The sequence below is a fragment of the Micrococcus sp. 140720015-1 genome, from assembly GCF_053627595.1.
In genome coordinates this window covers 280,340-323,810 of sequence record NZ_JBSEYC010000005.1, presented here as the reverse complement: position 1 = coordinate 323,810, position 43,471 = coordinate 280,340, and the positions used below count along the sequence as shown (strand labels likewise).

Below are 43,471 nucleotides of genomic sequence, written 5' to 3'. Positions count from 1 at the left end.
AAGAACCGGGCACCGTGATGGGCACGGAGGTGATGCCGGCCCTGGCCTGATTCTCATGCCTCGAAGACGGTTACACCACTTCCAGGGACTTGACCAAGTCACAATCTCCGCTAATGCCTCACACCCCTCCGTGGTCGCCACCTATACGACGGAGGTCTCCGGAATCATTAGCGCTCGCCTGCCGCAGCAGGCCTGAATCTACTTGCAGCGCTCGGCTACTGATAACCGCCCACCCTCACCCCGACCTGCCGACCGAGTACCCCGGTAGCCCAGTCATCACACGTCTGGCACCAAGGTGCACTGCCGTCACGCTTCGCGTGACACACCCGCCTCCAGATGGGAGGCGAACATCCTGCATGAACGCTTCACGTTCCTGCACACACTGCGCGCGGCCGCTTCCAGATGGGCCGCCGTCCTCGCGCCGGTACTGCTCGGCCGCGTGCCGCACAGCGGCCTACCGGGCGCGCGCGGCCGGCACCCCGCCCCACCCGGCCGTGGCCCGGGTGGCCGAGCTGGAGGCCCAGCTCGTGGCCGCTGAGACGCGCATCGGTCAGCTGACCGCCACGGTCCGGCGCAAGACCGACCAGGTGAAGTACCTGGCCGGGCTGCTGGCCGCCGAGCGGCGCAGCGCGGACACGGCTATCGCGGCCCAGGCCGTGCGGACGCAGGCTGTCCGGTCGGCCAACGCCCGGCTGGCCGGCCAGGTGGCCGATCTGCGCCGGTCGTGGTCCGTGGCCACCGCGGACACTGACCTGACCCCTGACCAGGTGGCCGCCCTGCGTGGCCAGCTGGCCGCTGTCCGTGGCCAGCTCGAGCAGCTGTCCGGACGGCACCGCCGCCTGTCCGCAGCAGCCGAGGTGGCCGCGACCGAACGTGGCCAGCTCCAGGGCATCGTCCGGCAGTGGGACACGCTCTGCCGCCGCCTGGCCAAGGCCGTGGCCGGTCAGCCGGTCAGCCCGGTGGACAAGCGCATCCTGGCCACGCACGCCCGGTTCCGGTCAGCGGTGGCCGGACCTGACCGGACACGCGGGGGCGGACAGCACCGGACACCCCCGGCCACTGACCGGGGAGGTGTCCGGCCATGACCGTGTCCATCTCGAAGATGTCCATCGACTACTACCTGGACTCCGTGGCCACCGGTGACCGGTCTCTGTCCGCCGACGCCGTGGCCACTTCCCGGCGTGATCTGACCGCCTACTACACGGAAGCCGAGGCCCCGCCCGGGCTCTGGCTTGGCCGTGGCCTGGCCGGCACCTCGCTGACCGCTGGCCAGCAGGTGGCCAAACTCGATGCCGTGTCCGTCTACGAACTGGCCAAGGACCCGGACACCGGCCAGCGGCTTGGCCGTCCGCCGATCAAGGAGGTGGACGCGCCCCAGGGGGCCACCACCCCGTCTGGCCGGAAAGCGAAGGCCACCCGCAAGCCCGTGGCCGGGTTCGATCTGACTTTCTCCGTCCCGAAGTCCGTGTCCACGCTCTGGGCCATGTCCGGTCCGGCCCTTCAGGGCCAGATCCAGGACGCCCACCGACAGGCCATGCACGAGGCCCTGGCCTGGGTGGAGGACAACGTCCTTCAGTCACGTGCCGGCCACGGCGGCGTCGCCCACGTGCCCGTGACCGGACTGGTGGCCAGCGCCTTCGACCACTGGGACTCTCGCGCCGGCGACCCTCAGCTGCACACGCACGTGGTCGTGTCCAACCGGGTCCAGCGGATCATGGATGGCCAGTGGGCCACCCTGGACTCCTACACGCTGCACCGCCATGTGGTGGCGATCTCGGAGAAGTACAACGCGCTGCTGTTCGACCGACTCCACGGCCAGATCGGCGCGCTGGCCGAGTCCCGCGACCCGGCCCTGTCCGACGCCCTGGACCGCGTGCTGTCCGGCCAGGAGCTGGAGACGGAAACGGTCAAGGACTCCCCCGGCCACAGGATCGAGCTGGCCGGCGTCCCGGACAGCCTCATCGAGGAGTTCTCCACTCGATCCCGACTCATCGAGGCCCGCAAGGACGAGCTGATCCGCCAGTGGACGGACAACCACGGGCGTACCCCGCCGGCGGCCGTCGTGCTCCAGCTGCGCCAGCAGGCCACCTTGGAGACCCGGACACCGAAGCGGACATCGAACGAGACCCTGGCCGAGAAGATGGTCAGCTGGCGTGACCGCGCCCTGGCCGGTGGCCACGACCCCGCGGCCATCGTGGCCGCCGCTGTCGGCCATGACCGGCGCACCGTGACCGCTGACCAACTCACCCCGGACGCCCGCGAGGCGATGGCCGTTTGGGTCCTCACGGATGCCTCTGTCCGGCGGACCACCTTCACCCGGGCCAACGTGCTGGCCTCCGCCGAGCGCGTGCTGGCCCTGGTCCGGTTCGACACCGCCGAGGCTCGGCACGCGGCTGCGGACGAGCTGGTGGACAAGGCCCTGGACAAGGCCGTGTCCCTGACCCCGGACCGGATGAGCGCCCCGCCCGAGTTTGACCCCGTGCTGTCCGCCCCCGGTGGCCGGTCAGGACTCGACCACAAGCGCGTGTCCGGTCTCTGGACGACCGGACAGATCATGTCCGACGAGGCATTCCTGATGGGCCGTGTCCGGTCAGCCGACGCCCCGGTCATCGCCCCGGACACGTTGGCCGCACAGGTGGCCGAGGTGGCCACTAAGGACGGACACGCCCTCTCGGCTGACCAGGCCCGTGCCACCGAGCATGTGCTCTCATCCCCCGCAGGGATCGACGCGATCATCGGTCCGGCCGGCACCGGCAAGACCACCACGATGGCCGCCGTCGCCCGTCTGTGGGAGCGCCAGCACGGGGAGAACTCCGTGGTCGGTCTGGCCCCGTCCGCCGTGGCCGCTGGAGTCCTGGCCGATGAGCTCGGCGTGGAGACCGAGAACACGGCCAAGTGGCTGTACGAGTCCGTAGGCGACGGCGCGGCCCGCCGCGCCGAGCGCGTGGCCGGGCTCGAAGCCCGCTTGGCCCAGCTCTGGGACGCCGCCCCCACCGACTCCCGCACCCGGCAGATCGAGGCGATCACCGCCCGCCTGGCCGAGCAGCACGCCGCCCAGGCCCGCTTCACCCTCCACCCTGGCCAGCTGCTCATCGTGGACGAGGCATCGATGGTGGCCACCGCGCAGATGGCCGAACTGGCCCGCCAGGCCGAACAGGCCGGAGCCAAGGTCCTGCTCGTGGGCGACCCCGCCCAGCTCGAAGCCGTCGAGGCCGGCGGCTTCCTGGGTTGGATGGACCGCGCCGAGGACGTGAACGTGGCCCGCCTGGACCAGGTCTGGCGATTCCGCAATCAGTGGGAGCGCAAAGCCTCCCTGCTGCTACGCGAGGGCAACCACAGCGCCCTGGACATCTACGAGCGCAACGGCAGACTCCACGGCCACCCCAACGTGGACGCCGCAGACACCGCCTACACCGCCTGGCTCAATGACAAGCACCAGGGCTTGTCCACGATCCTGATTGCCTCGGACAACGCGACCGTGGCCGACCTCAACGCCCGCGCCCAGGCCGACCTCGTGGCCGAAGGACTCGTGGACATCGAGACCACCGTGCGACTGCGCGCCGAAATCGCCGCCGGTGTGGGCGACGAGGTCCTGGCCCGCCGCAACGACCGGTCCCTGCGCGACTCGACCGGAGCGTTCATCGCCAACGGCACCCGGCTCACCCTGACCGCCATCAACCCGGACGGGTCCGCCCACGCCGTCGTGGACGGCACCGGTGGAACGGTCACCCTGGACCCGGACTACCTGGCTTCCTCAACCGAGCTGGGCTACGCCACGACCGCGCACCGTGCACAGGGCGTCACCGTGGACACCGGCCACACCGTGGTCGAGATCGGCCAGTCCCGCGAGCTGTTCTACGTGGCCATGACCCGGGGCAAGCAGGCCAACAACGCCTACGTCGACCTCGCCCCTGATGACCACGCATCCCCCGATGAGTGGGGCCTGTTCAAGCGCACCCCCGGAGCCGACACCCCCGTGGGCGCGCTGAAGGCGGTGCTGGACCACACCACCGCGGAACGCTCGGCCCACGAGGTCCAAGGCGCAGAACGCGCGTGGGCGAACGACCTGGGCCGCATGGTCCACGAGCACGAGTTCCTCGATTGGGCCGCCCGCGCAGAACGCACCAGCACCTGGATCGACCAGCACATCCACGACCCGGCCACCAACGCCGCCTTCCGCGACCTTGAGACCTGGAATCGTCTCGTCAAGGCCGACCCCGCCCGCACCCTGCCCGAGGACATCGACACCCCCGACTCCGTCACGGCAGTCCTCACGCAGTGCGAGGTCCGGACACCGCCCTCGATCCTGGACGCCCCCTCGCCGGCCAACGAGCAGCGTGCCGAAGCCGCCGCGCAGGTGCGCGAACGGGCTCTCGCGGAGCTGGAGCACCGATGCTCCGTCATCCGTGAAGAACAGCCCCCCTGGTTCCAGCTCATGCAGGACGAGGGAGCCAGTGACGACGCGCTGCGGCACGTCGTCATCTGGCGTGCCGTGTCCAACCAGGACGACGAGCTGGACACACCTCTCGGCCGTGAGCCGGATCCCGAGGACGCTCTCGCACACCACTATCAGCGAGCAGTGCACGCCCTCACCGCGTCCACCGATGAACAGACCATCGCCCAGCTCACGGACCACCAGATCGACCTGTCCTGGGTCGCGGAGATGGCGGATGACCCGGGGTATGACCTACACACCATGCCCGAATGGGACCTGGACGAGTCCGTGTCCGGACCCACTCGCTGAAACAGGCGCAGGGCCTGGAGCGTCACCCGCTCCAGGCCCTGCGCCATGATCCCGTCCCGCTCTCTACGTGTGGCTCACCGCCCGGGTCCGTCGAAGTCGGGCCTGCTCGGTGCGACTGGAATCAGGTCGATGGTGTGCTCTCCAGGTGTCTTGACGGTCTCCCGGTGCACCGTCGCCACCTGATTCTTCCGCTCCTGATCCGAATCCACGTTCGGGACCTGCTTCACCGGCGACGCAGCCTCCCCGGTCACCCCCACAGTGGTCGGCACAGCGCCCGTGTCCGCGACAGCCCCTTCCAGAGAACGGCCTCCAAACGTGGCCATCGCATCCAACGGCCCGTCGATCTCCCACACGTGGCCTACATCCCGGGTGCTGAGCTGGAACGTGGTCCCGTCGTCGCCGCGCAGGGTCAGCACCCCGACGTCGACGCGCTGGCCGTAGTCGGTGACCACGGTCTGTTCCTGACCGATGACCTGTCCGATCTTCACGCCGTCGCGTGACCGGTCACGCATCCGGTAGTCGGCCACCGTGTCCACCACGAGTGTCCGCCCCTGCCAGTCCGCGGACATCGCGATGTCCTTGGCCGGACACGCCTTGACCGGCTGTCCGGCCGGCGTGGCCAGCCTGGCCAACTCCTGCACCGTCAACGCGGCCCGTGTCCGGCCATGAACGTTCACCACGGTCGTGTCCTTCCGCGTGCACTCACGCTTTTCGCCGTCCTGACCGGCGTAGGTGATGTTCTTGGTGCCGCCGTACCCGACGCTCAGGACGGTGACCGCTTCCTTGACCGTCGAGTTCCGGTCAATGTCTGCCGCCATGACCGTGTCTCCTGGCCGCAACTGTCCGACCTGGACAGAGGTCGTGGCCGCGCCCCACAGCCGTGTCCGCTCCTGCTCGGACAGCTGCACCGGTGCGGCCGTCTTCCACAGGCCACGGTCCGGGGCCTCCTTCCACGCGGCACGATCTCGGGCCTGGCCAGTGTCCGGGCTGACCGCCACCGATTGCCCGGACCCGTGCGTGGCCGGCAGCAGCCGCACGATGTCGCCCTCGTACCCGAACCCAGGCACGTCCTCGAGCAGCACCTCACCCGGCAGGAACTCACGCGGCCACCGCTTCAGGGCATCCTCAGCCTCCGCCGCACGTCGAGCAGCCTCCTTCTCCGGAGAGGTCGCGTCCAGCAGGATCATCGGGGTTCCGTGCGGCACGAAATCCTCGTTCGGAATGAACTCCCCCGTCCCGGAGACGATCATGTTCCCGTTTCCGTCCAGACGTCCCTGCCGGGCCTCCTTCACCTTCGGCGTCGTCCCCGGACCCCGATGTTCTGGGTCGGCCTCGACCCAGACTTCGCGGAGCACTTCGCCGTCGTAGCCGAACGCGTCCTGCGGCCGCCTCACGATCTTGTGGCGGTCCAGGTCGGCGGTCATGCACTCCCGCTCCAGCGGACTGAGTCCGGCCTCGCGGCGCACCACGAGCTTGCCCTGGCTACTGAGTCGGTAGGCGGGGATCGCCTCGGTGGGCTCTTCATCCACCGGCCAGGCCCACAGCTCTCGCTGGTTCACCCCGACGGAATCCGTGGTGTACCCGACCGAGTAGAACCCCTTGTTGTACTCCCAGACGTCTCCTTCGTGCGGAGCGCTTGTGTGACCGATGAGGCCGCGTTCTTCGAGCTGCTCGGGGGTGTACTCGACCTCCTTCGGCATCGACAAGGACTGGTCCTCGTCTTCCATCTCGGCCTTCAATGCCGCCAGCTCACGCTGTTTGTCGGCCAGCTCAGCTGCCTGCGGGAACGCACCCTCCAGACCGGCGCGCATGTCCGGGATCGCGGCCGCCAGGCGGTCCGCCTCGGCCTTGTCGGAGACGAGCTGCTCGGGCAGGCCAGCCACGAAGTTCTCCACGGAGCGGATCGCGCCCGCCGCAGAGACCTCCCCACCGAGCACATGGGCCGCCTGCCAGTCCCGACGCACGCTCGGGGCGCCCATCGGCACCACGAACACGCGTGTCCCCTGACGGATCGTTCCCAGCTCCACCCCGCCGAGCGTGCCCACCGGCTCCGGCTCGGTGGCCTCCATGAAGTCGGGCCGGTCCGAGCGCGCCGCCTCCTGGCGCAGCGCGTCCACGATGACCTGCCCAGCCTCTTCACGCGAGGTCGTCGTCCGTCCGTCCGTCGTCGTGAACGCGAACGCGTCCCCGTCCGTGGGCCGAACTCCTGCGGCGATCCCGATCAGCGCGTCCTGCCGGCCGGCCAGGAACTGCTGACGTTGGGTCATCGTGTTCAACTCGACCCGCTGCGTGGCCCGCTGCTGTGCCCACCCGGACTGTGCGCGGGTCAGCTGCTCGACGTCCATCTGCAGCTGGGCCATCTCAAGCACGCGCGGGTCGTTGGCCAGCACCGCCGCCGCCGTCGCCCCGGAGATGTCCAGGCCGGCCACGACGTCCTCCATTGCACGCCCGTTGACCTGCCCGTTCTTCACCTGCGCGATGAACCCGGCCTTCCGGGCGATCATGTCCCACGAGTACACGTCGAACGTGGATTGCGTGGCCCACGAGTAAATCCGCACTTCCTCGTTCTGGTTGCCCTGCCGGATGATCCGGCCTTCACGCTGCTCCAGGTCCGCCGGACGCCACGGCACGTCCATGTGATGCAGGGCCGTGGCCCGGGCCTGGATGTTCGTGCCGGTGCCCATCTTCTGCGTCGAGCCGATGATCACGTTGATCCGCCCGTCGCGGCACTTCTCGAACAGCTCCTTGCGGGCCTCGTCGGTCTTCGCATCGTGGATGAACGCGACCTTCTCCGAGTCCATGCCCCGAGCGGCCAACTCCTCCCGGAGGCCCTCGTACACGTTCCACTCGCCATCGCCCTTCGGCGTGGACTGGTCGCAGAACACAATCTGAAGACCGCCGGTCACCGGCGACGGTTCCCCGTCTGCCCCGCGGTACACCGTGTCCTTGGTCTGCTCGTGCACCGTCATGATCTGATCGGCCACCGCCGCGACACGGCCCCCGTCCGGGTCAGCCGGCAGACCCACCAGGCGCGGGTCCAGGGCGACCTTCCGCCCATCGCCAACGACCACGAGCATGTTGTCCCCGCCCTTGACCGGAGGGCTGTTCTTCACCTGCTCGATGCGCGTCTCCAACGACTCCACGTACGCGGCCACCTGCTCGGAGGGCTCCCGGGCCATGAGGATGCGGTCCCCGGTGGCGACCTTCGGCAGCGTCGTCTCCAGCTGGTCCCGGAGCACGACGTCCGTGAACGTGGAGTTGATCGACAGCAGCTCAGGCACGTTCACGTACTCGGATACCTTGACCACCTGCTGGAACCCGTCGCCGGTGACCGTGGGCCGCAGTTGTGGCTTCACCTTCGTGAACGCCTGGCCCCAGGCGGTGACCGTGTCCGCGTGGGCTGCCTCCAGCAAGTCCGGGCGCAGGTAGTGCTGCATCACCCACATCTCGGCCATGTTGTTGGCCACCGGCGTGCCCGTGGCGAACGTGGCCACCGCCGGCAGATACCCCGGCCCAGCGATCCCGGCCCGCTCGGCCGCCTCGGTCTTCACCTCTCGCAGGGCACGGAGCTTGAAGTCCAGATCCATCGCTCGGCCGGACCCGGCGCAGGCCAGCTCGGCCAGGTCCGAGGACCGGGCCAGGTTCTTGTAGTGGTGGGCCTCGTCCACCAGCAGGTAGTCGATGCCGGACTCTTCGAACGTCACCCCAGGATCGGTGTTCGCCGCGATCCGGGCGTGTTGGCGCTCCAGCGTCTTCTTCGCCTTCTCCGAGCGCTTCACCCAGCCGGCGTCCTGATCTTCCCCGGCCGTGGCCGACTCCAGCTCGTTCTGGGCATCCTTCAGCCACTGGGCTTGCTTGGCCGGGTCGATCTGCACCCGCTCGAACGTGGTCTGCGGCATGACCACCAGGTCCCACTCGCCGGCGGCGACCTGGCCGATCCACTCCTGCCGCTCATCCTTGGACAGGCCCGTGGGCACCGCGATCACGTTCGCCCCCGGGTACCACTGCACGGCCTCCGTGGCGATCTGGTCCACCAGATGGTTCGGGACCACCATGCACGGCTTGGACACGATCCCCGTGCGCTTGAGTTCCATCGCGGACATGATCATCGACCCGGTTTTGCCCGCGCCCACGACGTGGTCCAGCAGCACCGTCGGCTCGGACACCGCCCGCGCCACCGCCGCCCGCTGGTACGTGTACGGCGTCATCGCCTCCGACAGCCCCGGCAAGGACAGCCGCTCACCTGCGGCCGAGTAGTCCGGGGCCACCGTCGAGTTGAACACGTCGTTGTACCGGGCCTGCAACTGCATGACCCGGTCCGGGTCGGCCATCATCCACCGCGCGAACTCGGCCCGGATTTCCTCGACCTTCGCACGCGCGGCCGCCGTCGCGGTCTCATCCTTGACCCGCTCTCCGTCGCCCACATCCTTGGTGACGGTCACGGTCTTCATGTTCATCGCGGAGACCATCAGCTGAGCCGGAGTGCGCTCCTTGATCCCCCAGGCGTACCGGACGGACGGGTCCAGCCCCCCGCGGGGCACCTCGACCTCCCAGGCATCCGTGCCCGGGTTCAGCCGCACCTGGCACTGGGCCTTCAGCGTCTCGGACACGAACTGCCGGTACGTCTCCTCCGGCACCCAGCGGACACCGACGTTCACCGCGACGTCCTGCAACGCGATCTCGTCCGGGACCACGGCCTCCAACGCGCCGACGTTCTCGGCGAACCGGCCGTCCTCGGCCATCGCCTCTCGCGCGGCCGCGAGCTTGGCCCGCACGTTGCCCGATAGGTACGTCGTCTTCGGGACCAGTACGCCCGTGCCCGGTTCCTCGAACACCTCCCCGGCCAGCCGGCCGCGCGCGGTCTCCGCGTCGACGTCCAGCAGCTCGGCCACCCGGTCCACGTCCACGGTCCGGGTCTCGTCCATGCTGATGGCGATCGCGTCCTCCACGGACTCGGCCCGCTCGGGCCGGGTGCGGTGCGTGACCACGTCGCGGGTCAGCAACGCCCCCGCCGTCGCGGTCTGGCTGGCCTCGTCGAAGACCTCCATCGAGCGCAACAAGCCCAGCTTCGGGTCTCCGGCCAGCCAGGCGATGTGCGGCTGTTCCCGCTTCTTGAACTCCGGACGGCGAGCACGCTCGTCCCATTCCGCCGCCAGTTCCTCGGGCACGGGGACATCTGCTGGGGCGACGTCGCCGTCTTGGGGCAGGCTGTCCCGCCACTCCGCCTCCAACTCGCCCAGCTTCTTCTCACGGTCGGCCTTCGACGGCGGTCCGTACTTGTCCTCGCCACGCCCCAGCGCCCCGTATTCCGCCGTGTAGGACTCCCACATGCTCCGCAGCTCACCACGCGCCCGCTCCCGCTCAGCCTCCGGCGCGCCCTGCCGCTGTGTCGTCATGACCTCCGTGGCCTTGTCGCGCAACGCGAGGATGGCCCGTGCCTCTCGGCTCAGCTTCTTCGCCACACGAACTTCTGCCCAGACCATCCCGGCGCGGTACTGCTCGAACCGGCCCTCGTCGGCGTTGAACCGGATGTGCCCGATCTGCGCCTCCGGCTCCGGCGCGAACCGCAGGCCCACCTCCGTGTCCACCGCGACCGCCGGCGCCGGGTCGTAACCCAGCCCCGAGACCATCCGCGCGTCCAGCACCTGCTCGGACAACCGCGCCCGCACCTGCTCGGCCACATCCACGCCCTCGCCCGCGGCGACCTGGTAGTTCGCCCCGAACGCGGACGACGCGTACGCAGGCTCACCGATCACCGACTCCGGGTGCGCGCTGAACCATGCCGAGTACGGCACCTCATGCTCACCCCCGTCACGGTCCGTCACCGTGATCTTGGCCGGCTCGACCCACACGTTGACCCGCTCCTGGTCGATCTTCTCCCCGGGCTTGCGACGCCGGAACACGAGCACATCGGTCTTCACGTCCGTGCCCGCGCTGGCCTGTAGCGCCCCGTTCGGTAGGCGCACCGCGCCTACCAGGTCCCCGTACCGGGCCATCTCTCGCCGCGCGGTCGCCCGCTGTGAGTCCATCGTGTACGTCGAGGTCATCACGGCCACATACCCGCCCGGGGCCGTCAGCCGCAGCGACTTGATGATGAAGTGATTGTGGATCGAGTGCCGCATCGCGTTGTGCGTCGGGTCAGTCACGGAGAACTCCCCGAAGGGAACGTTGCCCACCACAGCGTGGAACGAGTCCTCCGGCAGCACGGTCTTCTCGAACCCGGCCGCGTGGATCTGCTGGTCTGGGTGCAGGTGCGCGGCGATCCGTGCCGTCGTCTGGTCCACCTCCACACCGACCATGCGCGCACCCTCCGGGGCCAGCCCCAGGAACTCGCCCGAGCCGCACCCCGGCTCGAGCACCGCGCCGTCCTCGAACCCGGCCGTGTTCAACACGCCCCACATCGCCGCGGCCACCGCCGGGTCCGTGTAGTGCGCGTTCAGCGTCGTCGCCCGCGCCTGTGACCACCCCTCCGGCCCCAGCAGCTCCCGTACCCGCGCCCGGTCCGTCTCGCTGATCCTCGTGTCCGCCTCATCGAACACGAATGGCAGAGCACCCCAGGCCGACCACCCGGCCAGCACCTCCTGCTCTGCCTCGGTGGCCGGACGCCGCTCCTGATCGAGCGTGGTCAGCACCTCAAGTGCGGCCAGGTTGGCCGCGAACCGCTCCTGAGCCCTGGCCGGACGCCGCGTGCCACCTGTCCACGGCTGGCCGGCCACCACGGCCACCTCCGGCCCGCTGTCCGCGTCGGTGGCCGCCTCCGGCTCAGCTGTCTGGTCAGCGGCCACCGTGGCCGTGTTCGCTTCGTTCTGGCCGGTCAGCCTGTCCGGCTCGTACGGCAGCTGTCCGGCCAGCACCCGCTGCGTCATCTCGCTGAATCCAGACACGCCCTCGGACGTGTCCGGACCGCCCGTCCGGCCAGTGTCCGAATCCGAGGTCAGGTTGCCCGCCCTCGCGGACACGGCCCCCTCCGGTGTCCGGCCCGTGGCCGCGCTCGTGTCCGCGTCTGCGGACAGGCCGGTCAGACCTCCTTGGCCGACATCAGCTCCCGCAGCTTCTCGTTCACCAGACGCGGCGGGGCCTGCCGCCCCGGCCACGGGTCCATTCCCTGCGACCGCATCCAGCTGAAGACCTCGTCCACCATCGCCTCCAGCCGTTCCGCCCCGGCCAGCTGCGTCCGCGCCGGAAGCGCCTCGAACTCCGCCCGGTCCACCAGCTCCACCCGGTCCGGAGCCATCTGCGCGTGCCGGCTCAGCACCATCGCCCGCAGGTGCCGGCCGAACAGCTCGCTCGCCCCCTGGAACGCCTCCAGCGACATCAGAGCGTCCGCCACCGTCGGGAACTCCTCCAGAATCGCCGGGTCCTCGTACTGCCCCATCCGGTCCACCGAGTCGTCCCCGTACGGCGTCGGCTCGTCCAGTCGCTGCCACACCGTCGGGTCCGCCTCCCACTCCCGCTGTGCTTGCGCGTTCACGGTCGCCGTCAGCAGCTGGTCCTCGGTGACCTCCGCTTCGAACTGCTCCATCGTTCCGTGTCCCTTCTTCCTCGAATGCAATCGCCTCGTCCAGCGCATCGAACAGCGACAGCTGCCCCGAAACCGGACCCTTGGACTTTCTCGCCATGACCTGCTCCTGACGTACTTGACATAACTCCACAGCACCGGTGGGAAGTCAAGCGACTTCCCACCGGTGCCGTGAGCGACCGTTATTGGGTGTGACAGCGGCTCAGAGGGACGGCCCGTTCACAGACGCCCCGCCCATCCCGAAACCGCCGATCTCTCCGCGCTCCATCGCCTTCGCGGCCTGGTCCACCTCGGAGCGCCTGCCCGGTGAGCCAGGCGGCCGCCGCCGCGCCGTGTATCCCGGCTCTGGCGCTGCGACCTTGTTCTGCGACGCCTCCAGCGCGCGCAGCTTCTCCTTGGCCGCCCGACCGGATTCGCCCGGCAAGAACTCCGCCCCCAGCTCCAGAGACAACCGCTGCACGCCACGCTCCAGCCGCTCCTGGCGGCTCTCGGCCCCGCTGTGCACCTGATCAGAGGGAGTAGCCATCGTCGCTCACCCTCACCGCGACGGGCCGGACATCGCCGGCCCGCTCTGCTCGACCCCGAAGTGCTGCTCCACCGGACGCTGGGAAGCCTGCCACGCCGGATCAGCGACCACGTTCTCCGGCCCCTGGGCCTCCAGCCCCCGACCACGCCCAGCACCGGCCCCCGGCCCGACCTCGACCGTGTTGTGCTGCATCGACGCGGACACGTCCTCGGCCCAGATCCGGTTGTTCAGCCCGGCCTCGCCGTCCCGGTTCACGTACGGCTCCACGCTGTACCGGCCCGTCACGCTCAGCCGCTGGCCCTGCTCGACGGAGGCCAACACGTTCTTGCCCAGCTGCTCCCGACCCACGGCGACGTCGTAGTAGATCGGGTCCACGTCCTTGTACTGCCGGCTCTCCCGGTCGAACACCTGCTGGGGCTCGGCCAGCCGGAACGCCACCAGCTGCCCTCGCTGGGTGTCCACGGTCTTCGGGTCCGTCGCCACGTAACCGGTCACGGTCTTCTCACGGTCGATGTTCTGACGCATCAGGATTCCTCCTAGAGTCCCGCCCGAACCCCCGTGGCCCGGACACCACTGATACGTCCCGCCCCCACCGCCCGCGTGTGACACACATCCCGTCTCAGTCGTAGTCACCCGCCCGCACCCGCGTGATCGTCCGCCTGCTCACCCCGTGCAGTGCGGCCACCTCGGCCACCGACAGCCCTGCCTCCAGCGCGGCCTTGACGGCATCCACCGCCACCGGGGACAGCGCACGCGGCCGGCCACCGACCCTGCCCTGCCGGCGGGCGTGCGCCAGCCCCTCACGAGTGCGTTCCACGATGACCTCCCGCTCCCACTCCGCCAGCGACGCGATGGTCCGCACCACCAGCCGTCCCGCCGGCGTCCCGGTGTCCAGGTCCAGGTCCAACGCCTTCAGCCGGACACCGGCTGCTTCCAGCTGCGCCACCGTCCGCAGCGTGTCCACCGTCGACCGGCCGAGCCGATCCAGCCGAGTTACTACGAGCATGTCCCCCTCACGCAGCCACCCCAGGGCTTCACGCAGACCCGGCCGCCCGGATTTCGCCCCGCTGATCACGTCCGTGAAAACCCGCTGGGCACCCACCCCAGCCAACGCGAGCTTCTGTGCTTCCAGTGACTCCGCCTGATCCCGCGTCGAGACGCGCGCATACCCGGCCACACCATTCATCCCCGGACTCCTTCAGGACGCCACTACCTAGACATGAGTGGATTCGTCCGCCGAGGCGAACATGTATGTCTCTTACGCGGGCAAGTCGTATGGTGCCCGCCAGCTCGACTCGTCCCGACTGATTCGCGTGACCCATTGCGCCGGCACCCACGCATTCCGCGGGGCAGCGCCTGGGGCCGGGATCCAGTGCAAGAGCACGTGCGTGCGAGACCACCGGGCCGCCTTCGCATCCACCACCTCATCAGGCAGCCTCGCCCGGACGTACGGCTCACGCCGGTACGGGGCACTGCCGATCTCGTCCACGGACTGCCACGCCGGCCCATCGAACACCTCAACTCCGCCTGCAAGCACCAGCCGAGGAAACATCACCGAGTGGACGGGATAGCCCGCAGCCACCATCGCGGGCGCTCAAGCCGCCCCGCACCCCGGCTGCCCGGACGCCCGGGCGGGCCGCGCCCGCCGACCGCTCGCTGCGCTCCCGGCCGGCGGGCCTAAGAACCGACACGCTCGCCCCCGACAGAGCGCCAAGAATCGGAGACAGCCCGCCTTCTGGCCCACGGGGTTCTGTCCAGAATTTTGCCCACCCTCGGAACCCTTCCCGTGGCCCTTCCCGAGCGCGCCAAAAACCTTCGTATCTGCCGCCACCACATACGACGGCGCCCGCCACTAACCAAATGGGCAGCGGCTATGACAGGAGGCTAGTAGTCGCAGCCCCACTGGCAGATGCCCACACCCCGGCGACGGCCGCGCCCGATCAAAGCCGTAGAGCAACCATGGTTGACAAGCGGGGGGATAGCAACCAAGGTTGACGTATGGACGGACAAGACCTCGCTACCTCGGCGGCCGACACCAACGATCCCCGCCGTGGCCTGCGCGCCGTTTCGGCCCTGCGACGGCTCGCCGACGAGCTGGAACTGCGGCAGGTGGAGGCCGCCCTGGCTCAGGGCATGGGCTGGCCGGAGATCGCCGACGCCCTGGGCGTCACCCGGCAGGCCGTCCACAAGAAGTTCGCCAAGCGGGTCGACCCGACCCTGCTCCACCCCACCCGTCAGGAGAAGCGATGAATCGCATCCAGAGGCTCTTCATGGGCACCGGCCGCAACATGGGCATCATCGTGACCGCCTGGCGCGAGGCACTGCTGGCCGGCGTCCAGGAGGTCACCCCTGACCACCTGCTCACCGCCCTGGCAGTCTCGGGGGGCCCTGCCGCCGAGCTGTTGGCCCGCCATGGCGTGACCGTCGCGAGGTTGCGTGAGGCCACCCACACCCGCGACGTCAACGACTTGGCCAGCCTGGGAATCGATGCGAGCACCCTCGGACAGCCGCGGCGGCGCTCGATCGCCCAACTGTGGAGTACCACTCCCAAGCTTGAGATGAGCCCGCTCACCGAGCAGCTGGTCAAGTCCTTGCAGGGGGCAGGCGGGGAGCTGGAGGCGCTGCGCACCCTCATCGACCACCCCACCACGGGTGCTGCCGAGGCACTGCGCGGCTGCGGGGTCGACATCGAGGCCCTACGGGCAGACCTGGACGCCGATACGTCTGCCATTGTCCACGGCATCCGGCACGTGGCCCCGATCCCCGGGCTGCTCGACGGACTGGTTGAGTCCACGGTCGCGGTGACGCGCTTCGTGCCGGTGGACATCGAGCGCCTTGCAACGGTGACGCGCAGCCCAGAACTGGTGGTCCAGTGGTTCTACGGCGGTCCGGATGTGCACCTCGACGAGCAGCACCGCATCCTGCGCGAGCAGAAGGCGGCCACGATCGAACTGCGCAAGGTCGTCGACGAGCGCACCGGCGACCGGCTGGCGATCGCCTGGCAGGAGCACTGGAGCGGCAACAAGCACCACGACCCACGCGGCTACTATCTGCACCTGCTCATGCAGCCGGCCGGGATGGGCACGCGCATCACGTTCACCCGGGGGTTTCGTGGCTTCGGTCGGGGCGGGCGCGTGATCGCCCGACTCAGCGCCGAGCTGTCCCGGTTGAGCGTGAACCCGACCATCCAGAACTTGGTCCAGGTGGCCGAGGATGAATGAGGTCCATACCCAGGCGGTTGGCGGCACTACGACAACCATCACCGACCCCACACAGCCTGCGGAAACCAGCTGCCCTTCTCACGGTTGACCAACGTCCCCGGTCAGTACACCCAGGGATGCGATCCGTCGAAGCTGGCAGAATCACCGGCTTTCTCATCTTCAGGTGAGGGCCGGTCTTGTTGAGATGTCCACCCCCCGCCATAGCGTGTGAGTAATACAGCGATGCCACGAGGAGACCACGGATGAGTGCCAACCAGTACCGGAGCGAGCTCGAGCGCAAGCGCAAACAACGGATCGATGCTGAGAAGAAGGCCGCTAGCTACCGCGTGAAGGAGTCTTCCAAGAGAGCACAAGCGGCGCAGGCGCGACAGTCAGCGGGACGGCTCAAATCTGAGGCAACTGTCCGGAGCAAGATACGCGAGGCCGAACGCAGGGAGGGAGAAGCTGTGACAGCTGGCAAAGAAGCGGCACGCTGGCAAGGAAAAGCTGCCGACTATGCGAAAGCTGAGGCCGGGTTGCAGGAGAAGCTTGCACGGGCTGAACGATCCGAAGCGACTGTGGCCGAGAAGCGGCGTCAGCGGGACCTCCAGCAGGCCGAGCGTCGAGCGGCCGCCGAGAAGGCGGCTTTCGACTTACGAGTTAGTCACGCCGAGACTGCTGTGAGCGATGTCTTGCGTCAGCTTCCCGCACCCAAACCTGAGAAACTTCGAGTTCTCATGCTTGGAGCATCTTCAGAAGGAGACCTCCGGGTAGGGCGCGAACAGAAGCGCATTCGGGCCGCGGTCGAATCCGCCCTGCATCGCGACCAGATCGAACTCGATGCCCGAGTAGCTGCCACCACGCATGATCTGCTAGACGGTCTGAGCAGGTTTCGCCCCCATGTCGTGCACTTCTCTGGGCACAGCAACGAGGACCTCATCCTCTTCGAGGATGAAAGAGATGAACCTCATGAAGGAGTGGTCGTCAACGCTCGTGTCTTTGCGAAGGCGATTCAAGCCACCGATGACCCTCCATTGCTGGTCTTGCTGAACTCTTGCAAGTCCGCCTCGCAGATCGATGCGCTGGTGGAGCAGGTTGTGCCCTTCGCCATCGGGATGGCCGATGAGATCGGCGACGCCGACGCGATCAACTATGCAGCCCAGTTCTATGCGTCAGTGGCCAATGGCCAATCCATCCAGTCGGCTCACCTCGCTGGTAAGGTCCGCCTCGAGCTCGATGGCCTCGAGGGACCAGAACTCCCGACGCTGGCTTGGGCGGACGATGTCGATCCAGCCACCACAATGCTCGTGAAACCTGACGATCCGTCGTTGCGACGCTGATTTAGCGAGGAGGTTGTGGACCGCGACCCCGGCAACGTGGGACACCCACCCATCTCAGTACACCCAGCGACCGGCCGACGGTATGGCGAGAGCGGGGTCGGTGACGGCAACGCCGGGAGACGGGGTGGCCACCAGCTGCGCCTTCAAGCTGCCCTCGCTTCAGGTAGACGTGGTCCTCAGCTCTAACGACTCGGTGGCTTGACGGACGATCCTGCCGGCGGCCACGTCACTCCAGCCTCGGTCAAGGCACCGCGGGACAGCAACGGTGCGTTCACGACCTCACCCAGTAGCTGGGCCTGATCTGCCTCCAGAGACACCAACCTCGCCAACACACAGAGCAGTTCAGTGAACTCCACCGACCACTCGGGCTGCCATGTATCGGCCACGACGTTATCCAAGGGGGAAGTCTTGTTGCCCCCTGGGGAGGCCGAACGCTTGTCCACCCACGCATCGATCACGTTGACCCCGCCCACCGTGTACTGCCGCATGGCCGGGGTGACATGGCTCCACACTCCTGCACCCAGACGGAGTTCCTGGCTCGACTCGTCATAGACCGCAGGACCAGTCGGGAGAGACGACCCCATACGCCGCTCGTAGCGCGGGAGCTCCACACCATCGAGGGGAGAGACGACCGATTCCTGTCCGGGCCACTCGCCGGCCAGCCCGTAGGTGTGGCACCACAAGACCTTGCGCCCGAGCTCGACAGCACGTTTCCAGAGCATCCGGTCGGCCGTGATCGGCACCCGGATGCCCGGAGTACGCAGCTCCTCGTCGAAGGTCTCCACAAAACCGGGGTGGCCCGTGATGCCGGCAACGTAGGAAGTAACGTCAGGCGCAGCAATCTCCCCGTCCAGCTGGGCACTGAGGGCCTCAAAGAGACCCGAGGCGAGGTTGGGACTCCCATCAGGATTGAGCATCGGAAGGACCCGCCCGCCACGACCGTTGAAGTGATGCATGTCGGGCAAGAGACCCGAGAACGCCAGGCCCGGCCCGCGCTTGGGATGGAACGAGTGCTGCTCCGCCAGGTAGACCTGACCGGGAAGACGCGCTTCCCACAGAGGGCGACGGCAGTCGTGGATGAGACGAGAGTCTGCAATGACCCATTGGCGGTCGAAGGACCGGTAGCCCACCCGCACCAACGAGGCGTTGGGGATGAAGCTCTCCTCCTCGAAGGGCACTTGGGTGTTCTGATAGGTGTCTGCTTCTCCGTGGGGGGAACGAAGGCCAGGCAGTGGCGCCTTCGTCTTCTTCAGGTTGGCGTCTCGAGACTCCTTGAAGAGCACGGACTTGGCCTCGGGGTCCCTCTCCGCGACCACGGTGTTCAGGCGCAGCTGCAGGACATCCGGGGACGGGGAATAGACCCAGGTGCGATTGGCGGACAGCCCGGTGGAGTACCAGGGATACAGGTCTCGCACGGAGGGAAAGGACGACCACGTGTCGCCCGACTTCGGCGTGAACGGAGCCCGCCACTCGGTAGGGGCTTCCAGCCATCCCTCACCGTTGAGATGGATCTCGGGGAACTGCGCGAACTTCTGTGCCCGCGTGCCGGCCACCTCTCGGTAGTAGATCGGCGCTGGCACCTCGGGGCTCGCCTGGGAGTTGCGCACGAAAATGCCCACGGCCACCGGCGTCTGAATGGCAAAGACCCCATGACCGGGGGGAGGGTTCAACCCCTCAGGAGTGACGTTGATGATCCATCCGGTCGAACAGGTGCGGCGCAGATACTCTCGCATCCCCGCGAAGCCAGGACCGGTGAGATACCCGGTCGCGGTCACGAAGCAGACCACACCCTGGTCCGCTCCGTCGAGCTTGCGCTGCGCGGTGGATTCGAACGCCTTCCACAGCGCCCAACGCCAGAAGTAGACGTAGAGGTTGTTCAGGTGGCGCTCGTTGCGCCCGTTGCCTCGACTCCTGAATGCGTCTAGGGGAGCCCGTCCCGTCGCCGGATCGACACCGTTCTCGATCCATCCCCCACGCCCACCGGCCTTGTCCTTGTATGGCGGGTTGCCGATGACGACCTGGATGTTCTCATCCCTCTTGACCCGGTTGGCCTCGATCCGTTGCTGAGCGATCAGACCAGCGTTCCAGGACAGACCCTCATCGGCTGCTGTGGCGGCTGAGTCCTCCAGGGTGTCGGCTACGAACAAGCGCAGACCGTTCGCAGGAACCTGGGCCCCAGCCTCCTTCACGGCCTGGGAGATACGCAGTTCAGCCACCGAGAAAGGCCCGGACTGCAGCTCGATGCCGTAGAGGCGGCCCACCATGGAAGCGACAGCCTCTCCTGCTGCCGCTGTCCCGTACTCCGTTGCCGCATCGGCCCCAACGCGCCGCAACACCGACAGAGGGTAGGTCCCGGTTCCCATAGCGGGATCGATGACAGACGTCGCGCTGTCCCGCAGACCGCGCGGACGGCCCAGGTGCTCCCGGACGGCCTCGTCTGCCCAACCCACCATGGCGTCCACGAGCTCGACGGGGGTGTAGTAGGAACCCGAAGCCTGCTTCAGCGCAGGGTCGTAGCTGCTCAGGAAGTGCTCGTACAGGTGCAGGTAGACATCCGAACGACCACTGCCTAGGTCGTCCCAGTTCACTGCGGAGAGCGTGCGCGTGATGGTCTCCACGGCGGTCTGGACCGGCGTTGAACGGATGGGCTGAGCCACCAACGACAGGGAGCGTCCCATCACGCCATAACGCCCGGTCAGGGAATCGGCCACCTCGGAGAGCGGGAGCCCGCCCACGTCGACCCCTTCCGAGACCGCCAGGACAAGAGCGAAGACCACCGTCTGAGCCAGACCGTCAGCGAACTGGTCCTCATCAGCACCGGGAGACAGGACCCGACGCCACTCCTTGTGCAACGAACTCAGAGGCTGGGCAAGCGCCGAGGCGCCGGCCCGGACAGCTCTGCGCTCATCGCGCATCACGTCGAGGACCTCCTCCCGCAGAAGACGGGTCAGCGGAGCAAGAACATCCACCAGTTTGGAGACCGAAGTGATCGGTGCCGGCTCCCACAGCACGAAGTCAGTGAGCATCCGTTCCAGCTCGGCCTGGAACGTCACGGAAGAGCCGCGCATGGTGCGCAGATCGGCCACATGCAAGCTGCGCGGGTCGCCCACCAGTTTGCCGTACCTCCACAGCCGCCACTCGGTGCCGTTGGTGTGGAGGAGGTTGGGCAGCTCCTTCAGTCGCTGCCACTGCCGGCCGTTGTGGGTACGTGGCTTGTAGGTCGCCGGGTCAAGAGATACCCCCGGTGCCTTCAGCTCAATATGCCCGGTCAGCACACCGTCGACGCGCACCCCGAAGTCCGGACGGACGGCCTCGCCCTCGTCCCCGACCACGGTGACCTCACTGTGGGCTACAACTCGGCGCCCTACCAGCTCCCCCACGCCGCGCATCAGAGCAGCCACGGGTGCTGAGAGCGCCGCCTCTGCCTGCCCTGGACCACGCAGGTTCTCCCGCGCTGACACCGCGTAGGCGTTGACCAACTCGGGAAAACTCATCAAGCGTCCTTTCGAGAGCGGGAGCAGGGGCGTCGCCTTGCTCATAGATCGGAGGGTACTTCTTTTCTCGCACCCCGGGACAGCGAGGTGTACAGCGTTTGCCGGCTCACCCCGAACGCGCGCGCCACCTCCGCCTTCGGGATCCCCATCTCGATCATCACGCGCGCCTGCTCCACGTCGGTGTCCGAGAGCTTCGGGGCCTGGACGTACTTGCCGCGGGCCTTGGCTAGGGCGATGCCCTCGGCCTGGCGCTCCTTGATCCGCCGGCGCTCGAACTCAGCGAACGCCGCCAGGATGCCCAACATCAGCCCGTCCACCGGGGAGGTGCCGGACTTGTCCACGGTGATCCGCTCAGACACGAACTGCACCGCGCACCCCTTGTCGGTGAGCTCGTCCACGATCGCGTACAGGTCCCGGGTGTCCCGGCCGAGCCGATCCATCGAGGCGACCTTCACCAGATCCCCCTCACGCACATACCTCATCAGCTCAGCCAGCCCCGTGCGCTTGGCGCGGGAGCTGCCGGAGATCTTGTCCTCGAAGATGCGGTCGCACTCCCCCACCGCCTCGAGCTGACGGTCCAGGTTCTGCTCGGCCGAACTGACCCGCACATAGGCCACTGTCTGTCCAACCACGTCTTAGACCCTCCGACACTTCTGTCTAACGACCCGGTTTGGGACCGTCTCTGACGTGATGCTCTCGTGGGCGGACGGGGTGTGTAAAGGGGTATACCCGGCTCGACGGCCAATAGGACGAGCGCGGGCAGCGGAGCCACCCTGCGCGAGACATCGGGATCGGTGGCCAAGCGCGCTGACCAGGAGGGGAGTCGTCCTGGCGCGCTGGGGAGCACGGTGGCGCCATGCGGCGGGCACTGGTGGATATGTGGTTAGGCAGTGAGCGGCGGCAGCCCGAGCAGGACGTAGATCGTGCTGAGGACCGGGATGATGCGCTGTGCAGACTCGTCCGCGAGGGTCTCAACGGCCTTGTTTCGGAGGCGCTGGATCAGGCTGGCCGGGATCCTGCCGTCGCCGTCCTCCACCTGCTCCTCAAGCATGTTCACGCGCGTCAGCAGGTCACGTACAGCGTCAGAATCGCTGACGCCTGTGACCGAGTGTTCAGTTCGCGCTGTATAGTTCAGTCCATGTTGACTATTGCTTCGCGTCTCGACGTGATGAACCGCCTGGGTCGTGCACTGGCCGACCCCACTCGATCCCGGATCATCTTGACCCTGCTCGACCATCCCGCTTACCCGGCGGAACTGGCCCGAGATCTGGACCTGACACGCCCGAACGTGTCCAACCACCTGGCATGCCTGCGCGATTGCGGGATCGTCGTCTCCGAGCCCGAGGGTCGTCGGACACGATATGAGATCGCCGATTCGCACCTGGCGCAGGCGCTGACGGCACTGGTCGATGCCACCCTGGCAGTGGACGAAGACGCCCCGTGCATCGATCCCGCCTGCTCGCTTCCCGGATGCGACGCAGCTGGGGAGGGCGCATGATCCTCACCTCGGTCTTGCAGGCGATGGGCCTGTTCGCAGCGACCAACATCGACGACATCATCGTGCTCTCCCTCTTCTTCGCGCGAGGGGCAGGCCAGCGCGGCACTACCGCCCGCATTCTGGCCGGCCAGTACCTCGGATTCGCCGGCATCCTCGGTGCCGCGGTCCTGGTGACCATCGGCGCCGGAGCATTCCTGCCCTCGGCAGCCATCCCGTACTTCGGTCTCATCCCTCTGGGCCTCGGCCTCTGGGCCGCATGGCAGGCCTGGCGCGGAGACGATGACGACGATGACGACGAGGCCAAGGTTGCCGGCAAGAAGGTCGGCGTGTGGACAGTCGCAGGCGTCACCCTTGCCAACGGCGGCGACAACATCGGCGTCTACACCCCTGTCTTCCTCAGCGTGGAACCTCTCGCAGTAGTCGCCTACTGCATCGTCTTCCTCGCGCTCGTCGCGGTCCTGGTGGCCCTGGCAAAGTTCGTCGCCACCCGCCCCCCGATCGCCGAAGTGCTCGAACGCTGGGAGCACGTCCTCTTCCCCATCGTTCTCATCGGCCTCGGCATCGTGATCCTCGTCAGCGGCGGAGCCTTCGGACTCTGACGTAGCGGCAGCGATCCAAACGGCCCCGACCGGGCGCACCCCTCTCGGTTCAGACCGCGACACCTACCTGCAGCCAGTCCTGCGTGATCGGGACTGCCGCACCGATAGGTGACAGGTGGGGTCTTATGCCGGGAGGGTCACGGCGGGCTTCATCATGGTCTCGTACTCGATGGGGGTCAACCGCCCGAGACGGGCTTGTCGACGGCGCCGGTGATAGGTGCGCTCGGTCCAGGTGACGATCGCGATCCGTAGCTCATCCCGGGTCGTCCAGGACCGCCTGTCGAGGACGTTCTTCTGCAGCAGGGCGAAGAAGCTCTCCATGGCGGCGTTGTCCCCGGCCGCACCCACTTTGCCCATCGAGCCGACCAAGCCGTGCCGGTTGAGGGCATGGACGAATTTCCGGGATCGAAATTGCGACCCGCGGTCCGAATGAACGATGCAACCGGCCACATCCCCGCGCCGAGCAACGGCGTTCTGCAGTGCCTGGACGGCCAGCCGGGCTTTCATTCGCGAGTCGATGGAGTAGCCGACGATCCGCCCGGAGAAGACGTCTTTGATCGCGCACATGTAGAGCTTGCCCTCGGCGGTCCTGTGCTCGGTGACGTCGGTCAACCACAGCTGGTTTGAACCGCCAGCAGTGAAGTCCCGCTCCACCAGGTCATCGTGCACCGGCGGACCCGGCTTCTTCCCGTTCTTGCCGCGCTTCTTCCCGAACACCGACCACCAGCCGTTGTCCCGGCAGATCCGCCACGCGCTGCGCTCACACATCACCTCGCCGGCTTCCTTGGCCTCATCGACCAGGAAGCGGTAGCCGAACTCCGGATCGTCCTGATGGGCGTCGAACAACGCGTTCGCCCGGTACGCCTCGGCCAGCTCGGCGTCGGTGACAGGGTCCGCCAGCCAGCGGTAGTAGGGCTGGCGGGAGAGCTTGAGCACCCGGCACGTCACCGCGACGGGGATCCCGACGGCGGCGAGCTCCTTCACGAGCGGGTAGAGCCTTTTCCCGGCAGGTTCGCCTGGGACAGGTAGGCCGCCGCCCGTCGTAGGACCTCGTTCTCCTGCTCGAGCAGGCGGATCCGCTTCTTCAGCTCACGGTTCTCGGCCGACTCGGCTTTGGTTGTCCCAGGCTTCGCGCCGTCCTCGACGTCGGCCTGGCGCATCCACTTCGACAGGGTCATCTCATGGATGCCAAAGTCCTTGGCGATCTGCGCGAGCGTCACACCCTCTTCGCGGCTGCGGGCCACGCGCACGACGTCGTCACGGAACTCTTGGGGATAGGGAGCAGGCACAGCAACATCCTTCCAGGCCGCCCTGCGGGCAAGCCAGATCAGGTGTCACCTATTCGTGCGGCAGTCCCCATCTTGTTCCCGCTCGTCCTGATCGGCCTAGGCGTCTTCATCCTGAGCAGCGGCGGAGCCTTCGGCCTCTGAGCACACCCGTCACCGACCACTCAGGGCCCTCGTCCCCGTCCCATCGGCCCGGTCACTCCTCAGTAACCGGTCCGGTGGGGCGGGGTTTCTGGTTTTAGACGGGGGTGGTGAAGGTGCCGGCGAGGCTCTGCAGCTGGTACATCCACAGCATCCAGAGCCCGGAGACCATCAGAATCCCGACCCCCACCAGCAGGGATCCGCCGATGATGTTGAATACCCGGATGTTGCGGCGGACGTAGGACAGGGCGTTGGTGACCCAGCTGATCCCCGCCGCGGCCAGCAGGAATGGGATGCCCAGTCCCAGGCAGTAGAGGAAGCCCAGCAGGGCCCCGCGCCAGGGATCGCCGGTGGTGGTGCTCAATGCCAGCACGGCGCCGAGTGTCGGGCCGATGCAGGGAGTCCAGCCCAGCCCAAAGACGACCCCGAGCACCGGGGCCCCGGCCAGGCCCGTCCGGGGGGCCAGGGTGGGTTTGATCGTGCGCTGGAAAAAGGGCAACTTGCCAACCATGGCCAGGCCCATAACGATCACCAGGACGCCCAGGACGCGGATCATCGGGTCCTGCCAGCGCACCAGCCAGTGACCGATCGTGCCGAAGGCGGCCCCGTAGAGGGTGAAGACCGCGGCGAAGCCCAGGATGAACAGCCCGACCCCGGTCAGCACCCGGCGGCGGTTGTCCGGATGTGTGGGGTTGGCCAGCCCGGAGACGTAACCGAGGTAGCCGGGCACCAGCGGCAGGATGCACGGGGACAGAAACGAGACGATCCCTGCGATCATCGCCAGCGGTGCGGCAATGAGCAGAGCCCCGGAGTTGACGGTCTCGGCGAAGTAGTTCCCGATGCTCACACCGAGCCCCTTCTCCTGCCGTCCGACAATGGGACGGGCAGGAGCCGGGATGGTTCGGTCAGCGGGACATCAGAGTGGGGCACGGTTGCGCGGACCTCCTGGGATCGGGCCATGGTGCCGGCCGCTTGCCGGGCGGCACCCCGACAAGGGTACACGTTATGCTGTACCGTTCTAGGCATGAGCACCACGACCCTCACTCATGTCTCGGCGTTGTCCCGACTGGGCCATGCCCTCTCTGATGACACCCGGACCCGGATCCTGCTGGCCCTGCGTGATGGGCCGGCCCGCCCGTCGGCGCTGGCCGGGGAGCTGGGGGTGTCCAAGCAGGTGATGTCCAACCAGTTGGCCTGCCTGCGCGGCTGCGGGCTGGTGACCACTACCGCCGAGGGCCGCAACGTCTGGTACGCCCTGGCCGACCCCCGGCTGGGCCAGACCCTTGGGGAGCTGCTGGAGTTGACGCTGACCATCGACCCGGATTGCTGCTCCGCTGCGGGATGCACCTGCGCATGAGCACCCTCACGCTGAGCTCCAAGCCCCTCACGGACGACCGCCGTGCGGTCCTGCACCGCCGGATCCGCTGGATCGTGGCCGGAACCATCACCTACAACGTGATCGAGGCGGCCATCGCCCTGGCCGCCGGCACCGTGGCCTCGTCCTCCGCGTTGATCGGCTTCGGCTTGGACTCCATCGTGGAGGTCCTCTCCGCCGCCGCGGTGGCCTGGCAGTTCGCCACCCCGGACCCGCACCGCCGGGAGAAGGTGGCGCTGCGCCTGATCGCCTTCTCCTTCTTCGGCTTGGCCGCCTTCATCACCGTCGACGCCGTGCGCACCCTGTTCGGGGCCGGGCAACCGGAGCATTCCACGGTGGGGATCGTGCTGGCCGCCGTGAGCTTGGCCATCATGCCGTTCCTGTCCTGGTTCGAGCGGCGCACTGGCCGCGAACTCGGGTCCGCCTCCGCGGTGGCCGACTCCAAACAGACCCTGATCTGCACCTACCTCTCGGCGGTCCTGCTGGTGGGCCTGGTCCTCAACAGCACCCTGGGCTGGACCTGGGCCGACCCAGTCGCGGCCCTGGTGATCGCCGCCGTCGCCCTCAAGGAAGGGGTGGAGGCCTGGCGCGGGGATGCCTGCTGCACCCCCGCCTCCGCGCTGATCGCCGGGGACCAGAACGAGAAGGACGGCGATGGCTGCGGGGCGGATTGCGCCTGCTGTGCGCATTGAGCGTGCCTTCAGTATCGCCGGACAGGATGGTGACGTTCAGCTGATGATTCATCGAGTGGAAGAGACCCTGGTATGAGCGGACACGATCATTCCCATGCTCTTCCGGCGGCGGGCCGGCGGGGCCGGCTGGCCGTGGTCTTCTCCATCACCGCGACGATCATGGTCGCCGAGGTCATCGGCGCGCTGGCTTCGGGCAGTCTGGCCCTGCTGGCCGACGCCGGGCACATGTTTACTGACTCAGCCGGGTTGCTGATCGCCCTGACCGCCGCGACCCTGGCGCTGCGCCCGGCCACGGACAAGCGCACCTGGGGGTACAAGCGCGCCGAGATCATCGCCGCGGCCGCGCAGGCCGCGGTGCTGCTGGCCGTGGGCGGCTTCGTAGCCGTGGAGGGCGTACGCCGGCTCATCGAACCCCCCGAGGTCGAATCCACCGCGATGCTCTGGTTCGGGGTGATCGGTTTGGCTGGCAACCTCATCGGTCTGGCGATCCTGGCCTCTTCCCGAGGTGAGAACCTGAACATGAAGGCCGCGTTCCTGGAGGTACTCAACGACGCCCTGGGATCGGTCGCAGTGATCGTTTCGGCGATCGTGATCGCCACCACCGGCTGGAATCGCGCCGATGCGGTGGTGTCCCTGTTGATCGCCGCACTGATCGTGCCCAGAGCCCTGATCCTGCTTCGCGACACCATCGACGTACTCATGGAGACCACCCCCAAGGGCTTGGACCTGGAGGCGGTCCGCATCCGGCTATCGGAGCTGCCGCACGTGCTGGAGGTCCATGACCTGCACGCTTCACGCATCGACTCCGACACCCCCGTGCTCTCCGCGCACGTCACCGTGCACAACGGCTGCCTGACCGCCGCGCACCTGGGCACTGTGCTGACCGACCTGCAACGGTGCGTGGCCCAGGATTTCCAAGTACCCATCGAACACTCCACCTTCCAAATCGAACCGGCCACCCACCCCCACACTGAGACCCTCCACCCCTGACCCACCCCTGCATCCCAGCCCCAGCTCATTCCCACCCCGACGGCAGGGTGCCGTCGCCACCGACCGAAACGGATCCCTTCGTGAGCACACCGACCCGCAATCCGACCCCCTCTGATCCGTCAACACCGGGCACCACATCCCGCAAGGCCAAGACCATCGTCTGGGTCGTACTGGCCGCTGTGGTGCTGGCCGGGCTGATCGTCGGAGTGGTGGCCGCCAGCGGCCCCCGCGACGCCGCCCCCCAGGGCTCCGGGCAAACTGCCTCCTCCGGGACCGGGCAGAGCGCCCCCTCGGAGGCCACGCCGGTGATGCGCCCAGACAGCCGGGTACTGTCCAAGGCCCCGAACGAGCAGGCCGTGCTGGTGGAGTTCCTGGACTTCGAGTGCGAGGGCTGCAAGGCCGCCTACCCGGTCGTGGAAGAACTGCGCGCCGAGTACGCCGACACGGTGACCTTTGTGCACCGCTACTTCCCGCTGCCCGGACATCCCAACTCGATGACCGCCGCCGTAGCCGTGGAAGCCGCCGGCCAGCAGGGACAGTACGAGGCGATGTATCAGCAGATGTTCGACACCCAGGAGCAGTGGAGCCATACCACTGAGGACCGGAGCCCGGTGTTCCGCGGTTACGCCGAGGATCTCGGCCTGGACATGGCCGCCTACGATGCCGCGGTGGCTGACCCGGCCACCCGCGACCGCATCGAGGCCGACGTGGCCGACGGGACCGCGCTGGGCGTGCAGGGCACACCGACCTTCTTCCTGGACGGACAGATGCTCACTCTGAACACCCTCGAGCAGTTCCGCGCCGAGGTCGACGCCGCCGCCACGACGGACTGACCGGGCCCATGAGTGTCCCCGACACCGACACCAATTCACCCGTGACGATCCCCACGACCACCACCGACCGCCCTGCCGGTACCGGGCAGGCCTCCGACGTAGCGGGGATACCGACTGTCGCCCGGCACCGTCCGTTCGGCCTGGTGCTGTTGATCACCGGGGTGGTCGGCTGGGTGGCCTCGGCGATCCTGGTGCTCGAACGCCTGGAGCTGTACGAGGATGCCGGGTACATCACCAGCTGTGACATCAACCCCTGGGTGTCTTGCGGGAAGGTGATGGGGACCTGGCAGTCCGAGCTGTTCGGCTTCCCCAACCCGTTGATCGGCATCGTGGCGTTCGCCGTGGTCATCACCACCGCCATGGTGACCCTCTCCGGGGCGAGCCCCGGGCGCTGGTACTGGGCCGGCCTGCAGGCCGGGGTCACCGCCGGCACGGTGTTCACCATCTGGCTGTGGTCCCAGGCGTTGTTCGAGATCCACATCCTGTGCCTGTACTGCATGATCGTGTGGGCGGCGATGATCCCGCTGTTCATCCTGCTCACCGTGCGCAACCTCGCCCACGGCGTGATCCCCGCGCACGCCGCGGTGGTGCGGTTCTCCGCCGGCTGGGCCGGAACCCTGGTGGCCATCGCCTATGTGGCCGTGGCCGCCTCGGTGTTCTGGACCTTCTTCCCGGCCCTCACCGGTTACTGACACACCAGCCGCACTACGGCCCGCCCACGCGCCCGCAACGAGGAGAAACCACACCATGGCCGAGACCGACGTGCTAGTGATCGGCGCCCGCCAAGCAGAGCTGGCGCTCGGGCACTACCTGAGGCGTGAGGAGCCGAGCTGTCGGCAAAGCCGGACACAGGTTGGGAAACCGAGAAGGGCAGGCAGTAGGTTCCTTGTCCAACAGGCCCTCTACCGCCACGTCGCGACAACCGGGCAGCTCCGTGAGGATGGAGGCAAGGTCCTCGCCCGGAAAGGAAGTACATGATCGGCTGGCTGGAGCGGTGGCAGATTCCCTTGTACCTGGTTGCCCTGGGAGCCGGTGCCGCTTGCGGAAGCGGCATAACCGAACCGACACCGTGTCCACGATCAAGGGCCTAGGCCCCACTCCTACTCGGGCCTCACCTGACCCCGCTCCGGCACCACCACCGCGGCCGAAGTCGCCGACGTTTGATCGCCTCGATGAAGGGAAATTCGCTATGCCGCCGATCGACCAGTGGGTCACGTTCGAACCCCTCACCGGCTCACCCGTCGGCATCGCCGCTCTGCTGTTCGCGGCACTGTATCTGCGAGGAGCGATCTGGATGTGGCGAAACAGGCGCCGTTGGGCGATCGCCCGCACAGCATCGTTCCTGATCGGGTGCGCCCTGATCTTCGCTATCACGATGTTCGGTGTGAACCGTCTCGCGACGGAATCCATCACAGCGCTGGTGTTCCAGCAGATCACCCTGCTGACCGTCGTTCCGCCGCTCCTCATCGCAGGGTCACCCGGGCTGCTGCTCCTGCGCAGCACACCGCACACCGGCCTCGGGCGTCTCGTGCTCCGTGCCGCGCACGGGGGACTGCGCTCACGATTCTGGAGCGCCGCACTGCACCCTGTGGTCGCCATCGTCATTGCGATACTGCTGTACCCGGTCCTCTACCTGACCGACGCGATCAGCGTCATCATGCGCATCCCCTTCGGCCAGGACGCCTTGCTCTTCGTCATCCTCGTCCTCGGCATCGTCTCGGCAACACCGCTATGGTCCTCCGATCCGCTACCGCGCCAACCCTCCTTCGCCGCACGATTCGTCGATATCGCCGTCGAGATCCAGATCCACGCCATTTTCGGCCTGATCCTGCTCCGTACCGCCACACCGCTGTTCAGCGCATACGCCACCCCCACAGGCAGCCATGACCCCGTCATCGACCAGGCGATCGCCGGCACGCTGGTATGGACCTACGCGGAGCTGCCGATGTTCGTAGTGCTCATCGTCTGCCTGTCCCGCTGGCGAGCCCGCGACGTGCGCACCTCGAGACAGCGACAGAAAGCCGAGGACGCCGAACTCGACTCTTACAACGAGTACCTCGCCAGCCTCTCCCGAAGACGGAACGAGAGCTAGGGCATGTCTGACAATCGTTTGGACCACGCGAGCACAGCGTTCAACACCACGGCGGCCCGGTAGACGATCGCGTACTTGTCGTACCGGGTCGCCAGGCCCCGCCATTGCTTCAGGTGCGCGTACTGGCGCTCGATCACGTTCCGGCCCTTGTAAGCCTGCGAGTCCAGGCCCACGGGACGGCCACCGGCCGAGCCGCGGCGTCTGCGGTGGTCCTGCTGGTCGGTCGGCTCGGGGATCACGGCTTTGATCCGGCGGGCACGCAGGTGGGTGCGGATCGCCCGGGAGGAGTACGCCTTGTCGCCCAGCACCGCCTCGGGGCGGGTCCGGGGCCGCCCTACCGGCCGTGCCACGCGCAGCCGCCCCAGCAGCGGCAGCAGCATCGGGGAGTCCCCGGCTTGGCCGGGGGTGATCAGGCTGACCAGCGGCAGCCCGGTCCCATCGACGAGCTGATGGATCTTCGTGCTCAGCCCTCCCCGGGAGCGCCCGATGCCGTGATCGGCCGGCTCCTCATGCAGATTCCTGTAGTTCGACCCATCCCCCTGTGTGGCGGGTGATGTTCGTGGCGTGCTGGTGGGCGCGGGCGATCGTGGAGTCCACCGAGACCGACCAATCCACCAGACCTGCGGCGTCCGCGGCGGCGGTCAGCGTCGCCAACACCGTGTCCCATGTGCCTTCTTCGGCCATGCGCCGATGCCAGGTCCACACGGTCTGCCAAGGCCCGTAGACCTCGGGCAGATCCCTCCATGCAATCCCGCACCGCTACCGGTAGATGATCGCCTCCACCATCGTGCGGGCGTCGGCGAACGGCCTGCCGGCCCGGCCGGTCCGGGTCGGGAGCATCGGGGCGATCAACTCCCATTGGGCATCGGAGAGCATCTGGAAGCGGGACATGCCTTCCAGGGTGTCAGCTGGCCCCCTGGATCCATTCTCAGACACGCCCTAGGTCGCGGGCGAGTACCGCCGGGTAGCTCGGGCCCTCGAGGAGTGTCATGAGGATGCGGGAGCGGGTCGGGTCGGCCATCGCCCGGCCCAGCCGGTTCATCACGTCCAGCCGCGAAGCAATAGTCAGCATGCGCTGACCATACAGAACCTGCTGACCTCTCGTGTGTGGCTCCCGCTGCTGATATCTGCATAGGTGTATGGTCGTGGCATGAGTGTGACGCCGTTGGATTCGTGTCAGGTCACCGCCGTCCATCCGGAGAAGGTGGCGCTGACCCGGGAGAGGATCCCCGACGAGCGCGAGGCCGGCAGGTTGGCCGGGCTGTTCAAGCTCCTGGGGGACCCGCGCCGTGCCCGGGTGCTGTATGCGTTGCTGGAGGCCGGCGAGCTGTGCGTGTGTGACCTGGCGGCGTCGGTCGATGTCGCGGAGGCGTCGGTGTCCCAGGTGCTGCGGGTGCTGCGTACCGCTGGGGTGGTCGAGAACCGCCGGGAGGGGCGGATGGTGTACTACCGCCTCGCTGACGGGCATGTGCGGATGCTGCTGGACGTCTCCCGTGAGCACGCCCGCCACGAGGGGCAGGGCTGATGGGGGCGGGACACAGCCATGCCCCGGCGACCGGGCATGCCGGTGGCCGCTACCGTCGGCGGCTGGCGGGGGCGTTCGCCCTGACGGCGGGCTTCTTCCTGATCGAGCTGGTCGCGGGGCTGGTGTCGGGGTCGTTGGCGCTGCTGTCGGATGCCGGGCACATGGCTGCCGATGTGGTGGTGCTGGGTGCGGCGCTGCTGGCGACGCGCATCGCGAGCCGGCCGGACTCCACGGGGCGACGCACCTATGGCTCCTACCGGGCCGAGGTGTTCGCCTCGGCGTTGGCGGTGCTGGCGATGCTCGCGGTCGGGGTGTACGTGGTGGTCGAGGCCATCAGCCGGCTGGGCGACGCGCCGGAGGTGGCCTCCGGCGCCATGCTCGCGGTCGGCTTCGCCGGCCTGGTGATCAACATCATCTCCATGCTGCTGCTGCGCAGCGGGGCCAAGGACAGCCTGAACGTCAAGGGCGCCTACTACGAGGTGATCGCCGACGCCGCCGGGTCGGTGGGTGTCATGGTCGCCGGCGTGCTGATCATCCTCACCGGCCAGCCGATCTGGGACGTCGTGGTCGCGGCGCTCATCGCGGTCTTCGTCATCATCCGGGCGGTGGTTCTGGGCAGGCAGGTGATCGCGGTGCTGGGCCAGCACGCCCCGGAAGGGGTGGACCCGGAGGACGTCGCCGGTGACCTGGACGCGGTCGAGGGGGTGGAGGAGGTCCACGACCTGCACCTGTGGACCCTGACGTCGGGGATGAACGTGGCCACGGCCCACCTGGTCGCTGACCAGGGCGCGGACCACGGCGCCGTGCTTGCCGGCGCGCGCCGGGTGCTGCGCGACCGTTACGGTATCGCCCATGCCACCTTGCAGGTGGAGGGCGCCGGCAGCGACGGCTGTCACGACCTGAGCTGGTAGCACTCGGCACGGAAGCCCGCTCGCGAGAGCCGCACATGCTTGAGCAACGTCTTAGGAGCGCGCGATGACCGCGAAGCACGGCAAGGGCCCCGGGCCGGACGAGGGCCAGCGGCCGGCCCGGCGCGGGGTGGTGCTCACCCTGCTGGGGATCGGTCTGGTCGCCGCGGCTTACGTGGTGACGATCGTGGTCATGGTGGTGCGGTGACGCGGCCCAAACGGACCGCGGCCTCATGGCGGCGCCGCAAGGCGGTCATCGCGTCGTCCAGTGCTGTCCTCGTCGGGTCGAGCACGTAGAGGTCGTGAAGACGTCCAGATATAGGCCTGGGACGGGAGTTCTTGCATCGACTGAACTCCCCGGTGGTTGCAGGTCCGATACGCAGGGGTGCCAGTAAGTAGGGCTGATCGGCGCCCATTTTCTTGTCTCGCGCCCCGGGGCGAGGCGGTCCCCTATCGGTGTCCCTGTGTGCGGGGCAGGTTCACGCCGCGCAGCAGGAGAGCTTGGCGATGTCGGTGGTGAAGGCCTGCGCGGTGAGCTTGAGGCCTTCGGCCATGGTCAGGTAGGGGCTCCAGAGGTTGGCGACCTGGCTGGTGGTCATGCCGGCCTCGAGCATGTAGACCCCGGCGGCGGCGAGGTCGCCGGCGTCCTGGGCCAGGGCGGTAATGCCGATGATGCGGCCGGTGTCGGCGTCGGTGACCATCTTGATGAACCCGCGGGTGTCGCGGTTGACGATCGCGCGTGGGACGTGCGCGAGTGACAGGACACGGCTGTCGTAGCGGATCCCGGCAGCGGAGGCCTGCCGTTCGGTCATCCCGACGGCGGCCAGGGCGGGGCTGGTGAACACGACCCGGGGCAGGTGGCGGTAGTCGACCTCGAGGCCGGCGCCGGTGAGGGCGTTGTCGGCGACGAGGGCGCCGTGGGCCGCGGCGACGTACACGAACTGACGGTGGGCGGTGACGTCACCGGCAGCCCAGACGCGCGGGTTGGTGCTGCGCAGATGGCTGTCGACGACCACCTCGCCGTGGTCGCCGGTGCGCACGTCGACGGTGTCGAGACCGAGCGTGGCGGTGACCGGGCGGCGCCCGGTGGCGACGAGTACCTCGGCCGCCCGGAGTTCCTGTGAGCCGTCAGTGGTGGTGGCAGTGATCGTGACCTCGCCGGTGGCCGGGTCGCGGCGGACCGCGCTGGGCACCGCGCCGCGGATGATCTGGATGCCTTCGTCCGTGAAGATCTCATCCAGGGCGGTGGACGCCTCGGGTTCTTCCTGGGACGCCAGCCGTGAGCGGACCAGCATGGTGACCCGGACGCCGAGCCGAGCGAAGAGCTGGGCCTGCTCCATCGCGACGTAGCCGCCGCCGATGACCAGCAGCGACTCCGGGACGTGGTCCAGTTCCATCGCGGTGGTCGAGGTCAGGTAACCGGCCTCCTGCAGGCCGGGGACCGGCGGCGCCCAGGGCCTGGAGCCGGTGGCGATGAGGTAGTGCGCGGCCCGGACCGTCTCCACCGTGCCGTCAGGGCCGGTGACGCGCAGTGCCGGCTCGCTGGGTGTGCCGACGAACGTGGCGTCCCCGGGGTGGAGATCCCATCCGTACTCGGTGGCCAGGTCCAGGTACTTCTCGCCACGCAGTGACCCGACGAGCCGATCCTTGCCGGCGATCAAGGCGGGCATGTCGACCGGCCGGACTTCGGGGAGCGGCAGCCCGGGGAACCGGGAGGCGTCGAGTGTGACGTGGCGGGCCTCGGCGGTCGCGAGCAAGGCCTTGGAGGGCACGCACCCGGTGTTCACGCAGGTACCGCCGACGGTGCCACGCTCGATCATCACCACCCGTCTGCCGAGGTTGGTGGCGCGGATCGCGGCCGCGAACGCCGCCCCACCGGACCCGATCATTGCCAGGTCATACGACCTGCTGTTAGCCGTTGCCGTCATGAACTCCTCCTTCATCGCCCTCAGGATCGACCTTCCAGTGCACTGGAAGGTCAAGGGGGAGAATGAGTGGCATGCGGATCGGTGAGGTGGCTCGGGCGTCGGGCACGACGAGCAAGACCCTGCGGTACTACGAGGAGGTCGGGCTGCTACCCGCCGCGGACCGCACCCCGGCGGGCTACCGGGACTACGGCGCCGAGGTGCTCGACCGGCTGGACTTCATCCGCCGGGGGCAAGCGGCCGGGCTGACCCTGGCCCAGATCGGTCAGGTGCTGGACATCCGCGACCGGGGGCAGGCCCCCTGCCGGCACGTCACCGACCTGCTCGACACCCGCCTTGATGTGATCGACCGGCAACTCGCCGAGCTCGCGCAGCTACGCACCACGATCGCCGACCTGCGCGAGGACGCCGCCGCCGGCGACCCGGCCACGTGCTCCCCCGAGGATGTCTGCCGCTACCTGTGACACCGAAGTTCACGGGCCCGTGGCAGCGCATGGCGGCCCACTCTGTTGCGTTGGGGTGTTAGACCTTTCGCAACGGTTCTGTTGCGCGGGGTGCACCATATCGCGACGCCTATTCCTCCGGCCTGCCGTCGGCCGCTGTCCCGGTGAAGGATCGGCTTGCGGAACGTGAGCCTCACTCGCAGCGCCCTCTTGCCCGCGTGCTTGGAGGCCGCCACTGAGCTCCGACAGAACCCCGCCATATAGCGGCGCAAGCCACACCCGTCTGGACATGGACAGAGCATGCTGCCAAGTCGTTCGGCGGGCATGGGGTTGCTCTCTCTTCTCCGCTAGGGCGTGTCTGAGAATGGATCCGGGGTCTTAGCCCAACCCTCGAAGCATTATCAGACACGCCCTAGCCAAGCAATGGCGCGGCTTGGCCACTCGTTACGACAAGCTAGCGATCACGTACCGCGCCGCCGTCACCCTCTGCGCCATCTTCACCTGGCTACGCGCATAAGGGAGACACGCCCTAGAGCGAACCGCGGCTCCGTCCGCTGGCCCGCAGGAAGAGCATGGGTCTCGCTCCTGTGATCACACGCCCTGCCGTGGCCCGAGCTCACCGTTCTGAGCTGATCGAACGCCAGGTGGGCGCGAGATTTCCTTTACCCCCTCCGTTCAAGGAAATCGCCGCGCTCACTCCCAGTCGTGCCCATTTGGCGATGTCTGCCACTCCACCTCGAGGCCCGGGTCCGTGCTCGATACCGCCACCCGAACGCTCGGGTCAACCGGAGTGGACGACGTCGTCACCAGCTCCACGGTGACCTTCCCCGGTGTCCGGCGAGAGGCCAGCCCCACGGGGCTCGACACGGCGATCTCCTCGCCATCGGCGTTGACCACTCGGGCTCGCACATACTGCACCCCGGCAGTGGGCCGTTCGAGCGTGTCATGTTCACGGGTAGTACCAGCCCAGACGGTGAAGTCACCCTCGTCGTAGTCCAGAGTGAACGCAGGCCGGTCCCCGTACGTCTCGGGTTCCTTGTGTGCCCCGATCTTCGCGCAACCGGCCTCATCCACCATGCGGCGCAGTCTCGCGATCAGCATCTCCACGTGGGGATGCCACATCATCATCGGACCCAGCCCCGGAGCCTGTTCCTCCCACACCTTGTGCTCCATACACATCGCCGCGTACAACTCGGCCGTGACGTCGGAGTGCTTGTACCAGCACGGCGGCACTACCGAGGTCACCAGCCGGTACTCGGCCACGAACCAGTCCACCCAGCGGCGCAGCGTGTTCCACGCCTGCCACTGGTGCTCAGCCTCGATCTCCCGCCACCGCGTGCCCATCCACACCGGTGGACCCTCGCCCGCGAGTTCCGCGGCGACCTCCGGGTCGACGTAGGGCAGCGGAGTCCCCGTCTGTCCGTCGGCATCGGCGGCCGCCGGCCCCTCCCAGTCCGTGAGCTCGTCGTCTTCAACCCAGGGCGATGCCATCAGTTCTGTCCTTCCCTCGTGTACCGGCGTGCTGGCCCGCCCAGCAGCCTCTCGAGCCGGGCGAACAGCTCCTCAACGGCCCCGCGCCCGCCTGCCCCGGTCGAGCGCATGTAGCGATGTGCGGCGTCCTCGCATGTACCGCACAGCCACACCCCGATTCCGCCGGCGGCACGACACTCGGCGCGGTCCAGGTGCCGTCCATCGGTGCAGTGCCACCTCGTGGAGACGGGCCGCTGGCAGACATGGCACCGCGCACCCCCGTCGTCGCTCATGCCTGCCTCTGCCGGATCATCCTGGCCACGATCACGATCGTCGCCCGCCTGCGGTCCCATCCAAAGAACTCCTTCTTGCCGTCCATGATCTGATGCAGCCGCTGGTGATGGTCCCGGCACAACGGCATCAGGTCGTTGTGCGCTTCACGGGCCTGCCACCGGCCCGCCTCGTCCTGGCCCACGCCCTTGTACGAGACGTGGTGCAGGTCCAGGGTCCCTGCCTGGGTCAGCGTGATCCCGCAGACCTGGCAGGCCGGCTCTTGGCCGGCCTGCCGGCAGTCTGCGAACCACCGCACCCGCCTGTACCCCCATGCCTGGGACCGCAGGTACCGCTTGTACTCGGCCGAGCCGGTGCGGTGCAGCCCGAACCTGCCCATGCCCTCACCGCACCGGGATCGCCGGGGCCGTCTCTGGCACCGGGCCCACCGCCGCCACGGAGTCCTCGGCCCGGTCCGCGTCAGTCGGTGTGGACGGGGCCGGGTCCTTGGACTCCAGCTCGGCCAGCAGCGCCTTCGAGTACCGACCCGCGGCCTCCTTGATCTGCTTGCCGTCCTTGCGGTCCCACCAACGGGTCATCTGCATCAGGATCGGACGCCCGTTACGGTTCAGCAGAACCCCCCACCCGAACGGCAGCCGACGCAGCTCCGCGACCGAGACCACCTCGGTGTCGTGGATCTGCTCGGAGACCGAGGTGTGGTCCTTGCCGCGAGACTTCGAGGTCCGCATGATCTTGCGCTGGCCGGCCAGCTTGGCGAACTGCTCCAGGTCGGCCACGTTCGAGGCACCCCCGAGCTGAACCTTCACCGTGGCCGCGTCGAACAGCGCCTGCGCCTGCTGCTCGCCCCACTCGTTGCGGGCCTGAGCCATCGACTGGAACACCGCGAACGGGGAGATGCCCACACCGCCGCCGTCCGCCATCAGCTGGGTCAGCCCAGGCCAGGCACCGGAGATGTTCGCGATCTCATCGAGCACCAGCGACAGCGGCGGGTCCAGCCGGTTCCCGGGCGACTTCGCCGCCAGCTCACGGGCACGCTCGGTGATGGCGTCCATCATCGCGATCAGGAATGGGCCGGCCGACGATCCGCCGGTCTTGGTGCCCACGATGTAGAGCGTCCCGCACTCGGTGAGGAACTTGTCGATGTCCAGGGTCTCCTCGAACCGGTTGGGTCGCAGCACGTCGCGGACCTCGGGCACCGACAGCCCCTTGACCGCACCCTCCACGCCGAACCACTTGGACTGGAGCAGCTTCGGGTCGCCCTCGATGATGCCCTTGAGCACCAGGTTCCAGTTCAGCGCGGCCTTGGGATGCTCGGTGAGGATCTTCACGGCCTCCTTGGCCTCGGCCGGGTTGTTGCCCCACCGCATCAGGTCATCCACGGTGCGCTCACCCAGCGCTGCGGCGTGCAGCAGGCACTCCATGATCGTGATCGCCGGGGCCTGCCACTCCGCGTTCGAGCTGGACGATCCGAGGCCGGAGGCACCGATCAGCGACGCCGCCCGCTGATTGGCCACGCGCGGCTCTTCACAGCCCGTGATCGGGGACCACTTCAGCGTGGAGGGCTGACCGGTCAGTCCCTGCGGGTCGAATAGGGCCACCGGCCCCTTCTTCTTGCGCAGCTCGGCCGTGGCCCCCAGGTTGTCCGCACGAGAGCTGGTCGTGATGACCGGGCCGGGCGCGTCGAGAATCGCGCCGATCAGCAGGTGCACGCCCTTGCCCGAGCGCGGCGGGCCGATCAGCACCACCGACTCCTCGTAGGACGCGAACACGTCCACGCCCTCGGCCTTGCCCAGACGCATGGCCCCGTCCGTGATGGCCGGCTTCTTGATCGAGGGCCGGACCTTCTTCACGCGGGACAGCACCGACTTGCGGCCCACCGTCTTGGTGATCTCCGCAGACCGGGCCAGTCCCTCGCGCTCGCGCAGCTCCTTGATGAACTTCTTGTCCGACTGCTGGTACCGGCTCCACGCCGTCACCGCCACGCCGATCAGCACGAGGGCCAGCACACCCAGACCGATCAGCCAGCCGATGACCCCGCCGGTGGTCGCCGTGCATCCCTGCGCGGTGGCCCCGAACGCGGCCGGGTCGTGCTCGCCCACGAGGAAGCCCAGCGGCGCGAACAGCGAGTCCGGCTTCGTCGGTGCCCCACAGTGGATACGCCCGGCCAGGAACCCGGCCAGCAGGTACGCCCCGTAGAGCAGCACGGCCGGACCGATGAGCCAGATCAGTGCCGTCTCGGCCGGGCTGTCCCCTTCCAGGACCGAGTTGTTGCCACGTTCACGTCGCATCAGGCCACCGCCTCCTTCGCCTTGTCCATGCGCTCGTCCGTGTCGAACAGCGGCAGCTCGGCCCGCGTGAGCACGTTCTGCACCTCGAACGAGGAATCCCCCAGACGCCACAGGCCCGTGCCCTTGGGCAGGGACCGCACCAGGGACCGCTCCCGGTCGGACAGTTCCATCTCCGACGTCGTGATCTTCAGCGCGGACCGGTCCTGCCGGTAGATCACCTTCACGTCCGCGTCGGCCAGCAGGGACCGGGCCATCGCGGCCATCTTCGAGTTCTGATCACCAGCCATGTCCAGGTCAGCGATCTTGTGCAGCACGAGCACGTTGAAGATGCCGTAGGCGCGGCTGAGCTTCCACTGCTCGACCATGCGCCGCAGGTCGGCCTCGGAGCTGATGTTGTCCCAGCCCTCTTCGTAGATCACGATCCGCTGCCCGCCATCGCGGGTGGTGACCATCGCTTCGGTCCATGCGCCCGCGCACGCGTTGACCACGCGCACCGCCTCCGGGGAGGCACCCAGCAACGCGGACGTGTCGATGCTCGTCGCGCACGCCTGCTCATCCAGCACCGCCGTGGTCTCCCCGTCGAACATGCCGGCCAGGTCACCGGAGGACACGCGACCCAACGTCATCATCATCACCGACGCGGCCTCCGCCTTCATCGCGTCCGCGTCCGCGCGGGCCGCGTCCAGCGCCCGGATCACGTCCGGGATGATCGGCGGACGGCCCTCGGCGTCCGCGACCGCCACGGCCGCGTCCAAGCCTGCCGAGAGCACGTGGTGCTCGGGCGAGGTCATGTCCCGGTCGGTGAGGATCTTCACCAGGGCCACCAAGATGGACATGCGCCGGGTCCGCACCATCGAGGCCCACGCCCGGTCCGTCATCGGCTCGCCCTGCACGTCCGTCGAAGGCCGGGTGCCCGGGTCCAGCGGGTTCAGGCGCGTGTCCAGGCCAGGGCCGACCTGGATCACCGATCCACCCAGGCCCTTGACCACGCGGGTCCACTCGCCCTTCTTGTCCGAGGCCACCGAGAGCTTGCGCCCGGCCAGCACCTGCCGCACTGCCAGCGACTTGGCCAGCGAGGACTTGCCGGTGCCGACCTGACCGAACAGCATCATCGACATGCCCGAGATGATCCCGGCCTCATAGAGCGCCCACGGGTCGAAGCAGAACGCGCCGCCGCCGTGCATGTCCTTGCCGATCATCAGCCCGCGCGCACCCAGACCGGGGCCGGCCACGAACGGGTACGCCGTCGAGGCCGTATGCGTCGTCGTGCGGACCGGCCGAGGGGCCAGCGTGCGCAGCCCCCGCAGCTGCCGTGCCCCGCGCGGTCCTGCCTTGCCCCACTGCGGCTGAGGGAACCGCACCTCCTTAGCCTGCGCGGCCATCGCCTTCCGCAGCGCCCGCTGGCCTCGCTCCAGCTCCCGGGCCGCACGCTTGGCCTCTCGGGCTTCGTCCTTGCCCGGCTCGATGATCTGGAACAGGTCGACCTTCGGTTCTTCACGCATCAGAGCTTCATCCTTCCGAACGGCAGGGCACCGGCCACGAACGCCGCGTCCTGCTCCATCCACACCGGGCGCAGCTCGCACTCGGCCGTGATCCCGGAGGCCACGACCTCCGCCGCCGCGGACTCCAGTTCGGACCGCGAGGACCCGGTCACCGTGACCAGCACGACGACCTCCACGCCCGTGTGCCGACGCCGCAGCTCGGCCTCCTCGCGCTCGACGTCCTCCAGGGACTGGTCATGTTCCAACGAACCGATGCGACCGAGCTTGTTCATCAGCCGCGAGTTCGTGTGCCAGTCCGTCTTGCGCCGCTGCACGGACCGCACCGCAGCCCCACGCTCGACCGGCGCCAGGAACACCGAGACCGTGTGCCGGAAGTCCCCGGCGAACACCAGCTCGTCCAGGAACCCCAGCCGGGCCAGGTTCTGCGGCAGCTCGGAGACCTTGTAGGTGCGGTGGTAGTTCCCGTCCGTGACCATGTGGCCCGCATGGACCTCCACGGCCATCGGTCCCGCGCTCGAGGGCGCGGTGCCCGCCGTCTTCCCGTCCGCCTTCATGGTCGAGACCATCACCGAGGCGTCCGGGTCGAACGCCGACCGCGAGAGGCCGGCCAGCGTGCGCGGGGAGTGCCAGGCGGTCACCTGGGTCCCCGAGCGCGGCAGCGTGCTCTCCACCGTCGTCATCAGCTTGAGCATGTGCTCCATGAGCGCCGGGGTGCCCCCGCCGAGTGCCTTGACCTGCGAGGTGATCTTCGACGGGGAGACCACCAGCGTCAGCCACTGCTCGTGCACCGGCATCGACTGGGCCTCCTTCATCAGCTCACGGAACGCCTGGTCCAGGAACGGGTCGATGCTTGCCCCTGTCCGGCCCGCGCCCTCCTGCTTGGACTCGTAGAAGTCCTCCACGGCCGCACCAGAGATGAGCGTCGTCTGATCCGACGCCTGAATCCGCACCACACCCGGCAGACGCGACAGCGCCGCCAGCGACGATCCCCACGACAGGGACCGTTCCTCCTGAGCGTCGAAGGACTCCAGATCAAAGCCCCGCGTCGTCATGACCTTCGCGCAGACCACCGCTTCCCGGGCGCGCGGGTCCCAGACGAACCCGGCCCCGTTGGGCATCGCGTAGACCATCAGCTCGCCGGCCACACCCGGCAGCCGGAACCGTGCCGGCTCACCCGGCTTGATCCGCCCCTTCGCGTCGCGCTGGGCCTGCGGCCCTGCCTCGCTCACGGGTGCCTGCGGCTCGCCGTCCACCAGCTCCAGCACGTGTGCCGGGGCCATCCCCTGGCGGTACTCGAGCTGATCCGTTGCCCCGCGCCGCAGGTACTGCGCCGCCACCCACACCCAGCCAGGCAGGGACCGGCCACGGAACCGGGTCGCGCCGAACGCGCCGATCACGGCCATCAGCCCGATACCCACGAGCATGGCCGGCCCGCCACGCAGGATGAACGCCATGCCGATCAGCACGCCGGCCAGAACCACGATCACCTGCTCCAGGGTCAGCCCCAGGATCAGTCCCTGAGTCCGTTCCTGGGGGAATCGGACGTCGTCGTACTCCGAGTCCATCGACTCCTGAATCATCGTTGCCATCAGCGGCCTCCTCGCATCACCATCGCCCCGGCACGCTGGCGCATCCGGCCAGCCCGCGCCGAAACGCCCCGCATCGAATTCATTGCTCCACGCCCGGCCCGGCTCGCGGCCATCACGCCCGCCTGTTCAGCCTGCCCGGCACCGCCGGCCAGCCACGCGGTGACTGCAAGCATGAAGATCGGCATGGCCGCGGCCACGAACACCAGCACCATGCCAGCCACGGTCTGCACCCAGTCCGTGGACAATGCCGCCATCGCCATGCCCAGCCGCACGACGGCGGCTGCGAGCGGCCCGGCCATGATCAGCCCCAGCATCATCGACAGCCACCGCCCCGCCAGCGCCTTGGCCGGCTCCAGGGCCAGCGCGAAGATCGCCGAGGGCGCGAACGAGGCCAAGATCAGAATCAGCACCAGACGGAAGATCATCATCGCCATCAGCACGAAGCAGGCGAAGAAGATCACCAGCGCGATGATCACCGCGACCACGATCATCCCGTTCTCCGAGTTCTCGCTGGCCATCTCCCACTGCGCGAAGTTCTCGTCCAGCAAGATCTTGTCGTTGGCCGCGTCGTAGGTCAGACCGAACAGTCCCAGCACGCCGGCCACTGCCTCGTCCTGGCCATCGGTGCCACCGGAACCGACCTGCAAGATCCACAAGGTCAGCTGCTGGGTCGCCCCCATCGCCATCCACACCAGCCCGACCACCACGTAAGTCGCCGGGATGCTGAACACCGCCGCCAGGACCGCGCGCACCATGCCGGCCGTGGACCCGCGCATCGCCGAGAGCACGACCTGGACGGCCACGAAGATCATCAGCAGCGGGATCATCGCCACCACGATGATGTTCAGCATCCCCGGGTGGTCGATCACCGTGCTCTCGCCACCGGCCACCGTTGTGGTGACCTGACCGCCGACGACCGTGACCCACCACTCCGGGGTCAGCGCACCCACGGAGAAAGCCTGCTCGATCAGCCCGGCAGCGGCCTTCGCCAGCCCCAGGATCGAACCCCGCATGAACTCCTCGAAGTCCTTCTCCCACATCGTTCTCTCCCTCCGTGAGTGCGCTCAGGACCTCAGAACAGCGGCAGGCCGGCGCCCCAGCCGATCAGGCTCGCGGCACCGGCGATCAGGGCCGCAGCCAAGATGCCCCAGACCACGAAGCTGATACCCACGTCCTGCGCGCGGCCGCTCGAGGAGAGCTT

General features: G+C 68.2%; 36 protein-coding genes and 3 pseudogenes (1 of these 39 only partly in view). 19 read left to right on the top strand and 20 right to left on the bottom strand.

Going from position 1 to position 43,471, the window contains the following annotated elements:
* Positions 1–503 precede the first annotated feature (503 nt).
* Together ACUXPL_RS10635 and mobF are read left to right on the top strand one after the other, a co-directional pair.
* Positions 504–1,085 (top strand): hypothetical protein, encoded by a 582-nt coding sequence (locus ACUXPL_RS10635; protein ID WP_454183729.1) that lies wholly within the window; start codon positions 504–506, stop codon positions 1,083–1,085.
* On the top strand, positions 1,082–4,744 hold the full coding sequence (gene mobF, locus ACUXPL_RS10630; protein WP_454183727.1) for a MobF family relaxase: 3,663 nt from the start codon (positions 1,082–1,084) through the stop codon (positions 4,742–4,744). Before ACUXPL_RS10635 ends, mobF begins: the two co-directional genes overlap by 4 nt.
* Before the next feature lie 74 nt (positions 4,745–4,818).
* Here the strand turns inward: mobF and ACUXPL_RS10625 are convergent, their stop codons facing one another.
* From ACUXPL_RS10625 to ACUXPL_RS10605, 5 genes are all read right to left on the bottom strand, one after another.
* Positions 4,819–11,610, bottom strand: coding sequence for a helicase-related protein (locus ACUXPL_RS10625; RefSeq protein ID WP_454183725.1), 6,792 nt, complete (start codon positions 11,608–11,610; stop codon positions 4,819–4,821).
* A 152-nt stretch (positions 11,611–11,762) separates the two neighbouring features.
* On the bottom strand, positions 11,763–12,266 hold the full coding sequence (locus ACUXPL_RS10620; protein ID WP_454102734.1) for a hypothetical protein: 504 nt from the start codon (positions 12,264–12,266) through the stop codon (positions 11,763–11,765).
* Between the two features lie 199 nt (positions 12,267–12,465).
* Entirely contained in the window at positions 12,466–12,789 is a 324-nt protein-coding gene (locus tag ACUXPL_RS10615; protein WP_371461685.1) for a hypothetical protein, read from the bottom strand.
* 12 nt (positions 12,790–12,801) lie between these two features.
* A complete protein-coding gene (locus tag ACUXPL_RS10610) occupies positions 12,802–13,314 on the bottom strand; it encodes a single-stranded DNA-binding protein (protein WP_155933463.1) in 513 nt (170 codons plus the stop codon).
* Positions 13,315–13,408: 94 nt separating this feature from the next.
* On the bottom strand, positions 13,409–13,975 hold the full coding sequence (locus ACUXPL_RS10605; protein WP_155933465.1) for a recombinase family protein: 567 nt from the start codon (positions 13,973–13,975) through the stop codon (positions 13,409–13,411).
* 812 nt (positions 13,976–14,787) lie between these two features.
* On the opposite strand from ACUXPL_RS10605, the gene ACUXPL_RS10600 reads away from it, so the two are divergent.
* The 3 genes from ACUXPL_RS10600 (at position 14,788) to ACUXPL_RS10590 (ending at position 17,329) form a co-directional block, all read left to right on the top strand.
* A complete protein-coding gene (locus tag ACUXPL_RS10600; RefSeq protein ID WP_155933467.1) occupies positions 14,788–15,039 on the top strand; it encodes a hypothetical protein in 252 nt (83 codons plus the stop codon).
* Positions 15,036–16,010, top strand: a complete 975-nt coding sequence (locus ACUXPL_RS10595) for a Clp protease N-terminal domain-containing protein (protein ID WP_155933468.1) — start codon at positions 15,036–15,038, stop codon at positions 16,008–16,010. The genes ACUXPL_RS10600 and ACUXPL_RS10595 overlap by 4 nt, the downstream gene beginning before the upstream one ends.
* A 242-nt stretch (positions 16,011–16,252) precedes the next feature.
* Positions 16,253–17,329, top strand: a complete 1,077-nt coding sequence (locus ACUXPL_RS10590; protein ID WP_155933470.1) for a CHAT domain-containing protein — start codon at positions 16,253–16,255, stop codon at positions 17,327–17,329.
* 182 nt (positions 17,330–17,511) lie between these two features.
* Here ACUXPL_RS10590 and ACUXPL_RS10585 read toward each other — a convergent pair whose 3' ends face one another.
* The 3 genes from ACUXPL_RS10585 to ACUXPL_RS10575 all read right to left on the bottom strand — a co-directional run bounded on the left by ACUXPL_RS10585 (position 17,512) and on the right by ACUXPL_RS10575 (position 21,874).
* Positions 17,512–20,868 carry a type ISP restriction/modification enzyme gene (locus tag ACUXPL_RS10585; RefSeq protein ID WP_231119438.1) on the bottom strand — a complete coding sequence of 1,119 codons (3,357 nt, stop codon included), beginning with the start codon at positions 20,866–20,868 and terminating at the stop codon, positions 17,512–17,514.
* Positions 20,865–21,455: a recombinase family protein gene (locus ACUXPL_RS10580; RefSeq protein ID WP_336639671.1), complete on the bottom strand. Its 591-nt coding sequence runs from the start codon at positions 21,453–21,455 to the stop codon at positions 20,865–20,867. Before ACUXPL_RS10580 ends, ACUXPL_RS10585 begins: the two co-directional genes overlap by 4 nt.
* Positions 21,456–21,706: 251 nt before the next feature.
* Positions 21,707–21,874 carry a hypothetical protein gene (locus ACUXPL_RS10575; RefSeq protein ID WP_454183723.1) on the bottom strand — a complete coding sequence of 56 codons (168 nt, stop codon included), beginning with the start codon at positions 21,872–21,874 and terminating at the stop codon, positions 21,707–21,709.
* Positions 21,875–21,961: 87 nt separating this feature from the next.
* On the opposite strand from ACUXPL_RS10575, the gene cmtR reads away from it, so the two are divergent.
* Together cmtR and ACUXPL_RS10565 are read left to right on the top strand one after the other, a co-directional pair.
* Positions 21,962–22,321: a Cd(II)/Pb(II)-sensing metalloregulatory transcriptional regulator CmtR gene (gene cmtR / locus ACUXPL_RS10570; RefSeq protein WP_006590980.1), complete on the top strand. Its 360-nt coding sequence runs from the start codon at positions 21,962–21,964 to the stop codon at positions 22,319–22,321.
* The gene (locus ACUXPL_RS10565; RefSeq protein WP_036381382.1) at positions 22,318–22,920 is read left to right on the top strand and encodes a cadmium resistance transporter; all 603 of its coding nucleotides are present in this window, start codon (positions 22,318–22,320) and stop codon (positions 22,918–22,920) included. The genes cmtR and ACUXPL_RS10565 overlap by 4 nt, the downstream gene beginning before the upstream one ends.
* 123 nt (positions 22,921–23,043) lie before the next feature.
* Here ACUXPL_RS10565 and ACUXPL_RS10560 read toward each other — a convergent pair.
* Together ACUXPL_RS10560 and ACUXPL_RS10555 are read right to left on the bottom strand one after the other, a co-directional pair.
* Positions 23,044–24,209, bottom strand: a protein-coding gene (locus ACUXPL_RS10560) for an IS3 family transposase (RefSeq protein WP_113914520.1) whose coding sequence is annotated in 2 segments (ribosomal slippage) — positions 23,044–23,922 and positions 23,925–24,209 — 1,164 coding nt in all. Because the reading frame shifts where the segments join, the coding sequence is not laid out codon by codon here.
* A 235-nt stretch (positions 24,210–24,444) separates the two neighbouring features.
* Entirely contained in the window at positions 24,445–25,194 is a 750-nt protein-coding gene (locus ACUXPL_RS10555; RefSeq protein ID WP_036384828.1) for a cytochrome c biogenesis CcdA family protein, read from the bottom strand.
* Positions 25,195–25,371: 177 nt separating this feature from the next.
* On the opposite strand from ACUXPL_RS10555, the gene ACUXPL_RS10550 reads away from it, so the two are divergent.
* From ACUXPL_RS10550 to ACUXPL_RS10520, 7 genes are all read left to right on the top strand, one after another.
* Positions 25,372–25,704 carry an ArsR/SmtB family transcription factor gene (locus ACUXPL_RS10550; protein WP_020628509.1) on the top strand — a complete coding sequence of 111 codons (333 nt, stop codon included), beginning with the start codon at positions 25,372–25,374 and terminating at the stop codon, positions 25,702–25,704.
* On the top strand, positions 25,701–26,414 hold the full coding sequence (locus tag ACUXPL_RS10545; protein WP_036317504.1) for a cation diffusion facilitator family transporter: 714 nt from the start codon (positions 25,701–25,703) through the stop codon (positions 26,412–26,414). The genes ACUXPL_RS10550 and ACUXPL_RS10545 overlap by 4 nt, the downstream gene beginning before the upstream one ends.
* Positions 26,415–26,486: 72 nt before the next feature.
* On the top strand, positions 26,487–27,404 hold the full coding sequence (locus ACUXPL_RS10540) for a cation diffusion facilitator family transporter (protein ID WP_041102741.1): 918 nt from the start codon (positions 26,487–26,489) through the stop codon (positions 27,402–27,404).
* 80 nt (positions 27,405–27,484) lie between these two features.
* On the top strand, positions 27,485–28,237 hold the full coding sequence (locus ACUXPL_RS10535; protein WP_036317487.1) for a DsbA family protein: 753 nt from the start codon (positions 27,485–27,487) through the stop codon (positions 28,235–28,237).
* Between the two features lie 8 nt (positions 28,238–28,245).
* Positions 28,246–28,929, top strand: coding sequence for a vitamin K epoxide reductase family protein (locus ACUXPL_RS10530; protein ID WP_080695921.1), 684 nt, complete (start codon positions 28,246–28,248; stop codon positions 28,927–28,929).
* A gap of 55 nt (positions 28,930–28,984) precedes the next feature.
* Complete coding sequence (locus tag ACUXPL_RS10525; protein WP_410993136.1) at positions 28,985–29,215, top strand: hypothetical protein; 231 nt, start codon at positions 28,985–28,987, stop codon at positions 29,213–29,215.
* 211 nt (positions 29,216–29,426) lie between these two features.
* Positions 29,427–30,329, top strand: a complete 903-nt coding sequence (locus ACUXPL_RS10520) for a cytochrome c oxidase assembly protein (RefSeq protein ID WP_036317477.1) — start codon at positions 29,427–29,429, stop codon at positions 30,327–30,329.
* Here ACUXPL_RS10520 and ACUXPL_RS10515 read toward each other — a convergent pair.
* Both ACUXPL_RS10515 and ACUXPL_RS10510 read right to left on the bottom strand, forming a co-directional pair.
* Positions 30,326–31,220, bottom strand: a pseudogene (locus ACUXPL_RS10515) (IS5 family transposase). The gene ACUXPL_RS10520 and the pseudogene ACUXPL_RS10515 overlap by 4 nt on opposite strands.
* A gap of 49 nt (positions 31,221–31,269) precedes the next feature.
* Positions 31,270–31,401, bottom strand: a pseudogene (locus ACUXPL_RS10510) (ArsR family transcriptional regulator); the annotation flags it as partial.
* Between the two features lie 78 nt (positions 31,402–31,479).
* On the opposite strand from ACUXPL_RS10510, the gene ACUXPL_RS10505 reads away from it, so the two are divergent.
* The 3 genes from ACUXPL_RS10505 (at position 31,480) to ACUXPL_RS10495 (ending at position 32,970) form a co-directional block, all read left to right on the top strand.
* Positions 31,480–31,854, top strand: coding sequence for an ArsR/SmtB family transcription factor (locus ACUXPL_RS10505; protein WP_036334148.1), 375 nt, complete (start codon positions 31,480–31,482; stop codon positions 31,852–31,854).
* Complete coding sequence (locus ACUXPL_RS10500; protein WP_002854089.1) at positions 31,854–32,765, top strand: cation diffusion facilitator family transporter; 912 nt, start codon at positions 31,854–31,856, stop codon at positions 32,763–32,765. The genes ACUXPL_RS10505 and ACUXPL_RS10500 overlap by 1 nt, the downstream gene beginning before the upstream one ends.
* A 64-nt stretch (positions 32,766–32,829) precedes the next feature.
* Positions 32,830–32,970 carry a hypothetical protein gene (locus tag ACUXPL_RS10495; protein WP_002854087.1) on the top strand — a complete coding sequence of 47 codons (141 nt, stop codon included), beginning with the start codon at positions 32,830–32,832 and terminating at the stop codon, positions 32,968–32,970.
* Between the two features lie 271 nt (positions 32,971–33,241).
* On the opposite strand, the gene merA is transcribed toward ACUXPL_RS10495, so the two are convergent.
* The gene (merA, locus tag ACUXPL_RS10490) at positions 33,242–34,705 is read right to left on the bottom strand and encodes a mercury(II) reductase (RefSeq protein WP_454183721.1); all 1,464 of its coding nucleotides are present in this window, start codon (positions 34,703–34,705) and stop codon (positions 33,242–33,244) included.
* Positions 34,706–34,761: 56 nt separating this feature from the next.
* Between merA and ACUXPL_RS10485 the strand changes: the two genes are divergently transcribed.
* Positions 34,762–35,151, top strand: coding sequence for a heavy metal-responsive transcriptional regulator (locus tag ACUXPL_RS10485; protein ID WP_036382791.1), 390 nt, complete (start codon positions 34,762–34,764; stop codon positions 35,149–35,151).
* 391 nt (positions 35,152–35,542) lie between these two features.
* Positions 35,543–35,647, top strand: a pseudogene (locus ACUXPL_RS10480) (IS5/IS1182 family transposase); the annotation flags it as partial.
* 176 nt (positions 35,648–35,823) lie between these two features.
* On the opposite strand, the gene ACUXPL_RS10475 reads toward ACUXPL_RS10480, so the two are convergent.
* The 7 genes from ACUXPL_RS10475 to ACUXPL_RS10445 all read right to left on the bottom strand — a co-directional run.
* Positions 35,824–36,621 carry a hypothetical protein gene (locus ACUXPL_RS10475; protein ID WP_311795604.1) on the bottom strand — a complete coding sequence of 266 codons (798 nt, stop codon included), beginning with the start codon at positions 36,619–36,621 and terminating at the stop codon, positions 35,824–35,826.
* A gap of 268 nt (positions 36,622–36,889) precedes the next feature.
* The gene (locus ACUXPL_RS10470) at positions 36,890–37,270 is read right to left on the bottom strand and encodes a hypothetical protein (RefSeq protein WP_410993140.1); all 381 of its coding nucleotides are present in this window, start codon (positions 37,268–37,270) and stop codon (positions 36,890–36,892) included.
* Between the two features lie 4 nt (positions 37,271–37,274).
* Positions 37,275–39,179: a TraM recognition domain-containing protein gene (locus ACUXPL_RS10465; RefSeq protein ID WP_410993141.1), complete on the bottom strand. Its 1,905-nt coding sequence runs from the start codon at positions 39,177–39,179 to the stop codon at positions 37,275–37,277.
* Entirely contained in the window at positions 39,179–40,681 is a 1,503-nt protein-coding gene (locus ACUXPL_RS10460) for a conjugal transfer protein TraC (RefSeq protein WP_454102737.1), read from the bottom strand. Before ACUXPL_RS10460 ends, ACUXPL_RS10465 begins: the two co-directional genes overlap by 1 nt.
* Positions 40,681–42,270, bottom strand: coding sequence for an SCO6880 family protein (locus ACUXPL_RS10455; protein ID WP_410993146.1), 1,590 nt, complete (start codon positions 42,268–42,270; stop codon positions 40,681–40,683). The genes ACUXPL_RS10460 and ACUXPL_RS10455 overlap by 1 nt, the downstream gene beginning before the upstream one ends.
* On the bottom strand, positions 42,270–43,310 hold the full coding sequence (locus ACUXPL_RS10450) for a type IV secretion system protein (RefSeq protein WP_410993147.1): 1,041 nt from the start codon (positions 43,308–43,310) through the stop codon (positions 42,270–42,272). Before ACUXPL_RS10450 ends, ACUXPL_RS10455 begins: the two co-directional genes overlap by 1 nt.
* A gap of 32 nt (positions 43,311–43,342) precedes the next feature.
* A protein-coding gene (locus ACUXPL_RS10445) for a hypothetical protein (protein WP_410993149.1) crosses the window boundary here: on the bottom strand, positions 43,343–43,471 show its 3' portion. The gene runs 177 nt beyond the window's last position; 129 of the gene's 306 nt are visible here — the last part of the coding sequence; its start codon lies beyond the right edge, outside the window; its stop codon occupies positions 43,343–43,345.

What these genes read in the sequence shown, in the direction of transcription:
- mobF (WP_454183727.1), top strand. Translation starts at nt 1,082, where the DNA reads ATGACCGTGTCCATCTCGAAGATGTCCATCGACTACTACCTGGACTCC.
- ACUXPL_RS10625 (WP_454183725.1), bottom strand. Translation starts at nt 11,610, where the DNA reads ATGACGCAGCGGGTGCTGGCCGGACAGCTGCCGTACGAGCCGGACAGG.
- ACUXPL_RS10620 (WP_454102734.1), bottom strand. Translation starts at nt 12,266, where the DNA reads ATGGAGCAGTTCGAAGCGGAGGTCACCGAGGACCAGCTGCTGACGGCG.
- ACUXPL_RS10615 (WP_371461685.1), bottom strand. Translation starts at nt 12,789, where the DNA reads ATGGCTACTCCCTCTGATCAGGTGCACAGCGGGGCCGAGAGCCGCCAG.
- ACUXPL_RS10610 (WP_155933463.1), bottom strand. Translation starts at nt 13,314, where the DNA reads ATGCGTCAGAACATCGACCGTGAGAAGACCGTGACCGGTTACGTGGCG.
- ACUXPL_RS10605 (WP_155933465.1), bottom strand. Translation starts at nt 13,975, where the DNA reads ATGAATGGTGTGGCCGGGTATGCGCGCGTCTCGACGCGGGATCAGGCG.
- ACUXPL_RS10600 (WP_155933467.1), top strand. Translation starts at nt 14,788, where the DNA reads ATGGACGGACAAGACCTCGCTACCTCGGCGGCCGACACCAACGATCCC.
- ACUXPL_RS10595 (WP_155933468.1), top strand. Translation starts at nt 15,036, where the DNA reads ATGAATCGCATCCAGAGGCTCTTCATGGGCACCGGCCGCAACATGGGC.
- ACUXPL_RS10590 (WP_155933470.1), top strand. Translation starts at nt 16,253, where the DNA reads ATGAGTGCCAACCAGTACCGGAGCGAGCTCGAGCGCAAGCGCAAACAA.
- ACUXPL_RS10585 (WP_231119438.1), bottom strand. Translation starts at nt 20,868, where the DNA reads ATGAGCAAGGCGACGCCCCTGCTCCCGCTCTCGAAAGGACGCTTGATG.
- ACUXPL_RS10575 (WP_454183723.1), bottom strand. Translation starts at nt 21,874, where the DNA reads ATGCTTGAGGAGCAGGTGGAGGACGGCGACGGCAGGATCCCGGCCAGC.
- cmtR (WP_006590980.1), top strand. Translation starts at nt 21,962, where the DNA reads ATGTTGACTATTGCTTCGCGTCTCGACGTGATGAACCGCCTGGGTCGT.
- ACUXPL_RS10565 (WP_036381382.1), top strand. Translation starts at nt 22,318, where the DNA reads ATGATCCTCACCTCGGTCTTGCAGGCGATGGGCCTGTTCGCAGCGACC.
- ACUXPL_RS10550 (WP_020628509.1), top strand. Translation starts at nt 25,372, where the DNA reads ATGAGCACCACGACCCTCACTCATGTCTCGGCGTTGTCCCGACTGGGC.
- ACUXPL_RS10545 (WP_036317504.1), top strand. Translation starts at nt 25,701, where the DNA reads ATGAGCACCCTCACGCTGAGCTCCAAGCCCCTCACGGACGACCGCCGT.
- ACUXPL_RS10540 (WP_041102741.1), top strand. Translation starts at nt 26,487, where the DNA reads ATGAGCGGACACGATCATTCCCATGCTCTTCCGGCGGCGGGCCGGCGG.
- ACUXPL_RS10530 (WP_080695921.1), top strand. Translation starts at nt 28,246, where the DNA reads ATGAGTGTCCCCGACACCGACACCAATTCACCCGTGACGATCCCCACG.
- ACUXPL_RS10525 (WP_410993136.1), top strand. Translation starts at nt 28,985, where the DNA reads ATGGCCGAGACCGACGTGCTAGTGATCGGCGCCCGCCAAGCAGAGCTG.
- ACUXPL_RS10520 (WP_036317477.1), top strand. Translation starts at nt 29,427, where the DNA reads ATGCCGCCGATCGACCAGTGGGTCACGTTCGAACCCCTCACCGGCTCA.
- ACUXPL_RS10505 (WP_036334148.1), top strand. Translation starts at nt 31,480, where the DNA reads ATGAGTGTGACGCCGTTGGATTCGTGTCAGGTCACCGCCGTCCATCCG.
- ACUXPL_RS10500 (WP_002854089.1), top strand. Translation starts at nt 31,854, where the DNA reads ATGGGGGCGGGACACAGCCATGCCCCGGCGACCGGGCATGCCGGTGGC.
- ACUXPL_RS10495 (WP_002854087.1), top strand. Translation starts at nt 32,830, where the DNA reads ATGACCGCGAAGCACGGCAAGGGCCCCGGGCCGGACGAGGGCCAGCGG.
- merA (WP_454183721.1), bottom strand. Translation starts at nt 34,705, where the DNA reads ATGAAGGAGGAGTTCATGACGGCAACGGCTAACAGCAGGTCGTATGAC.
- ACUXPL_RS10485 (WP_036382791.1), top strand. Translation starts at nt 34,762, where the DNA reads ATGCGGATCGGTGAGGTGGCTCGGGCGTCGGGCACGACGAGCAAGACC.
- ACUXPL_RS10475 (WP_311795604.1), bottom strand. Translation starts at nt 36,621, where the DNA reads ATGGCATCGCCCTGGGTTGAAGACGACGAGCTCACGGACTGGGAGGGG.
- ACUXPL_RS10470 (WP_410993140.1), bottom strand. Translation starts at nt 37,270, where the DNA reads ATGGGCAGGTTCGGGCTGCACCGCACCGGCTCGGCCGAGTACAAGCGG.
- ACUXPL_RS10465 (WP_410993141.1), bottom strand. Translation starts at nt 39,179, where the DNA reads ATGCGACGTGAACGTGGCAACAACTCGGTCCTGGAAGGGGACAGCCCG.
- ACUXPL_RS10460 (WP_454102737.1), bottom strand. Translation starts at nt 40,681, where the DNA reads ATGCGTGAAGAACCGAAGGTCGACCTGTTCCAGATCATCGAGCCGGGC.
- ACUXPL_RS10455 (WP_410993146.1), bottom strand. Translation starts at nt 42,270, where the DNA reads ATGGCAACGATGATTCAGGAGTCGATGGACTCGGAGTACGACGACGTC.
- ACUXPL_RS10450 (WP_410993147.1), bottom strand. Translation starts at nt 43,310, where the DNA reads ATGTGGGAGAAGGACTTCGAGGAGTTCATGCGGGGTTCGATCCTGGGG.